The organism is Flagellimonas taeanensis, assembly GCF_003584105.1.
Taxonomy (GTDB): domain Bacteria; phylum Bacteroidota; class Bacteroidia; order Flavobacteriales; family Flavobacteriaceae; genus Flagellimonas; species Flagellimonas taeanensis.
The window spans coordinates 115,344-173,014 of the sequence record NZ_QXFO01000026.1 but is presented as its reverse complement, the minus strand read 5'-3'; the positions used below and the strand labels follow the sequence as shown (position 1 = coordinate 173,014).

Here is a 57,671-nt window from a genome sequence, read left to right as displayed (position 1 = left end):
TGGAGCGATTGGTCCGACATCCCAGAAACCACTTTTAAGAACTTACCTTTTGGAGAATACACGTTCAGCGTCAGGGCCATGGTGGGAAACAGCCTCACCGAAAATGTGGCCTCCTACAGCTTTTCAGTCTTGCGCCCTTGGTACCTTTCCAATTTGGCCATATTTACTTATGTGTTGGGCCTTGCCCTACTGTTTATTCTCATTCATAGGATCTATAAAAGATACTATCGGAAAAAACAGGAGTTCCTCATCAAAAAGAACCAGAAAGAACTGGAGCGACGAAAACTAGAGGAAAAAGAACGGATTTCCCAAATATTGAACGAAAAGCTCCAAGACGAGATTGACAACAAGAGTAGGGAACTGGCCATATCCACCATGAGTATCCTTAAGAAGAACAAATTTCTTTCCTCTTTGAAATCACAGTTGAACAATATTCCCAATAAGGATGGAAACATCAAATCCGTGCTCAGGGAGATAGACAGGAACATCAACAGTGAAGACGATTGGAAGTTTTTTGAGGATGCCTTCAACAATGCGGACAAGGACTTTCTGAAAAGGATCAAGACAAAGCACGACAGCCTGACCAATAACGACCTCCGACTCTGCGCCTATCTTAGGCTGAACCTTTCGTCCAAGGAAATAGCCCCGCTCCTCAACATATCCGTAAAAAGTGTTGAAATGAAACGCTATAGGCTACGCAAAAAGTTCGACCTCCCTCACGAGGATAATCTCATAGACTACATTTTAAACTTCTGAGGCAACACTACTTTGTCATGGCATCACTCTACAAATGCCAAAATTACCTCTACATTGACCCTACAATAGTGTTTTCAATGCATATTCATCTTGCCTTTTAGAGCTCATTCCAATTTTTCAAATATTTCCAAATCCATATATTTTAAAGGGTTTTTCTAACAAATATTCAAAATAGTCTGTATTAAATTATTAATGTAGGTTTTATATAGAGGCACATCCTTTGTTAAGAATACGTTAAGCCATGTACTTTTACTTTCAAACTAAATTACTCAAAATGAGATATGGCATTGTAAAATTGCTGGTGCTCCTATGCACTGCTTATGGATTTTCTCAAACAAAGACCATTACAGGAACGGTATCTGACAACACAGGCCCCATGCCCGGGGTCAATGTCCTCATCAAAGGTACCACCAATGGCGTTGTGACCGATTTTGATGGAATGTTCAACATTGATGGTGTCTCAAACAGCGATGTCCTTGTATTCAGTTACATTGGATTTGTAACGCAGGAAATTCCGGTGGGCGCGCAGGATGTCATCAACATCATCCTACAGGAGGATACCCAAGCCCTGGACGAAGTAATCGTTGTGGGGTATGGTACCCAAAAGAAAAGTAACGTCATTGGTTCCGTGACCAGCGTTGAAATTGAGGAGGCCACCAATGTTCCCACCACCAACGTTTCCGAAATGTTGAGAGGCAGGGCGGCAGGTGTCCAGGTCAATCTGGGCGATGCCCGGCCCGGTGGCGGTTCCAATATTGTCATTCGTGGCAATGTGTCTGTTGCACCGAACGGCAACTCGCCCTTGATCATTGTGGACGGTCTGCCTTTTGACAACCTAAACGATGTGGCCCCGGATGATATCGCCAATATTGAGATTTTAAAGGATGCATCATCCACCGCCATTTACGGATCTAGGGCATCCAATGGTGTCATCTTGGTCACCACCAAAACAGGTCGTACGGGAAAGGCAACCATAGATTACCATGGGTATACCACCATTCAGACACTGACCAAGAACTTTAACCAGTATGATGGTCAACAGTTCATCGACCTCAGAAGAGAGGCCAACAGGAATCGGTTCACGGGGGATTACCTCAACGACGAGAACATCTTCTCGCCTTTTGAACTGGAAGCTATAGAAAACCGCAATTTTGTGGATTGGGAAGACCTCGTACTTCGCGATGCAGTCATCCAGAGCCATTCCCTAAGCTTTTCTTCGGGAACCGAGAAAACCAAGATCTTCTCCAGTGTCAACTATTTCACCCAAGAAGGAATTATACCAAATTCCAGTTTTGACAGGGGTACCTTCAAACTGAACATTGAGCAGCAGCTTACAGACAAATTGGTGTTCAGGGGGATCATCAACTACCAAAATGCAAACCAAGACAGGGAAACCGGCGGGTTGAACTTCACCACGATCACGCCTTTGGCGAAACCTTTCGATGAAGAAGGCGAGCTGGTAAAGTTCTATTTGGGCCCTTCCAACACAGCCGTGAACCCCTTGTGGGACCAAAGGGAATCCACCGATGAGACCAAGATCAACCTTACCGACATCAACCTCAGTTTGGTCTATAATTTCACACCTAACCTGAGCTATACCCTAAAGACCTTTCTGAGGAACAGGAACACCAACAGGGGCATTTACAGAAGCACCCTACACTCTGCTGGGGATGAGGGCATCGATGGGATCGCGGTGCTTTCCAACACCCTCTTCAAGCAGGTATTGGTGGAAAACATATTGAACTATACTCCGCAGATCCATGAAGACCACACACTGGACTTCACCGCTGTGCAGGCCTTTGACGAGCAGCGCAATGAGTACACCCAAATTGACAAGTCCGGTTTCACCAATGATGCATTGGGCTACAACGGCAATGCCACTACATTGCTCAACAACCCAAGGGATGTTTCCCAACGCAGGCTTCTTTCCTTTTTGGGAAGGGTACGTTATGGTTACTTGGATCGCTACCTATTGGAAGCCACTGCCCGGGCGGACGGTGCATCAGTTTTTGCGGAAAACAACAAATGGGGATTCTTCCCTGCGGTTTCCGTGGCCTGGAAGATGCAGAACGAGCCATTCCTTCAAAATGTTGATGCTATCAACGAATTGAAACTACGGGTCAGCTATGGTGCCACAGGAAATCAGGGCATCAACCCATTAGAATCCCTTGGGGTGGCGGACGATCTTCCCTATGTATTCGGTGACCAGACCGTTGGCGGTGCGACAGCGTCTTCCAGACTGCCCAATCCGAACCTAAAATGGGAGACTACCACTACCTTGAACACCGGTGTCGACTTTAGGTTGTTCAACAACCTTTTTGAAGGAACCTTTGAATATTACAAAGCCAACACCACCGACCTATTGCTGGATCGATCCATTGCCGGCACCACCGGTTTCAATGTGATACGTTTCAACGCGGGGGAACTACAGAACCAAGGTATCGAGGCATCGTTGACCACCAACATTTTCCGAAAGGAGAACTTTAGATGGTCCTTGGGACTTATCTTCTCCCGAAACAGGAACGAAGTGATCTCATTGACAGGTGAACTTGACGATGAGGGCAACCCCATCGACCTGACAGATACTTCAGGAAGAAGGTTGTCCATAGGCCAATCCATCAACAATATCTGGTTGCCCAAGTATGACGGGATCTATCAAGTGGGTGACGATATTGCCGGCTCTGGAAACCCATTGGCGCAGCCCGGAGACGTAAGGGTCATCGATCAAGATGGGAACGGCCAGATCGATGACAGGGACAATGTGTTCACCAACACCGATCCAGATTGGTATGGATCTATCACCAATACCATAAGCTACAAAAACTTTGACCTATTTGCCGATATCTACATCGTGGATGGGGCCACAAGGCTGAATCCCGTACTCGCCAATGGAGAATTGTGGAAAGGGGCCATCAATGGTATCAGGGCGAAATACTACACGCCCGAATATCCCTCAACAGAATACCCAAGGCCGAAACCGGACACACACTTGCATTTATTTTCCTTTGCGGTAAGGGACGCCTCCTATGTGCGCTTGAGGACCCTCACCTTGGGGTACAACATCCCGAGGGAAACTTTCTCGAAAATTGGGTTGCAAAGTGCCAAGCTCTATGTAACGGGGACCAATCTGTTCACTTTCACGGATTTCAGGTCGTACAGCCCTGAACAAAATCCAGTGAACGGAGGAGAAACTGCATTTCCCGAAACACGCAACATCACCCTTGGTGTCAAATTAGGATTCTAAAAAAAATTGTCATGAAAAACATATATAACTACATACCATCAAAAGGAATATTCGCAATGCTTCTTGGCCTTGCCATATTCACTTCCTGCGAAAAGGACCTTTTACAAGACGAATTGCTCTCGGACACTTCCGTTGACTTCCTATACACGACCCCAGAAGGTCTGGAATCGGCAGTGGTCGGGCTTTATTCACTCAACAGGAACATCTACCAAGACCTTAGCCTGAACGGTACCTATCCACTCATCCTACAAGCAAAAAGTGATTTAGGGGTAGGGATTACCGGTGAGGTTTCCCTATACAGTAGGTTACTTTGGGGCGCGAGCCTTGGTGACTATGGCACTACGTCCGGAATCAATGCCCATTGGGTGCACAATTATCGTATTGTGGACAGGGCCAATGCCGTGATCCGTGGAGCAGAAAACTTGGAGGATATTGACGAGGACAGGAAAAACCAAATCCTTGCTGAGGCCAAGTGTATGAGGGCCAATGCCTTTTTTACCCTCTACAGGCTTTTCAACAACATCTTCATCACTACAGAACCGACCACTCCAGAAAATGCGTTCGATGTACCACAGGACAAATCTTCCGTAGAAGAAATTTTTGCACTGCTACGCTCTGATCTTGATTTTGCCATCGAGCATTTGGACTACAATCCAGAGCAATTTGGAAGATGGGGGCAGGGAGCTGCGAGGCACCTTAGGGCCAAAGTCGCCCTGTGGGAAGAAGACTGGGCCGAAGCTGCCGCACAAGCCGATGCTGTCATTACCAGTGGCAATCACAGCCTAGTGGCCACGGAAGAAGTGTTTGCGGGTGAGCTGAACCATTCCGAAACCTTGTTTGCGATCAATTTTGAAAGGGAAACCATTGGCGGGGGCAGTCAACATATCATGAGTTGGAACATGGTGTCTTCCTATGCCGATGCACCAGGACTCATCCAATCTGTTGAAAATGGTGGGGCCGGCGCAGGGTTTATCTCATTGAACCAATACATGATAGACCTGCTCAATGAAGACCCTGACGACAAGAGGAAGAACAACACCTATTACATCTTTGAATACGCTTACAACGATGAGACCGCACTACCTCCCGGAAAACAGCTCGGTGACCCATTGGATCTTTATGAGAACAGTGAAACCGACCAAAACGAGTTCATGCTCTATTACAGGAGACAGAATCCCGGGGTACTCAAGTTTTTTGATGAGACCGTGGAACCCACCGACAGGAACCATTACAAGAATATCATGATCTACCGATTGGCAGAGACCTATCTGGTGGGGGCCGAGGCCCATATGATGCTGAACAATACCCCCAAGGCACTGGAATATCTGAACAAGGTAAGGGAAAGGGCCAACACGGACCCAGTGAACACCATCGACCTGCAGGCCATTTTGGACGAAGAGGCCCGCGAACTTGCCTTTGAGGGACAACGTTGGTTCACCTTGAAAAGAACAGGAAAACTGTATGAATTCCTTTTGGACCACATGAACAACGACAACATGAACGAGTCATACCCCGAAGGGAACCCCAAGGTACTCTTGAGGGAATACATGCAGAACTGGCCCATTCCCCAACAACAAATGGACCTTCTGGGACCCAGTTATCCCCAAAACGATGGGTACAACTAACGGTCAGCTAATCCGAATTAACTAAAACATCGAGAAATGAACAAGTATAAAAATAACAGGAACAGACCAAGCCCAAGACTGCACTTCCTATCACTGTTCCTTATATTGGGAACCTTGGCAACCATAATTTCTTGTGAAAACGAGGACGATTTGCCACCACCTTCCGCCTATGTGGCACCAGAGCCTGAGCCAGAACCTGAACCAGGAGGAGATTGTACATTTTCCACCATTGTGCCCGAAATTGCCGATGGCATCGATTTTGAATGTGGCGGTCCCGAAGTCACCTTTTTTGGCGAGAAGGACGGTTCGTTCACTGTGGAATATGTAGAAAATCCCGATCCCTCCGGCATCAACACCTCCGAAAGAGTAGTGGAATATACCCAGACCGAAGGTGTGGAGCCCTGGGCCGGTTTCTTTTTTGATTTGGCCAGCAAAGTGGATTTCTCGGAATTGCAGACCATCAAGATCAAGGTGTATTCCCCTGCGGCGGACCAAAACGTACTCTTGAAGTTCGAGGATAGCGCAGATGGTTCCATTTCCAAGGAAGTACAGTCCACCACCACTGTGGCCAACGCATGGGAAGAACTATCCTTTGCCTTCTCCCCTAGCGATACCGATAAATTTGACCGATTGGTTCTATTTTTCAACTTCAATGGGGACAAGGGTGCTGCCACCACCCACTATTTTGATGATATTGTCATGAGTGAAGGTGGTACCACCGAAGAGCCTGGGGATTCGTCCGAACCAACAAGTCCGGCACCCACACCTACCGTAGATCCATTGGAAGTCATATCCCTTTTCAGTGATGCCTATACCAATGTTCCTGTGGATACCTGGAGGACCGATTGGTCCGATGCCATCTTGGAAGACATTACCATTGAAGGAAATGCCGTCAAAAAATACAGCGCGTTGAGCTTTGTGGGCGCCGAGACCGTAGCCAACCAAATCGATGCCACGGACATGACCCATTTCCACACGGATATCTGGACAGCCGATGCCATGGAATTCAGGATCAAATTGGTCGATTTTGGAGCAGATGTAGCCTTTGGTGGAGGTGACGATGTGGAACACGAGATCGTAATCGAAAATCCCGCACAGGAAGAATGGGTAAGCCTGAGCATTCCCCTTTCGGATTTCGCAGGATTGACCACTAGGGCCAACATTGCCCAATTGATCTTTGTGGGAGCGCCCTCCAAGCAGAACACCGTATTTGTGGACAATGTGTATTTCTACGATGAAGCCGGTGTATCCTCCGAGCCCATATCAGGGGCACCGGTACCCACTGTTCCCGAGGCCAGTGTCATCTCCGTGTTCAGCGATGCCTACACAGATGTTTCCGGAACGGATTTCAACCCTAATTGGGGCCAAGCCACCCTTGTTTCGCAAGTGGATATAGCTGGAAACAATACATTGAAATACGAAAACCTCAACTATCAGGGAACGCAATTCGCTTCTCCACTGGATGTCTCCGCATCGACCATGATTCATGTGGATTTCTGGACAGCGGATTCCTCAAGTCTGAATTTGTCGCTCATAAGTACTGGGCCCGCAGAAACCCCTTATGCCTTTGACATTACCAACGGGGAATGGGTGAGCGTGGACATCCCTCTATCGGAATTCTCCAGTGTTGTGGATTTGACCGATGTAATCCAACTGAAGTTTGACGGTAATGGTACCATCTTTTTGGACAACATCTATTTCTTTACACCACCTCCAACTGAGCCCGCAGCTGCGGCCAACGCACCAACGGTTCCAGAGGCGGATGTGATTTCCCTGTTCAGCAATGCCTACACCAATGTCCCCGTGGACACCTGGAGGACGGATTGGTCAGCCGCCACACTTGAAGATATTTCCGTTGACGGTGACGACGTAAAAAAATACAGTGGATTAAACTTTGTGGGAATCGAGACCGTAGCCAATCAAATCGATGCCACGGACATGACCCATTTCCATACGGATGTCTGGACAGCCGATGCTACCCAGATCAGGGTCAAACTGGTCGATTTTGGGGCCAATGGCACCTTCGATGGTGGAGGCGATGATGTAGAGCACGAGATTACCATCGAAAATCCTGAGCGATACACTTGGATTTCCTTGGACATTCCACTCACGGACTTCACAGGACTGACCACTAAGGCGAACATTGCACAGTTGATCTATGCGGGCATGCCTGCAGGATCCATGACCCTGTTTGTGGACAATGTGTATTTTCACAAATAGTCAAAAAAATGAAAGCAAAATCCATTTCTCATGGGTTGGTTTGAGTTAGTTTAGTTAATGGATAGGCTCCCGTCCAAAAAAGGCGGGGGCCGATTTCCCAAACAAATTGCCATGAAAAAAAAGAACAGAACACGTATCCTTCAACTATTCAAAATGAATGTATTCAACATATCCTTATTGACACTGGTCTTTGCGCTATCCTGCAGCTCGAGTGATTCTGAAACAGGCGGGGGCCCTACCGATTTAGTGGTGGATGTGACCCTCGTCGGGGCCAACGATGCCAATCCCAACGGAAATGGCTCAGGAAAGGTCCAGGTTTCCGCAACGGCCAAGAATGCCACTCGATATGCGTTCCGCTTTGAAAGTGCGGACCAACTGGAAAGCCAAACAGGCACCATGGAATATACCTATACCAAAGATGGCACCCATTCCTACAATATTGTGGTCTGGGCCTATTCGGCAACAGGGGAATACATCAACCAAACAGTGGCCGTTGAAGTGTATAGGTCCGATGAAGAATTTGCGGCATTGGTCTTTTCAGATGAGTTTGATGATGATGGTGCCCCAGATGCGGAAAAATGGCATTATCAGATCATTCCACCAAACAATGGGAGTTGGCACAACAATGAACTCCAACACTATACCGCAAGGCCAGAGAACTCCTTTGTGAGCGATGGCACCCTCAAGATCAAGGCCCTAAAGGAAGAATACACCTATAACGGTTCCACCAAGTCTTATACTTCGGCCAGATTGAACGCCAAGCTTGCATTTACGTACGGTCGCGTTGAAGTACGGGCAAAACTGCCCAACATGGCCGGTACATGGCCCGCCATCTGGACTTTGGGTGCAGACTCGAATGAAACAGGAAACTATTTTGGTGACCAATATGGCAGTGTCGGGTGGCCCTTGTGCGGCGAAATCGATATTATGGAACAGACAGGGTGGGACAAGAACAGTATCATATCGCATTTCCATTGGGGCGATCTGAACACCCAGGTGTACAATGATGAAGGGGGGGAAGGCCCTGTTGCAAATGCCTCGACCGAATTCCATATATATTCGATGGAATGGAACAGTGGCAGCATCAAAACCTATGTGGATGGTAATTTAGTCTATGAATTCACCAATGCTCCCAACAAGCCCTACAATAAAGAGCACTACCTCATCCTCAATATTGCCATGGGAGGAAATCTGGGCGGGGATGTGCCCGATTCTTTTTCAGAAGATACTCTTGAAATTGACTATGTAAGGATATACCAGTAAGTTTTATGGTCCAACAATAGCGTTGCCGGTATCACTTAGTTGAAAATTCATAATTGTGGCAATAGGGTGTCACTTTCGGAAAGGCCGGAACCCAAACAGGTTTCGGTCTTTTCTATTGTCCAAGCTCACGGGCCTCGAAAGCAATAAGCTCTTGACCTTCAAAAGCCAAGGATACTTCTATGGGATTACAACAGACCTCACAGTCTTCCACATAGGTCTGCTTGGAAATGGAACTATCCAAAAGAAAGGAAATTTCTTCCCAACAATACGGACATTGGAAAAAATGCTCATCCATAGAATTTGATCGTGCCTGTTCGCAGCAAATATATGCTCCATTTCCAAAATTGAATCCATAAAAAAGGGGATACTTTGTATCCCCAAACCAAACAAACTAAAGTAATAAACTAACTACTCAATTTTCGTTATCGTCTTCAAATTTTGTATCTGCCATGCGTGTACGGTCAAAATGGATTTGGTTGAATTTAGGGTTCAATGTTTTGCTGTCCGTATCGAAGACCAAAAACTGACCCTTATCCATTTTTTCAAGACCTGTATAGGCATTGAATCGATTGTTCTGAAGTTGTAAAATCTGTAGGCTGGCGAGTTGTCCAAACTCCACCGGAATTTCCCCATCCAATTGGTTATTGGCCAGCACAAGTTCCTTCAAGTTGCCCAAGTTGCCAATCTCAGCTGGTATTCCCCCATCAAGCTTGTTCTCAAAAAAGCCCAGTACCTCCAACTTGGTGAGGTTTCCAATGGATTTTGGGATACCTCCTTCAAGATTGTTACTGGACAGGTTGAGTTCCTTCAAGTTTTCAAGCTTACCAAAGCTATCAGGAATCGGGCCTGTCAGAAAATTATTGAACATGGAAAAGACCTCCAACTGCTGCATGTTTCCGATCCCTTCAGGAAGGGAACCCTTTATCCTGTTCATCTCCAACCGAAAAACCTTGAGTTTTTCAAGTTTTACGATATCCTTGGGCAAAACCCCGGTAATATTGTTGAAGGCCAAATTTAGTTGCGTCAAATGTTCCAAATTGGCCATTCCTTCGGGCAATGTTCCGTTCAAATTGTTCATGAACAGGTTTATTCCTACAACATGGCCATTCTTGACCTCAATTCCTTTCCATGTATCCACTGGAGCATTCAGGTCCCAAGAGACCTTCCATTGACTCCCATCAGTGCTGTTATATAGCGCAACAAGGGCATCCTTTTCCTTTTTGGATACTTGACCGTTAGCAAATGACACTCCCACTGAGGAGGTCATCAATACGAATAAAATGGCCAATCGAATCATGGATTACTTATTTGATACACAGAATTTACCTACAAAGTAAGGAAAAGATGAAAAAACCTACAAATTTAATCGGCAAATGGAACATGGATTGTTGCGAATTTGTACAAATAAGTGGTCTACGTCAAAAAATAGTAGATCAATTCAATGATTCCAGCTCATGGGAAATGCTCTCCCATTCTTCCATAAGCTCTTCCAGGTGTTTTTTCTTACCCTGATAACCGTCAAAAAAGTTGGGTTTGGCTATGGTGGCATCATAGTCCATTAAAAGTTCGTGGTCTATATCCGCAATCTCTTGTTCCAATTGGGATATCTTCTTCTCCACCCCGCTCAGCCTATTCTTCAGGGATTTTTCCTTCTTCTGGGTATGGTAATCCGCTTCCTTGGTTTCGGTCGGTGCTTTTACCTCTATTCTGGCTTCTCTTTTTTCGATTTTCCTAAAGTCGTCCACTTTACGCTGCTCCAAGTAGAAGTCAATATCTCCGAGATATTCCTTGATGCCTCCGTCCTTGAACTCATATACCCTGTCCGTGAGCCCTTGCAGGAAATCCCGGTCGTGGGAAACGAGCACCAAGGTCCCCTCAAAGTTCTGCAGGGCCTGTTTCAGCACATTTTTGGATTTGATGTCCAAGTGGTTGGTAGGTTCGTCCATCACCAGCACATTGAAGGGCTGTAGCAGCATTTTGGCCAAAGCCAATCGATTTCGTTCCCCTCCGGAGAGTACTTTCACATACTTGTCCACATCGTCGCCCCTGAACAAAAAAGAGCCCAAGATGTCCCTTACCTTGCTCCGGTTGCTTTCATTGGCCGCATCGGTCATGGTGTCCAAAATGGTCTTGCTGCCATCCAGATACTCGGCCTGGTTCTGTGCAAAATAGCCCAATTGCACATTGTGGCCCATCTTTATGTTCCCTTCATGCTCCAATTCGCCCACCATGATCTTTGCCAAGGTGGTCTTGCCCTGTCCGTTCTGCCCAACAAATGCGGTCTTGCTACCGCGCTCCACCAATAAGTCGATGTTTTGCAGCACCTGCTTCTTTCCATAACTTTTGGATAGGCTTTCCAGCTCGGCAACCACTTTACCGGGGGTCACGGATACCGGGAACCTAAGGTTCATCACACCATTGTCCTCTTCGTCCACCTCGATCCGTTCGATTTTGTCCAGCTTCTTGATCAGCGATTGTGCCATGGATGCCTTGCTCGCCTTGGCCCGGAACTTCTCTATCAGCCTTTCGGTCTGTTGTATCTGTTTTTCCTGGTTCTTTTGGGCGCTTAGCTGCTGCTCCTTGATCTCTTTTCTGAGTTCGAGGAACTTGGTGTAAGGTTTGTTATAGTCATAGATCCTTCCCAATGAGATCTCGATGGTGCGGTTGGTGACATTGTCGAGGAACATCTTATCGTGGGAAACAATCACCACCGCCCCGGAATAATTGTTCAGGAACTGTTCCAACCAAATGATGGATTCTATGTCCAAGTGGTTGGTTGGCTCATCCAGCAGCAACACGTCGTTATTTTGCAACAAGAGCTTGGCCAGCTCAATACGCATGCGCCATCCGCCGGAAAAAGTGTCGGTCAACTTGTTGAAATCCTCCCTTTTGAAACCGAGTCCGAGCAAAACTTTCTCGGTATCTCCCTGGTAATTGTACCCCCCAAGAATTTCGTAATGGTGGGTCACGTCATTCAGGTCCACCATCAGCTGGTGGTAGCCTTCGCTTTCATAATCGGTTCGTTCCGCTAGGCCGGTGTTGATTTGGTCCAATCTCTGTTCCAGTGCCTTTATCTCCGAAAATGCCTGATAGGATTCTTCCAAAACGGTCCTTCCCAGATCAAAATCGATGTCCTGTTTCAAAAACCCGATCCTTATTTCCTTTTCTGTGGCCATGGTGCCCCCGTCCAAGGGCATTTCCTTGGCGAGCAATTTGAGCAATGTGGACTTTCCCGCACCGTTCTTTCCAATGAGGCCTACCCTGTCACCGCCGTTCAAACGGAATGAGATTTCCTCGAAAAGATATTCGCCTCCAAAGGCTACGGAAAGATTATGGACATTTATCATTTTATGTGACCTGAATTACATAGCAAAAGTGGCTTTATGCGTATTTTTGCTTAAAAATCGGTGCAAATGTTAAAAAAAGGAACCAAACTGTACAGCATTTTAACAGGAAGTTGTCCCAAATGCCATGAGGAAAGCATGTATGTGAACCACAATCCGTATGCCCTTTCCCAAATTTTCAAGATGCACGAGCGTTGTTCCCATTGTGGCACCAAGTACAAGATAGAGCCATCTTTCTTCTATGGCTCCATGTATGTAAGCTATGGGGTGGGGATTGCCTTCGCCGTTGCCGCCTTTGTGATATCCTACCTGTTCATTGGCACCAATTTGGTCAACTCTTTTATTGCGATCGTGGGCACGTTGATTGTTTTTATGCCCCTGATCATCCGTTTGTCCCGAAACATCTGGATCAATTTCTTTATCAAATATGATCCTGCTTCGTCCAAACACCATCATGTAGCGAAAAATCAGGTGCAATAGTATTTCTTGGTGAACCTTTGGATGTCCATTTCGGGATCCAATGGGACTCCCCTTTCAATGGCGTTGAACAACTGACCAGACGCATAGGGAGCTATGAGCACACCCCTGGAACCGAACCCGTTCAACACATACAGGTTTTTGTGGGTTGGATGCTGCCCCACCAATGGCCTTCTATCGACCACCGTGGGCCGTATTCCGGCTACATGGTCCACGATCTCAAAATCGCATTTCAGAAAAGTCCTCAATTTGTCCACCAGTTCATCCCTGGACTCTTTCGTGGGCTCATTGGTCTTGTCCTTCCACTTGTAAGTGGCCCCAAGCATGTAATGGTCTTCCCCCAACGGAATGGTGAAAACAGATGATTTGATGACGCTGCTCTCCTTATAATCGGGAGCTTTGATGATCAACAGTTCCCCTTTTGTGCCATTCAAGGGCAAATACCCAAAAAAGGGGTCGTTCTTAAGGCCATAGCCACATGCGAAAACAATGCGCTTGGCAGTTATCGATTTGTACTGGACATGGTCTTCCCGATGTTCGAAGTTGGAAAAGTCAAAGGATTCCGCTTCCAATATCCCCTTACCCCCCAAATACAGCATATAGGATTCCACCAAGGTGGCGGTGTCCACTCTTCCCGTGTGTTTGACTTCTCCCAACCCGAAAGGTGCATCCAGGTTTGGATTGTTGTTCCGAAGGATGTCGGTGGAAAGAAAATGGTCCAATCCTGGTCGGTCCAAGGCCTCAAACCATAGATTCTGCTCCTCTATGGATGCAAACCTGCGCAGTACGGGGAGCTTATGGTCCAGCGTGACACCCAACTTTTTCTCCAGATTTTTGTAGAAGGGCATGGCCTGTTCCATAAGGAGCTTGGCCTTCCAAGCCATGGTAAAGCGCTTTAAGATGACCGGATTGTAGAGGCCACCGGCCACTTGGGATGCCCTTTGGGACCCATCCGAGATGACCTTGAAGGTCTTTCCCTCCTTTTCAAGTGTCTCGCAGAACGAGATTCCCGCCAACCCGACACCAACAACTATATAGTCCAACATGGGACAAAATTAACCATCTGTGCCGTATTGTAGAAAACTTCGATCTATAATGGCACAAAAAAACGCCGCAATAATCATTGCGGCGTTAATTTCTATTGAATTGGAAAATTTTTCAGGCTTAGTATGCCCACATATCCTGCTCCCTGTCCCTGATGGTCTCTTTGATCCTCTGGGCTTCCAAGAGCTGGAACAATGCATTGTCGAAGATATACTCGTCTATCTTACGGTCTTCATGGACGTTCTCCTCTTTATAGATCACACCGTTGAAACGTCTTGCGTTCAGCAGCATGTCAAAGGAGATGGGCCTTGCCGAGTTGCGTTGGTTGTACACCTTGGCCTCGTGCAGGATCTGCCTTGCAGCAGGATACCACACCCAGAACAGCTCCACTTTGTTCTCCCCTGGATCCATGGATTCGTCATCTATAAAGTTGACGTCGGGAGCAACGGGTGCAATCCCCAATAGACGGTACTTCAGTTCTCCCTGGCGTTTGTCAAAGTACCAGATTCCTTTGATACGGTATTCTTCGATGTCGGCGGCGGTCAGGTCCCTTTGGTTGATGAACTCTGGGGAAATACGCTCTCCGGCATTCATTTGCTCGTATCCGAGGTCGGTGGTATCCACTTTGCTCAAAGTCGCTGATAGGTCTTCCAGTTTTCTCTTTTCGGTAAAATAGGAATCCGTATAGACTTCTGTCAGCTTGCCGTTCTTGATGTTCTTCATCAAAACGTCGTAGAGCGACCTTCTGTCCGCTCCAATACCTATGGTATCGGTTGGGTAGTACAATGGAAAGTTGACACGTTCGTCCAGGTCAACGATTTCCCATACGGTCTTGGACCAGAGGATATCCCTGTCATCCACATATCCGTATTTCAATGGGGCATCGGCGTCCTGCTCAATTTGAGCCTGGGTCTTTTTACCAATATCACTGGGCAGTTTGGCATTCAAAATGTTTGCCTGTGCCATCATTGATACGGGCAATACGCCCAACAATCCGATTAGTAATGCATTTTTCCAATTCATGATAACTTATATACTTTTTTAGTTTGTAAGCTCTACCACCACAGGAGATACTTTTTTCAACTTGTAGCTCTTGTTGTTGGTGATGTAAGCTTGGATATCAAATATCTGGACGCTTTCTCCCCTACCTGCCCTGCTTAGAACAGATTTGGCCCTGCTATCCAATTTGTTTCCGCTAACGATTACGGTGGGCTGTCCAGGAACTTTGAACTTGAACTCGCTCACAGAAAGGTTGAGATCGAAGTCAAAGTCTTCCAACATAGCACTTACCGTAGAGATTTCCAAATTCTTCCTTGGCATTTTTACGCTTCCAGCCTCACCACGAACGGTACCACTAGGTCTTGGAATGTCCTTGATACGGAACTCATTTTTGCTAGAAATAGGCTTACCATCAGGCAATGTACCTGAGGCAGTAATGGTCACTGTTCTACCTGTACCTGGGTTCATGATGTAGTTGCTACCACTTCTTCTGCTAAGTCCAGGAGCCGAAGCCGTTACCTTATTGTCAGGAATACCGGGGATGGAGATGGTCATTGGGTTGGCCACACCACGGTATACCACGTTCATCTTATCTGCAGAGATCACAGCAGCATTGGGCATGGAGATGGTCGCGAAAGTGTTGTCCACTTCCACTGGCACTTCTTTTCCATCCTGCATGAAGTACATGGTCCCTTTAATGGTATGGTCGCCTGGGGTTCCTGCACTGATCAACATTTTGATTCCACCTGCCTCAAGCTCGTAATCCTTGCCCTCGGTCATTGGTCTTCCGTCCAAGGTCAATTCCGCTTTCACTGGAGTGGATGTCTTGTCCGTTTTGCTCACGATGATCTTACCATCGTATTTTTCACCTGAATAGTAGGCCGTTTTGGGAGCAGACAATGAACTTGCAAAGTTGGTCAAGGAAACAGCAGCGGTCAAGTTACCTTCCAAAAGGTTTTTCAATACCTCTTGTTCTGTAGTCTTGATATCTGCCTGCAATTGGGTCAACTTGGTCAATGAGGCCACTAATGGGAAGCCTTCGAAATGGTAGTTGATCCAGTCTTGGCGGGTACCGTCCCTTTTTTCCACTTTACCATCAGCGTCACCTGTTGCAAAACGAACTTTTACGGCTTCTTTCACAGAGGTAAACTTACCTTCTGGCAAAGCGTTGATCACTCCTTCACGATAATCGTTGATCTGTTTCATGAACTCTTTCCCTTCTGGGCCCAAGTTGTCCCCTTGGAAGAATTTCTGATCTAGATAATCGGACTTGTCCATGACCACATAATCCTTTGGGTTTTCCAAATCGGCGGTCATTCCTTTTTTCAATTCTTCCAGATAGGTATAGTATGAATCTGAAAGTTCTTTGACTTTCTGTGCATTCTGGTACAGCGCTCCATATTCTGCTTCGTTTTCAGAAGCCTTTGTTTCCAAGCTGCCCAAGAATGCCAGGTTGTTTTCGGTTGTTTTTGCATTGGATGTCTCCAGCTTTTCGTTCATCAGACCGAAAGCTGCAAGTACTTCCTTGCTCATGTTAAGGGCCAACATCGCGATGAAGATCAAGTACATTAGGTTGATCATCTTCTGACGTGGTGTTTGTTTTCCTCCTGCCATGTTTTTCTAATTAGATTTTAAAAATTAATTTGATCTGGGTTTGGTTTCGACTAATTTGTATCTAATTAGTTTCTGCTTCCCATGGCGGATAGCATACCTCCGTAAACTCCGTTCAAGGAAGAAAGATTGGTTGCCAAAGATTCCATTTGATCTTTCAATGCACCTGCATTCTGTACCACTTCCTCGTTGATGGAAGCTTGACGGCTAGCGCTTTCCAACTGAACTTTGTACAAGCTGTTCAAAGATTCCATTTGGGCAGCGGCATGTGACAATTCCTCAGAGTATTTTTTGGTGTGCTGGATGGCATCCGTGGTAGGAGCGATATTTTTGGCAGCACCTTCAAAACTCTTGATGCTCTCTCCTAGGCTAGAGAATAGGTTGGCATCGATATTGGCCTCTTTCAAAAGCTCGTCCAATTTTCTGGAAAGGATTCCTTCAGCTTCTTTGGCATCCTTGGCATCCTGCTTTTTAGAACCACTCTGTTGGCCACCTGCCAATTCTGGGTATACCAAAGACCAATCGTATTCGTCGTCCACTGGTTCAAATGCACTGATGGCGAAGATCAATGCTTCGGTAATAAGTCCAACTGCAAGAAGAAGTCCACCGGTAAGTGGTCCGAACTCCCAGTGAAGGATCTTGAACAATGCACCAATGATTACCACCGATGCCCCAAGCCCGTAGGCCATGTTAAACAATTTTTTTGTTGATTTTGACTGTGCCATAATTCTAGTTTTAATTAAGTTATATAAATAATAAGTATTTGGTTACTAACTAAGCTTATTTATATAATGTTCTCTGCTTTTTATTTATTGTTTCAATTAATCCGGCAATCCTTGGCCCTTAGTGGAATCCTCTTCGCCCATGTAATCTTGGACTGTTCTGAACCCAATATAGCTCCTTGCGGAATCTTGGTACTCATAGTCCCTGGTACTTACCTGAAGGAAGTAGGCGACATCTTTCCAAGATCCTCCACGGATCACCTTTCTTTGGTTTTGCCCTGAACCAATGTTAGGGTTCATGGTGGATACATATTCGTAAGCGTTCTGGTCAAAGCTGGAGTTGGTCCATTCGGATACGTTTCCGGCCATGTTGTAGAGGTTGTACTCGTTTGGCTCGAAGGATTTGGCCTCCACGGTATATAGGGCCGCATCTGCTGCATAATCGCCTCGTTGTGGCTTAAAGTTGGCCATAAAGCAACCCGTATCACTGATTACGTATGGTCCTCCCCAAGGATAGGTTCCTCCTTCGATTCCGCCCCTAGCAGCATATTCCCACTCAGCTTCCGTAGGCAATCGGAACTGGTTCACGAACTGCTTGCCACGGGATTTTTGGTCATCGTTCTTGAACTTGGTCCTCCAGTTACAGAAGGCCTTGGCCTGCATCCAGTTCACACCCACAACAGGATAGTCACTGTAGGCATCGTGCCAGAAATAGTCATTGTGCATGGGCTCGTTGTAGGAGTATTCAAAATCCCTGATCCAAACCGTGGTGTCTGGGTATATTTCAAATTCTTCATGCCTGATAAAATCCTTTCTCCTTCCAGATTTGGCCCTTGCAGCGGCCTCAATGTCCATCCAACTGTATTTATATTTCAACTTGGTCACATCGATGGTTCTCAAGCCATTATAGCTTTCTTCTTCCGGAATGTATAAGGAGTCCATTACTTCCGCATAATACTCGTCTGGATATTCAGAAGTGTCCCATACCAGGTCCACATCCTTGTTCAGTGCCCTTCCCTCATAACCGGTATCACCAAGTCCTGCATAATTGTCAAGCATATACTTGTCATATACAGAAAGTTCGGTAGTATCGGTATCCTTAAAGGCATACTCCCCAATACCTTCATCTTCTGGTCCGATTCCAAGTTCATCGGCCAAAATGGCCAATCTGGTCCTGACTATGGAATCCTTTACCCACTCCACAAACTGTCGGTACTCACTATTGGTGATTTCCGTATCATCCATATAAAAGGAACGTACGGTGACCGTTCTTGTGGGGGCGTTCAATACTTTTGCCTGATCCTCTTCGGCCTTTCCCATTACAAAGGCACCGCGCGGGATCAGTTCCATGCCATAGGGCTTCTCTGGATGCCATTTTTTTCCACTGACCCCAACTAGTTCACCTTTCGACCTCGATTTGGACCCACAACTGGTGAGCAAAAAAACAAGCGCCATGGATGAAAAGAATAGCTTTCTCATACTTTAGGTTAAATTACTTTCGATTCAAGATTATAAACTGTGATACACAAATTCATTACTCTCAAAACTAATTTTTGAATAAATTATTGTGCAAGAACAATTAATGCGTAAAATTTAATTTGTTTAGTGAAAGCCCTTTCTATAGGCTTTGAACCACCTTTCGGGAATGTTCTGGTTGCAAGCATCCAAATAGTCTCCTTCGGTGCATGGTAATAACGCCACCGAATTTGTTTTAGTATGCTCGCCCAAAATTGATGGTACCTCCACCCACCAGCGTTCGGTCACGTGGCTCTTGTAGAAGATAAGCTCTTCCGTGTCGGTGGGTACGGTGAATTTGGTAAAGTCTTCGCTCTTTGAGCTGGGCTGTTCCTTTATCCTAAAGGATAGCCCTTCTATGAAATACCAGATGATCTGGGCAATCATCTGAAAGGCCTGGTGGGAGTTCTCCCCTTCGTAGATCCCGAACAGGGAGACCCTGTCACTGATCCCGGCATACCGGGCTATGGCACATATTTCCCTTCCGGTGAAGCCGTTGGGGGAAAAGTTCTTGGACAGCCCCATTTCGCTGGCGCGTATGGCCCTAAGGTCCAAGCTCACGATATCGCTACTGCGCAGTATGGGCTCTGCCAGTTCTATGTCTGCGGCAATCTCACCCAACCTATAGGCATCAAAGAAAAGACGCTCCATCAGGTCAATCTCTTCCTGCGCATTGAAATAGCTTTGGTATCCTATATTGGAAAAATTGAAAAGATTGTTAGGTTTGTCCGTAATGATCTTGCTCATGTAGGAATGTGAGGAAATGAGCTCCTCGTCCTCCCCAAAATCAAAACGGCTGTCTATGGCCACAAGGTTCACCATGTCCTTGATCTTGTCAAAGGCACGATAGGTAGGGTAGGTAATATCCTGGGTACATCCTATTATAATAGGTATGATGTTTTCCTCCAGCAGTCCCGCCACAATTTCCTTGACCACAAAATACGTGTCCTCTACGGTATCACCCTCCTCCACGTCCCCTAGATCTATGATGGTAGAGTTCCAGTTGCCCATCATAAGGCGGTACAGTTGGATGCGCACTTCGTCCACATCCAATTTTTCTGGTTTTTTTTCAAATGCGTTCCTGGATTCCAATACGCCAAAGATGGCCACATCGGCATGGGCAAAAACGGGAAGTCCGTCCTTTTCCGTATGCATGTGGATGTTCTTGCCGATGGCCTGTTGGGGCAGCAATTCCATATGTGCCAACACCCTGTCCTTAACGGGAACCAAAAAATCGAACGCCATATTATTTCTTTGCCTTGGCTTTTTTCTTAGGTGATTTCTTTTCCAAAAGGGCCTTTGCCTCTTCCAAAGTGATCTTTGCGGCATCCACATCCTTGGAAAGCTCTACTTTGACCTTGCCTTTCAAGATGTTGTGCCTTCCCCACCTGGCCTTCTCTATCCTGATCTTTTCCTCGGGCCACTCCTGGACCACTTTTTCGGCCTCTTTCTTCTTTTTGTCCTCGATGAGTTCCTCCACATCGGATTGGGAAAGATGGTCAAAATCGTATTTCTTGTTCACATTGATGAACATGCCGTCCCATTTGATGAAAGGACCGAACCTACCCTTGCCCTTGGTGACTTCCTTGCCCTCATAGGTAGCAATGGGTGCATCCGCTTTTTCCTTCTCCTTGATGAGCTCTATGGCGCGGGTCAGATCCACATCAAAGGCACTTTCGCCCGGATCCAAGGAAATGAACTTTTTCCCAAACCTGACATAGGGGCCGTACCGACCCACGTTCGCCTCAATTTCTTCTCCCTTGTATTCCCCCAATTGCCTGGGCAACTGGAACAGTTCCATGGCCTCTTCAAAAGTGATGGTCCCAATGGACTGATCGGGAAGCAAGCTGGCAAACAGTGGCTTTTCTTCTTCATCCACCGTCCCTATCTGCACCATGGGTCCAAAACGGCCCAATCTGGCGGCAACCTGCCTGCCCGATTTGGGATCTACGCCCAAGATACGTTCCCCGCTGGCCCTTTCGGCATTTTCCTCGACCTCCAACACATTGGGATGGAAATCCTTGTAGAAATTTTTCATCATTTGCTGCCAGTCCTCTTCACCAGTAGCTATCTCATCAAAATCCTCCTCCACTTGTGCCGTGAAATTATAATCCAAGATCTTGGTGAAATTGCTCACCAAAAAGTCGTTCACGATCATTCCTATATCGGTGGGAACCAGTTTTCCCTTGTCCGAACCCACCATCTCGGTAAGTTGTTCCTCTACGAGTTTTCCTTTTTCCAAAACCAATTGGAAATATTTCCGCTCCGTGCCCTCCACGCTTCCTTTTTCCACGTAGCCCCTGTTCTGGATGGTGGAAATGGTGGGCGCATAGGTAGATGGTCTACCAATGCCCAGTTCCTCCAGTTTCTTGACCAGTGAAGCCTCCGAATAGCGATAGGGGGGCCGGGTAAAGCGTTCCGTGGCAGAGATAACGATATTCTGTAATGTCTCGCCCACCTTCATGGCCGGCAGCATTCCCTCCTGGTCTTCCGCACCCTCCTCATCATCGGTGCCTTCCAGGTATACTTTAAGGAATCCATCGAACTTGACCACTTCACCATTGGCGGTGAATTCCTCCTGATGGGTGCTGGCCTTGATCTTTACATTGGTCCGTTCCAACTGTGCATCGCTCATCTGGGAGGCCAAGGTCCGTTTCCAGATCAGTTCATAGAGCTTGGACTGGTCCCTTTCCAGGGAAGGGGACTGTAATTTCATATCTGTGGGGCGAATCGCCTCGTGGGCCTCTTGTGCCCCCTTGGTCTTGCCCGTAAAGTTTCTTGTTTGGCTATAGTTCTCGCCATAGTTTTGGACGATGGCCTCTTTGGCGGCGCTCAATGCCTCATTGGAAAGGTTCACGCTGTCCGTTCTCATATAGGTGATCAAACCCGCTTCGTATAGCCGCTGTGCCACTTGCATGGTGCGACTGACGGAAAAATAGAGCTTTCGCGAAGCTTCTTGTTGCAAGGTCGAGGTGGTGAACGGGGCTGCCGGGGATTTCTTTGCCGGTTTTTTGTCTAGATCGGCCACTGAAAAATCCGCACCGATATTTTGTTTGAGGAAGCTTTCGGCCTCTGCTTTGGTCGGGAAGGCTTTGTTCATCCTGGCCGAAAAGACATTGCCACTGTCGGTCTTGAATTCTGCCTTTATCCTGAACGATGCCTCGGGCGCAAAGCCCTCGATTTCCCGCTCCCTTTCCACGATCAGCCGTACCGCTACGGACTGGACCCTGCCAGCTGAAAGTCCCGGTCTTATCTTTTTCCAGAGCACGGGAGAGAGTTCATAACCCACCAACCTGTCCAAGACCCTTCGGGCCTGTTGTGCATTCACCAAGTTATAGTTGATGTCCCTCGGGTTTTCTATGGCCTTTTGGATAGCCGATTTGGTGATGGAGTTGAACACGATACGTTTTGTCTTGCTCTTGTCCAGTTTCAACTCTTCCGCCAAGTGCCACGAAATGGCCTCTCCCTCGCGATCCTCATCACTGGCCAGCCATATGGTATCGGCCTTTTCGGCGAGGTCCTTGAGTTTTTTCACCAAGGCCCTTTTCTCCTTGTCAACAGTATATTTTGGCTTGAAATCGTTTTCCACATCTACCCCAAGTTCTTTTGAAGGGAGGTCTACAATGTGCCCAAAACTTGATTCGACTTGATATTCTTTTCCTAGAAATTTTTCAATGGTCTTTGCCTTTGCGGGGGACTCTACAATAACTAAATTCTTTGGCATGCACTGGTTTTTGTCGTAACAAAAGTATATCAATTTTTCGATTTTGGGTTTTTATGGAACCCATATCAAAAAAATATCCCGCTGAAAACGGGATATTTGACTTGTTTTTTTGCTTTTTTTAGTTGAGCCCTATCTGGCTGATGAGCTTGATCCCCCCATCCAAATACTCATATTGATACAAGATTCCATCTCCCACCATGATCAAGTGGTTTTCCAAAGGAATGACATCAAAAGTGACGATGTCCTCGAAATGGTTCAGCTCTTTCAGGTCGTTGATGTCGGTCTTGTCATAGACCTTCAGACCGGAAGTCCCGTCACAGATAAAAAGTTTTTCTTCCCTGATACCCAGGCCGTAGGGCCCATCCATAGGGTACTGTACCGCCAGTTCTGGATTCAAAATGTCCGAAATGTCCACAATGAACAATCCGCTCTCGGTGGCACCACACATATTTCCTCCTCGCAAGGTCACATAAGCATAATCGCCATCCACCACCACCGGGTCGCAGGCCGTACCATGCTCAAACTCCGAAACCTTGGAAGGTGCGGCAGGGTCGGTGATGTCATATATATACATTCCCCGCATGCTGCCCAAGAAAAGGTAACTACCATTGTAAAAAATGGTCTCTATATCAAAACCTGCATACACATCCTCCAACGCCTGTGGGTTGTCCAAATCAGATATGTTGAACACATTGATGTTATGGCTGTCCACGGCGTAGAGGTAATCTTCCACGATTTTGAACCTCGCGAGCGAACCTCCTTGGCCCGTTGTTCCACCATTGGCAGATTCCATGGCTAGCATGTCATTCGTAAAAAAGCCCCAACCCTGTTTTTCCGCTTCGGAAATCAGCCTTCTTTCCGTTGTGGTCGTCCATCCCACAATGATCTCATTTTCGTAATCGTATTCCATGTCCTCTATGATATTGGCCTCAAAAGGGAAGACCGTGCCGCCTTGCAACACGTTTTCCAAACGGTTCACCAACGCAATGTTGTCGATATCGGAAATATCGATGACTATCAAATCCGCCAAGCTATCCGCAAAAAGATAATCGTCCTTGACCGAAATGTCCACATTGCCGGGAATATTGATGAATCCAATTTTTACGGGTTGCTGTGGATTACGGTTGTCGATTACATGGATGCCCTGGTATTTGTCATTCACAAAAATGTAATCTTTATAGGTATAGACCTTTCCCGATTCTTCAATAGGTCTGGGTGCGATGATGTCCACACTGTTGGCAAATTCCGTTTTGCTCATCACCAAGGGACGGGCAACGATATAATCGGCATATTTATCACTGGAATCGTCGTTGGTACAGGACCCAAACAACAGAAACGCCAGGAAAGGCAACAAAAGGATTTTCTTTTTCATAATAGTCGGTATTTTAACCCTATAGATGATAATTTTCCAAAAAAGTTGCGTCAACCTTCAGTGAAAATTCAAGCATCCATGGACAGACCGATGGCATCCTTATATATGTAGTAAATTGGAATCTTGGAGAACATCGCCGTAAAGAAAACACCCACCAAACAGAGGATGACCCCCAATTGAGCGACCAATCCCGCCACAAAGACCAAAGCAAATATGATGAGCCAGTTCTTATTGCCCAGCGCAAACCCGGATTTCACGATTTCCAGGGCCGTCAGTTCCCGATCAAAAGCAAAAAAAGCGGGGAAAAGGGACATGGGGACCATCAAATAAATAATACCCAGCCCACAGGCCAGCAATCCCAACAAAGACAATCCAAACATCAACAACGAAAGGACAAGCGCCTTGACCAAGTAAGGCTTTTTGAAATAGAAAAAGTAATCATCCCTGCCCATTTCGTCCATATCGTACTTTCGGCAAATGCGCAAAAAAGCGGCATTCAAACAAAGACCAATGACCATCACCCCAACGGAAAAAATGGGCATTACCAAAATCATGATGCCTGCAAATGCCGGGGGCATCTCATTATGCTCAAAGGCTTCGGGGTCCGAAATCCCCATGGCCAACATGGGCGCATAGATCAAAATATAAAAAGGGATCATGGTCAAAAGGGTCAACAGTAAGGTAAGGAATCCCTGCAGCCAAACTTTTTTGAAGAGTTCCACAGATCGGTTGAACACGCTCCCAAACTCCGTTGGGCCACTTTCGTTAATGCGTTGGGAAACATGGGTAAAGTCCATATCGGCAATGGTTATGTTATTTTGTTGAAGGTAACATTAACTCCCGAATCCACAATATAATCCTAAAAAATACTGCCATATTGTCACTAAAATGGAATAAGCATTATCTTTGCACCCCATTGCAGCAATATGATAAAGGACGAAAGCGTAGCGAAAATAATAGACGAAAGCCAACAGGGAAACACTTTGGCTTTGGAGAAGGACGAAAAGAACACCCGAAAGCTCTACATCGAGAGCTATGGCTGCCAGATGAATTTCTCCGACAGTGAGATCGTTGCGTCCATTCTGGCCAAGGAGGGGTTCAACACCACACAGCTATTGGAGGAGGCCGACCTGGTCTTGGTAAACACCTGTTCCATCCGCGAAAAGGCGGAACAGACCGTGCGCAAGCGTCTGGAAAAATTCAACGCCGTAAAAAAGACGAACCCCCACATGAAAGTTGGCGTCTTGGGATGTATGGCGGAACGCTTGAAAAGCAAGTTCCTTGAAGAGGAGAAGATCGTGGACATGGTGGTAGGCCCCGATGCCTACAAGGACCTGCCCAACCTCATCCAGGAAATCGATGAGGGCCGTAATGCCGTGAACGTTATCCTTTCCAAGGACGAGACCTATGGCGATGTGGCCCCTGTCAGGCTGAACTCCAATGGCATCACCGCTTTTGTGTCCATCACCCGTGGGTGCGACAACATGTGTACCTTCTGTGTAGTGCCCTTTACCCGTGGCAGGGAACGCAGCCGTGACCCCCAATCCATTTTGGAAGAAGTGAACGATCTTTGGGAAAGAGGTTTCAAGGAAATTACCCTTTTGGGACAAAATGTGGACAGTTACCTTTGGTATGGTGGTGGTCTGAAGAAGGATTTTGAAAAGGCCTCGGAAATGCAAAAAGCCACATCTGTGAACTTTTCCAAACTTTTGGAACTGGTGGCCCAAGCGCAGCCCAAAATGCGCATCCGTTTCTCCACCTCCAACCCACAGGACATGACCTTGGACGTTATAGAGACCATGGCCAAATATGAAAATATCTGCAAATACATCCACCTGCCCGTACAGAGTGGCAGCAATAGGATCTTGACGGCCATGAACCGCCTTCATACCCGTGAGGAATATTTTGAACTCATCGATAACATCAAAAAAATCATTCCCGATTGCGCCATCAGCCAAGATATGATCACCGGTTTCCCAACGGAGACGGAAGAAGACCATCAGGACACCTTAAGTTTGATGGAATACGTCAAATACGATTTTGGCTTCATGTTCGCCTATTCCGAAAGACCCGGAACCTTAGCCGAGCGTAAAATGGAGGATGACATTCCCGAAGAGACCAAGAAAAGACGTCTAACGGAAATCATTGACGCACAACAAAGGCACAGCCATTATCGCACACAAGAGCATTTGGGCAGGACCGAGGAAGTACTCATCGAGGGCACCTCCAAAAAATCTGCCGACCATTGGATGGGCCGAAACTCACAGAACACCGTGGTGGTCTTTCCAAAGGAACACTACAAAGTGGGCGATTTTGTAAACGTAAAGATCAATGAATGTACCTCTGCCACCTTGATCGGCGAGGCGGTGGGCCATTCGAAAAACAATTAACAACCTTTTGTAGTTCTGTACAGTTGCTGAGCGCAGTCGAAGCATGATGTGGACACAAAAGCAAAACAATAAGATTCCTGCCACCGCAGGAATGACAGAAAATGGAAAGTATACAATCCATAAAACAACGGTTCGAGCTCATCGGCAATGATGTGAAACTCAACCGTGCCATAGAAAAATCCATCCAAGTGGCCCCGACCGACATTTCGGTCCTGGTCACTGGGGAAAGTGGAGTCGGAAAGGAAGCGATTCCCAAGATCATCCATTCCTTATCGCACCGCAAGCACGCCAAATACATTGCTGTGAACTGTGGGGCCATTCCCGAGGGCACCATAGACAGTGAACTCTTTGGCCATGAAAAGGGAGCCTTTACCGGGGCCACACAGACCCGAAGCGGATATTTTGAGGTGGCCGATGGCGGAACCATCTTTCTGGATGAAGTGGGCGAACTCCCACTCACCACCCAAGTTCGTTTGCTGCGTGTATTGGAAAACGGGGAATTCCTGAAAGTGGGATCTTCCCAAGTACAGAAGACCAATGTCCGCATCGTGGCGGCCACCAACGTGAACATGTTCGAGGCCATTGAAAAGGAAAAGTTCAGGGAAGACCTCTACTATAGGTTGAGCACGGTGGAGATCAATATTCCCCCACTCCGTGAACGCCGGGAGGACATCCATTTGCTGTTCCGGAAATTTGCTTCGGATTTTGGTCAGAAATACAAAATGCCCACCATTCGCCTGGAGGACGATGCAGTCCATCTATTGTTGAAATACCGTTGGCCGGGAAACATCAGGCAATTGCGGAACATCGCCGAACAGATATCGGTATTGGAAGAAAACAGGACCATCACGGCAGCCACATTGAAAAGCTACCTGCCCGATGCCAGTGGTTCCAATCTACCCGCAGTGGTAGGACAGACCAAGAAGGAAAGTGACTTCAGCAACGAGCGTGAAATTCTTTATAAAGTGCTCTTCGACATGAAGGGGGACCTGAACGACCTGAAAAAGCTGACATTGGAACTCCTCAAGGAAAACGATTCCAAAAAGGTGCAAAAGGAAAATGAAAACCTCATCCGCAAGATCTACGGAAAACCCGAAGAGGATATCGAACAAGAAGAGGAAGCCATGGCCGAGGTGCTCCATTTACCCGAACCTATTGTAGAGGGAAAAATGCACCCTCCCGTGCAACAGCCACAGGAGGACCGTTACCACTTTGCAGAAGAGATCCAAGAGGAAGAAACCCTATCTTTACAGGAAAAAGAAATAGAGCTCATCAAAAAATCACTGGAGCGGAACAGGGGCAAGCGCAAAGCAGCTGCTTCCGAGCTCGGTATTTCGGAACGGACCTTGTACCGAAAGATCAAACAGTATGATCTCTAATTTGGCGGCTTTGTTATTTGAACACATTATGAGGAAAAAAAATAGTTTAAAGGTTGGATTATTGGGACTGGTCTTCTTTCTCTCCGGCTGTGGTGCTTACCAGGGACATAATTTTTCTGGAGCGGACATTGGGACGGCACAAAGTTTCCAAGTGAACTTTTTTCAGAACTATGCTGACCAGACCCCTGGCTCTACCATTGTGCCCGGACTAGATCGTGATTTTACATTGGCCCTGCAGGATATGATCAACAACCTCACCAGTCTTTCCCTTACCGGAAGCAACGGTGATTTGTTGTATGAAGGGGAAATCATCGAATACAAAGTGATCCCGATGACGGCCACCTCCGACCAACGGACCGCCCAGAACCGCCTCACCATGAGCGTGAACGTACGGTTCTTTAACAACACCAAGGAGGACGCCGATTTTGAACGCCGTTTCTCCTTCTTTTACGATTTTGATGCCGCTGCCTCATTGACATCCGTCCAGGCTGCCGCACACGAAGTAATATTTGAACGCCTCACACAGGACATTTTCAATGCTTCCTTGGGCAATTGGTAACCGCATATGAACGTAACGGATTTTATACATATTCTTCAAAACTCGAACACCATCCTGTCCCCAAAACAGACCCGGGAACTGGAGGACATCATTGAGGAATATCCCTATTTTCAAGCGGCAAGGGCCTTGCACTTGAAGGGACTGAAAAATCTGGACAGTTACAAATACAACAACGCCCTGAAGACCACAGCGGCATACACCACGGATAGGGATGTGCTGTTCGACTACATTACTTCCAAGGAATTCATCCAGAACAACATTGCGGACACCATTGCGGGACGGGGCTCCAAACTGGAAGACCAAAAGGCCATTTCCGAGGAAATAGAGCCCAACCCGAATACCGAGAGCATGATGGGCGAAGCGGACGAACCGGCCCTGCCACAGAACATCAAGGATGCCGAGCAAATCCTGAACCCGGAACTGTTCAAATCCAAAATGCCCGAGGAACCATCGATTCCCGCACAAGAAAAACCCAAAGCAGAAACCGACCTTCAATTGGGCAAGCCCATCCCGTTTACCAAAAAAGAAAAACATTCCTTTACCCAATGGCTCCAACTTACTTCCAAAACTGTAGAAGTGGAAACGGCGGAAAATGTCATGGAAGAGCTGGAACGCAAGAAAAAATTTGAGTTGTTGGACAGGTTCATCCAGAAGAATCCCAAAATAGTGCCCCAAGAAAACATAAAGCCAAAGGTCAACATAAAGGAGTCCACAAAGTTTGACAAAAACGAGTTGATGACCGAGACTTTGGCCAAGGTCTATCTGGAGCAGAAAAAGTATAAAAAGGCCATTCAAGCCTTTAAAATATTGAGTTTGAAATATCCAGAAAAAAGTGGTTTCTTTGCAGACCAAATTCAGGCGGTGAAAAACCTCCAGAACGAAAAAGAAGAATAAGAAATGAGCACGTTTACAATTTTTTTGATATTGATCATTATCGTGTGCCTTTTGTTGGTGTTGGTCATCATGGTCCAAAACCCTAAAGGTGGTGGGCTGTCCTCATCCTTCGGTGGAGGGGGCAATCAAGTTGTGGGAGGTGTGAAGAAGACCGGTGACTTTTTGGACAAGAGTACCTGGACGCTTGCCACTTTGTTGATCGTGTTGATCCTGCTTTCCAATGTTTCCCTAAAGGGAAGCTATGGCCAAGCGGATTCCAAGTTGTTGCAAGGTGACGACACGGAGACCACGATCCCTGAAACTGTTCCTGAGGAAATCCCGGAACAAGTTCCTGCCACAGATGTCGATCCCACGGACACCCTTAACTAGTAGATAGTGACAAAGCATACAAAAATGCCAGCTTGAATGACAAGCTGGCATTTTTGTTTTCCATAATGTCAGTTTTTGGGCAATGGCATAATTTCTGCCCAAATGATTCGAGAATTTTATAAAACAAACACCTAAAAATTTTAAATATGGCTAAAGTAAACATCAAACCATTGGCAGACAGGGTATTGATTGAGCCTCTACAGGCCGAGACCAAGACTGCTTCCGGTATCATCATTCCTGACAACGCAAAGGAGAAGCCCCAAAAAGGAAACGTTGTGGCTGTGGGGCCTGGCACAAAGGATGAAAAAGTAACCGTAAAAGTGGGCGATACCGTACTCTATGGAAAATATGCAGGTACCGAGCTCAAACTGGACGGCATAGATTATTTGATGATGCGCGAGAGTGATATTTTGGCAATCATATAACTGAATTTTCCAAAAAAAATAGAAACCGTGACTCCCTTGGCTGCTAATCTGGTTTGGGGGAATCTAAATTTTCAAACAAAAAAACAGTAAAATGGCAAAAGACATTAAATTCGATATTGACGCACGCGACGGCCTGAAACGCGGTGTTGACAAATTGGCCGAGGCCGTTAAGGTAACCTTGGGACCCAAGGGAAGAAACGTGATCATCAGCAAATCCTTCGGGGCACCCCAAGTGACCAAGGATGGTGTATCCGTTGCAAAAGAGATTGAATTGGAAGATCCGCTAGAGAACATGGGGGCCCAAATGGTGAAGGAAGTAGCTTCCAAAACCAACGACCAAGCTGGTGACGGTACCACAACTGCTACCGTATTGGCACAGGCCATCGTAAAAGAAGGACTTAAGAACGTTGCTGCGGGCGCAAACCCCATGGATTTGAAAAGAGGAATCGACAAAGCTGTTGAGACCTTGGTGGCCGATCTGGAAAAACAGGCCAAAAAAGTGGGCAACGATTCTGACAAGATCAAACAAGTGGCCTCTATCTCCGCAAACAACGATGAAACAATCGGGGACCTTATCGCCACTGCATTTGCCAAAGTTGGAAAAGAGGGCGTGATCACCGTGGAAGAAGCAAAAGGTACCGATACCTATGTGGACGTGGTGGAAGGAATGCAGTTTGACCGCGGATACCTTTCTCCCTACTTCGTCACCAACACCGACAAGATGATTGCCGACTTGGACAATCCTTACATTCTCCTTTTCGACAAGAAAATATCCAACCTACAGGAGATCCTTCCCATCCTTGAGCCAGTGGCACAATCCGGAAGACCCCTTTTGATCATCGCCGAAGATGTTGAGGGACAAGCCTTGGCCACTTTGGTAGTGAACAAGTTGAGAGGTGGCCTAAAGATAGCCGCAGTAAAAGCTCCAGGTTTTGGGGATAGAAGAAAAGCGATGTTGGAAGATATCGCCATCCTGACCGGCGGCACCGTAATCTCTGAAGAAAGAGGTTTCTCTTTGGAAAATGCCTCTTTGGACATGTTGGGCACTGCCGAGACAGTGACCATCGACAAGGACAATACCACAATTGTCAATGGTTCCGGAAAAGCTTCTGACATCAAGGCAAGGGTGAACCAGATCAAAGCGCAGATTGAGACCACCACTTCCGATTATGACAAGGAAAAATTGCAAGAGCGTTTGGCCAAATTGGCCGGTGGTGTAGCCGTTCTATATGTTGGTGCCGCTTCCGAAGTGGAAATGAAAGAGAAAAAAGACCGTGTAGATGATGCACTTCACGCCACGCGTGCCGCTGTGGAAGAAGGTATCGTGGCCGGTGGTGGCGTTGCTTTGGTAAGGGCCAAAAAAGTGCTTGAAAAATTGGCCACCGATTCTTTGGACGAGACCACAGGTGTGCAGATCGTTGCCAAGGCCATTGAAGCGCCTTTGCGTACCATCGTGGAAAATGCCGGTGGCGAAGGTTCCGTGGTGATCGCAAAAGTACTTGAAGGCAAGAAGGATTTTGGTTACGATGCCAAATCTGACAAGTATGTGGACATGCTACAGGCAGGTATCATCGATCCTAAGAAAGTGACCCGTATCGCCTTGGAAAATGCCGCCTCTGTTGCAGGAATGATCTTGACCACGGAGTGTGCCTTGACCGACATCAAAGAGGATTCACCAGCTGGACCTCCAATGGGTGGCGGAATGCCCGGAATGATGTAAGAATTCCAAAGTATATAAAAATAGGACGCCCTGACTTTCATCAGGGCGTTTCTTTTTTGTATCCAGTAAATGGTTCGCTCGAACCAAAAAATACCAAGTTACTTCTTCTTACCAGTAGCTTGGGTAGTCTTCTTTGCAGCAGGCTTAGCAGCAGCTTTTGCAGGAGATGACTTTCCAGTTGACTTTGCGTTTTTCATCAGTCAGTAAATTAAAAAACTAGAGTAAATGTATATCAGTTTTAAATCCGAAAAATTTTATTGGCTAAAAATTAACTAAAAATTTTTGGCGCTCTTTTTAATTGATAACGTGGACAATACTCCCACAAGTAAGCATATCCTCCCCATAATACGGATTACGGATTTCCTTCTCCAAACTCAACCAGTTCGCCCCCTCATTTTTATTGGCCATGGGACATTTTTGCACATAGATGGTTTGGCCCATGCCCTGCATTTGGTTCCCGATTTCGACCATCTGTTCCGAAAGGAGAACAAACTTTTCCCGTTGCCCAACAAGGGAACTTTCGTTGGACATGTCCAAAAAATGGTTTGTCAACGTTGAAAAATAGGTTTTTTCTTTTGGGCCCATTTGCATTCCGACCACTTTTTCTGACTCTTCGGCACCTTTTCTCGCAAACTGCCGTGCTTCTTTTTCGTTGGAGGCCACCAGGGCATCTTTCAGTTTGAGGTAATTCTCCAAAATTCCTTTAAAATCGGTTTTCATACCCGAAGGAAAATCCATGTCCGTATTTACTTGCCCATGGCCTTCATGGCCTGTCATAGACACGCCTCCACTTGGATTCATCATGGATTTTTTTCCTTGCAACTGGGCAGCGGCATCCACGGTAAAGGTTCCCTTCGCCACGATTTCCTCCCCGTTTTCCAATCCTGAATCGACCACATAGTTGCCGTTCACCAAGTTGCCCAATTGTACTTCCCTCATCTCAAAAACAGCTTCCCCTGGATTGGGTTTTACATAGACCACAGAACGTTTTCCTGTCCATAGGACAGCACTTTCGGGAATCTGCAATGTTTCGCCCACTTTTTGTGACAATTCAACCTCAGCCGTGACGAACATCCCCGGTTTCAACAGTCCTTTTCGGTTATCCAATGAGGCACGTACCTCCAAAGTCCTGCTATTGTTGTTCAATATGGGATCTACAAAGGAAATTTTGGCATCAAAGGATTCATTGGGATAGGCTTTGCTATTGACCTTTAAAATCTGGCCCTTTTCAAACAGGGCCAACTGGTTCTCATAGGCATCAAAAATGGCCCATACCGTGTTCAGGTTGGCCACCCTCACCAAAGGTGAGCCTGTTTTGATGTAATCTCCTTCCTCTACCAAAATTCCAGACACCACCCCAGAAACATTGGCATGGACCGGAAAGTTTTGGCGCACCTGCCCAGACTTCTCAATCTGGTCTATTTGGGCATCCGACAACTTCCAAAGCTTCAACTTGTTTCGCACCGCAGTATACAATGCGGGCTGCGTGGATTTCAGATTGGCGGCCGTGATCAATTCTTGCTGGGCGGAAACAAGTTCAGGGGCGTATATGGTGGCCAAAAGCTGGCCTCTTTTGACTTCCTCGCCCTCAAAATTGACGTTCAGCTTCTCTATCCTTCCATCAAAATAGGCAGATTGTACGGCATCGGATTCTTGGTTGACGGCCACTTTTCCTGAAAGTCTTGCGCGTCCCCCGTTGTCCGAACTCCCCATACCTACGGTTATGGTCTCCACGCCGGCAAGGGCCATGGCGTTGGGCGTCATTCTGATCTGTGCCTGGGCCAATCCTTCCCCAGAGGAATGGGCCGGGATCAAATCCATTCCACAAATAGGGCAATCCCCAGGTTCGGGCTGCATGATCTGTGGATGCATGGAACAGGTCCACATCTGTTCAGAGGCCATTTCGGCACCATGGTCATGTTCCACTGGCGCTGTTTTGGCCGTGCTGGTCCCAAAAATCAAGTATCCTACCAGAAGCCCCATGGCAACGGCGATACAGACATACCAAATATTCTCCTTTTTCATTTTTTCTATTTATTTTTTTCAAAATCAGAATGCACTAGGGCATTCCATACACTATTATTTTTTTCGCTTGATCATTTTCCTGACCGTTGGCGAGGAGATGAACCACAATAAAAACCCACTGAGCACAGTGATCAACCCCAATAAAGAAAACCCTCGAAGCACAATGGTGTTAAAATCATCCCTTCCTTGATAATCCATGGTGTGGGTCATCCAAAGAAAATCGAACCAGCGCCAGTTACGGTGCCTCACGGTCTGGAAAGCCCCATTGTCAAGTGCCACATAGGCTTTCAGGTTTTCCTTGGTCTCATAAGAAATCTCATAAGCAGGCAAAGGTTTGCCCCTATATTCACTATGTGCCCCTACCTCATCGATCCGCAAAATGGAACTCACTTTTAGATCAGGGCGCATATGCTGGGCCGCCACTTGTAGGGCCTCATCTTCACTGACATGGGATTTTGGCTCTCCTGTCCGGGCATCGTACAGGGATGTGTCATTGACCCAATAATACGGTCTGCCCGCAATCTCCAACAGTTGAAGGGATTCCACATTGCCCACCCCTTTCAATTGTGCAGTTCCCAAAAGATCGGTGAAAGAAGATTTTTGGACCGGCAATTGTCTGTAATGGTCGCCATGTATCTCATCAATGTCCGTCCAACTGAAATACATACCACTCAGGGTCCACATCAAAAATTGGATGCCAAGAAATATCCCTAAATACCTATGGGCCTTTCGAATGTTGATCGCAGTGGTCCTTTTTACCATATTTTAGTCGATTGATTTTGTTCTTAGACGTAATGCATTTGCGATGACCGATACGGAACTAAAGCTCATGGCCAAGGCTGCTATCATTGGTGAGAGCAACAGCCCAAAAAAGGGATAAAGCACCCCTGCCGCCACTGGAACCCCAATGGTGTTATAGATCAAGGCAAAAAACAGGTTCTGTTTGATGTTCTTCATCACGGCCTCGCTCAGGTTCCTTGCCTTTACGATGCCGTGCAGGTCTCCTTTGACCAAGGTGATCATGGCACTCTCTATGGCCACATCGGTACCGGTCCCCATGGCTATCCCAAGATCGCTCTTGGCCAGTGCAGGCGCATCGTTGATGCCGTCCCCCGCCATGGCCACCACTTTCCCCTCTTTTTGAAGGCGCTCCACCTCCCGCATCTTATCCTCGGGAAGGGTTTCGGCCTTGAAATCATTTAACCCCAGTTCTTGTGCCACGGCCTTTGCAGTATTCGCATTGTCCCCAGTGAGCATGATCACGGCCATACCTTTGTCCTGAATGGACCTGATAGCGGCCGCACTGGTCTCCTTGATCTTATCGCCAATGGCAATGTACCCTTCGCACACCCCATCCACTGCCAGATAGGATATTGTCTTTCCCTGTTCTTGGGATTTCTTTACCTCGGCTTTCATATCGTCTGAAACTTTGGCCTTGGCTTTTTCCATCATTTTGAGGTTGCCCAAGTGCAGTTCCGCTTCCTTGACTTTACCTTCGACACCCATTCCTGTCACGGCGTTGAAATCTTTCGTCTTCGACACTGTTATGCCATTCTCCTTTCCATATTTTACAGTGGCCTGAGCCAACGGATGCTCACTATTGGCATTCAACGAGATGACAAATTGCATCAGTTCCTCTTTGGAATACGTTGTACCAAAAGTTCCGATGTGGTCGAAAGTGGGCTTACCTTCGGTGATGGTCCCCGTTTTGTCAATGATAAGGGTATCCACTTTTGCTATTTTCTCCAAGGCTTCGGCATTTTTGATCAACACTCCGTTTTGCGCCCCTTTCCCTACACCGACCATTACCGACATGGGGGTCGCCAAGCCCAGGGCACAGGGACAGGCTATGATCAAGACGGCGATGGCATTGATCAACGCATATACATAGGCCGGTTCCGGACCCCAAATGGCCCAGACACCAAAGGTGACAATGGACACAAGAACCACAACGGGCACAAAATAGGCAGAAACCTTGTCGGCCAAATTTTGAATGGGCGCCCGACTTCTACTGGCATCGTTGACCATGTGGATGATTTGGGAGAGAAGCGTATCGCTCCCCACTTTTTCGGCCTTCATCAAAAAAGATCGGTTGCCATTGATGGTACCACTGTTAACTTTGTCATCCACTTGTTTTTCCACAGGAATGGACTCTCCCGTGATCATGGATTCGTCCACAGAGCTTTCCCCCTCGGTGATGGTGCCATCCACTGGTATCTTTTCACCTGGCTTCACGCGCAGGATGTCCCCAATTTCGATGGTGTCTATCCCTACTTCCACTTCCTCTCCATCCACTACTTTAATGGCTTTGTTGGGGGACAGTTTGAGCAGTTCCTTCACCGCATTGTTGGTCTTGCTATGTGCTTTGGCTTCCAGCAATTGCCCCAACAGTACCAAAGTGAGTATCACCGTGGCCGCTTCAAAATATACGTGTACCGTGCCCGACCCGCTTTTGAACTGATCTGGAAAAAAATCAGGAAAGAGCAATGCGACCGTACTGAATACAAAGGCCACCCCGGCACCAATGCCAATGAGGGTGAACATGTTCAGGTTCCAGGTCTTGATGCTCCGATAGGCTCTTTCAAAAAACATCCATGTAGCATAAAAAACCACGGGAAGCGACAGTGCAAATTGGACCCAGTTCCAATACTTTGGTTCCATGAGCTGGTACAATGGATTATTGGACAGCATTTCGCTCATGGCAATCAGAAAGATGGGCAGGGTAAAGGCCAATGCCGCCCAAAACTTTTTGAGCAATCGCTTGTATGTCTTTTCCTCTGCACTGGTCTCAGGGGTCATGGGCACGAGGTCCATTCCACAGATCGGACAAGATCCAGGTCCATCCTTTACCACTTCCGGATGCATGGGGCAGGTCCATTTTTCCTTGGATGCCGATGACATGTTCTGCTCTTCCACGAGGTCCATTCCACACACCGGACAATCCCCTGGCTTATCGTAGGTCTTGTCTCCTTCGCAATGCATGGGGCAATAAAAGGTACCTGTTCCGTTTTTGATAGGTTGTTTTTTTTCCTCCTTGGGTTGATGGTGATGGTGCCCGGGCATGTGTATGCTGTACCGGTCACTATCCTTTTTGAGGGCTTCTTGAAAAGTCTCAAGGGGAATATGGGCATCCATCTCGATCACTGCCTCTGCCTTTTCCAGGTTCACCTCTACCCCCGTGACCCCTTCTACTTTGGAAAGGGTTCCTTCCACATGGCTCCTACAACCGTTGCAACTCATTCCGTGTATGTGATAGGTGTGCTTCATCTTATTTGCTTTTATCGTACAAAACTACCTCATCCTCAGTCCAAAGCTTTTTACAATTCTGGTTTTCTTTTATACAATTTGGTCCAGGGATTTTCGGTTCCATTGCTGTACTTTCCTGTAGTCCGTCATGGACATCCCTGTCACCGATTTGAACTGTTTGGCCAAATGGCTGCTACTGGCATAGTCCAGGTCGTAAGCAATCTCGGAAAAGGTCTTGCTCCCCATCTGGATCTGCTCCTTGACCCTTTCAATTTTTAGCAGGATGAAATACCTTTCTATGGTAACGCCTTCCTTTGCGCTGAACATCTTGCTGAGCATCGAGTATTCCTTTTTCATGCTTTTGGATAGATGATCCGAGAGATTCTGATGTATCCCGTTTTCCAAGGCAATGATCAAGTTTTTCTTGATCTCTGCAATGAAGGAGTCTTCTTGGTCTTCGATCAATTCAAACCCGTTCTGCATCAAAATCTCCCGGATAAGCTCCATTTGGCCCTTGGCCCCTTCACTTAGCTCCACTTCCCCCAATTCAATCTGCACCACTTCGATGCCTGCCTTCTGAAGTTCTCTTTTCAGGACGCTTTTACATCGATCGCATACCATATTTTTGACCTTGATGTGCATTTTGGGCGCTCTTGAGGGTTAATGGGTTTCGTTAATTATGGGGTTCGTCGGCCTTGGGCTTGTCCTCGTTCAAGACATAGGTCATGCCGCATACCGGACATTTCCCTTCTGTTTCACTGCCACTTCCTTCACAGTGCATTGGGCAAACATACGTAGAGGTGTACTCTTTCCCTTGCTTGGCATCCATTTCCTTATGGTCCATGTCGTGCCCTTCCTTTTCCATATCATGGCCTTCGTGTTCCATGGTTGCCTCTGTGGAGGTTTCCTTGGCTTCCTCTGTTTTTCCTTTACAGGATACGGTCAGCACCAAAGCCGACACAAGCGAGATTCCAATAATTGTTCTGATGTTTGTTCTCATGGGTCTTAAATTTACTTGTTAATTAAATAATTGATGATGGCAGATTGTACATAGTACAACTGTATGGATTGTATTTGGTTCGTCTGAAATTTCAATTGCAGTTCTTGAATGTCCAGCACATCATTGAAATCAATGGTGCCCGTTTCATAACTTTTGATCAGGATCTCTTCGGCATCCTTGGCTTGTTGCAGGTTCTTGGTTTGCGTAGCATGAGCGATGCGCGCTTCGTTGCGTTGTGAGACCGCTTTGGCAAAGGCATTTTCCAACACATTCAACCGTTCCGTTTTTTGAAGTTCGATTTCCTTTTGGCGCAACTGGTTCTGTTTGGTGACCGACTTGACCCTATTGCTAAAAATGGGAATGGAAAAAGTCACCATCGGCATTACAATATCCTTTCCATTATCGCTCATTGCCATATCAGTCCGTTCCGAAACAGGGATGTAATCGAGCCCTATCCCAAAACTTGGGGCATTTTCCTTTTGGTTGAGTAGTTCCGATTGCGTGACCGACTCGTACAATTGATCGTATTTGAGGAGTTCTGGATTTAGGCTCAGATCATCTTTGTTGAGCATAGGGTCATCCAAGGGAATGTCCATTTCATCCACCACCTCAACAGCAATACTTTCATCACGGTTCAACAAATTATTGAAAACAGCCTGCTCCGCCAAATAGGATTGCTCCAACACTTCTTTTTGCTGCTGTAGTTCGTTTTGGCGAATTTGAAGTTTCAACACATCCACCGCCGAAGCTTTTCCTATCTCAACCGAGGTCAAGGCCAAGGTTTCGTAGGTTTTCAGCAAATCAATATTTTCCTGAAGCACCTTTTGCCTGGCCTGAATCCCATATAAACTATAATAAGATTGTGCCAATGACAAGGCCAGTTTTCGTTTGGCAATCACAATTTCAGCATACTCCGTTTCCGCCATGGAACTTGCATAATTTTCCCGTGCGGTGATGGTACCGAACCAAGGCAACATCTGCGATACCGAAAATCTGGCCCGCTGCGCCCCTGTTCTGGTCTCTGGTTCGCTTACAAAATATCCTGCCGCAATAGTGGTATTGGGCAAAGTGTTCATTTCACTCACCTTTTCCTTTGCGATGTTATAGCGCAGCTCCAAAGCCTGGATCATAGGGCTGTTCAGCTCAGCTTCCTGAAGATAGAACTCCAACGATTGTGCATTTGCCCCAAAAGCAGTAAGTGCAAAGACTATATAAATGAATCTCTTTTTCATCGGTTCTGCAGTTTAAGTTGCAATTCGCTTTTCCAACTGTACAATACAGGTACCACGAACAGGGTAATCAAGGCGATCAACATACCCCCAAAACTGGGTATGGCCATGGGGATCATAATGTCGCTCCCCCTTCCTGTGCTGGTGAGTACAGGAAGTAGGGCCAAAATTGTGGTTGCTGTGGTCATAAGACAGGGCCTGATCCGCTTTTCACCTGCTTCCAATACCGAACTCCTGATGCCTTCCAACGTACTAGGGGCATTCCTATCAAAGGTCTGCGTCAGGTAGGTGGCCATGACCACCCCATCATCCGTAGCAATACCAAAAAGAGCAATGAAACCGACCCATACCGCCACACTCAGGTTGATGGTGTGCATTTGAAAAAGGTCCCTTAGGTTTTCCCCAAAAAAATTGAAGTTCAGGAACCAATCCTGTCCATAGAGCCAGATCATTAGAAAGCCTCCTGCAAAGGCAACGGCAATTCCTGAAAACACCATCAGCGAGGTGGCCACGGACCTAAATTGAAAGTAGAGGATGAGGAATATGATCAACAGGGCCAAGGGCACCACAACGGATAGCGTCTTTTCCGCCCTAAGTTGGTTCTCATAGGTGCCCGTGAACTGGTAACTGATTCCCTTGGGAACCACAAGATCCCCATTCTCTATTTTTTCCAGAATCTTATCCTGGGCATTTTCCACCACATCCACTTCGGCAAATCCGTCCAATTTATCGAACAGCACATAACCTACCAAAAAGGTGTCCTCGCTCTTTATCATCTGTGGTCCCTGTTCGTATCGGATCGTGGCCAATTCGTTCAAAGGGACAGGGTTTCCTTTTTCCACAGGAACGTAAATATTGCCCAATTCGGTAGGGTTGGACCTTAGTTCCCTGGGATATCGTACCCGAACAGCATAGCGCTCACGCCCTTCCACGGTCTGGGTCAACGCCATACCGCCAATGGCCACTTCCAATACCTGTTGCACATCTTCAATGACAATGCCATAGCGGACCAATTTTTCCCGATCAATGTCGATCAACAAATAAGGTTTCCCCACGATACGATCGGCAAAAACAGCTTGATCCTTCACACCGTCCGCCTCTTTGATGATATTTTCCAGTTGCAGCCCAAACTTTTCAATCTCTTTCAGATCCTGGCCCTTCACCTTGATGCCCATGGGTGCCCTCATCCCGGTCTGCAGCATCACCAAGCGGGTCTCGATGGGCTGTAACTTGGGTGCCGATGTGATCCCTGGAAGCTGGGTTGCCCGTACAATCTCATCCCAGATATCATCGGGACTCTTTATCTCTGGACGCCAGTTCCTGAAATATTCGCCATCCTTATCAGGGACCAAAAGTGCTCGGTCGATACGCAGGGGGTCGCTCACATGACTGTCCGCATAATCCTTTTCGTTCTGTACAGGATTGTTCGGGTTGAAGGCCACTTTTTCGTTTTTCAGCACAAAGTAACCGTCCTTGTTCACCTTGTACCGTTGGGGACTCCCCGATTCATCTTTTTCATACTCCGAACGGTATTGGATTATGTTCTCGTACATGGAAAGGGGTGCAGGGTCCAAGGCAGACTCGGTCCTTCCCGCTTTTCCCACAATGGTTTCCACTTCGGGGATCGTTGCCACGGCCATGTCCAATTGCTGCAAAACGCGCTTGTTTTCTTCCACTCCTGCATGCGGCAACGAAGTGGGCATCAACAGAAACGACCCTTCATTCAGCGAAGGCATAAATTCCTTTCCCGTATTTCGCATGATCAAAAATCCAAATACCACGATCACTGTAGGAATGGAAAGGAAAAGCAACTTGTTTTCCAGTGCCCATGTGAGGATTTTGCTATAATATTTTCTGAAGAGGTAAAACCCTCCCAACAAGACCCCACAGATGAGCCCTACGAAGATCAGGTTGATCGCGATGCTCCGATTGAACCCCAATGGTCTCCAATAGGCCGCCAACAGAAACACAATGGCAATGACACAAATGGCCACATTGATCAAACTGACCTTTTTGCCGTCAATGATCTCCCTTAGCTTCAAAATGCCCGAAACGCCAAAAGCAATCAAGACCAAGCCCAACCATTGTCCAAACACAATGGCCACCAAGCCCAACACAATCAGAGTGCCGTTCCATATATATTTCAGCAATGGGCTTTGGCTCTTCTTTTTGAAGATGATGGCCGCAAAGGGCGGAATCAGGAACAGGGCGACAATAATGGAAGATGTCAAGGCCATGGTTTTGGTAAATGCCAAGGGAGTGAAGAGTTTTCCTTCGGCCCCTACCATGGTGAACACGGGAATAAAACTGATGATCGTGGTCAAAACAGCCGTTAAAATGGCTCCCGAGACTTCCGAGGTCGCATTGTAGACTACTGTGTCTATGGGAAGACCTTCACTGTTCTCGTCCATATGCCGAATGATGTTCTCCGAAAGGATCACACCTACGTCCACCATGGTACCAATGGCAATGGCAATACCGGAAAGGGCCACAATATTGGCATCCACACCAAACAGTTTCATGGAAACGAACACCATTAGCACTGCAATTGGGAGCAGCCCTGAGATCAAAATGGAGGCCCTCAGGTTGAACACCATCACCACAATGACCAAAATGGTGATCAATATTTCCAAGGTCAATGCCTCGTTCAGGGTACCCAAGGTTTCCTGTATCAGTTCGGTCCGGTCATAAAAGGGAACAATGGTCACTTGGGAGGTAGTGCCGTCTTTCAATTCTTTTGAAGGAAGTCCAGCACTGAGTTCTTGGATCTTTTCCTTCACGTTGTTGATGACCTCGAGGGGGTTGGCCCCATAGCGGGCCACAACAACCCCGCCGACCACTTCGGCGCCTTCCTTGTCCAGTATGCCCCTTCTCTCCGCAGGGCCTAAGGAAACATGGGCTACATCCTTGAGGCGGATGGCTTTATAATCCGTTGATGTGACCACTGCATTTTTAAGGTCTTCCAAGGATTTGATATAGCCCAGCCCACGGACCAGATATTCTGCTTTGTTAATCTCCAACGTCTGGGCCCCAATGTCGCGATTGCTCTGTTTTACGGCCTTTGCAATTTGATCCAGGCCGATGTTGTATTGCTTCAACAGCTCGGGATCCACATCCACTTGGTATTCCTGAACAAATCCGCCAATGGAAGCCACTTCCGATACCCCACTGGCCGAAGACAGTGCATATTTCACATAGTAATCCTGGATACTTCGCAGTTCTTGCAGGTCCCATCCCCCGGTCACATTACCCTCTTTGTCCCTTCCTTCCAAAGTGTACCAATAAATCTGTCCAAGTGCTGTGGCATCCGGTCCCAAAGCGGGACTGATACCTTCGGGAAGCAGATTGTCCGGTAAGGAGTTCAGTTTTTCCAGAATACGGCTCCTACTCCAATAGAATTCCACTTCCTCTTCAAAAATGATATAGATACTGGAAATCCCGAAGGCCGAAGAGCTTCTGATGGTCTTCACCCCGGGAATCCCCAACAAGGAAGAGGTCAAGGGGTAAGTAATTTGGTCTTCGATGTCCTGCGGTGACCTGCCGGGCCATTTGGTGAATACGATCTGTTGGTTCTCCCCAATATCGGGGATGGCATCCACGGCAACCGGGTCCTTGGGCAAGAATCCCGTATCCCAGTCAAAAGGTGCGTTCACAATGCCCCAGCCCATGAAAAGGACCAGCAGCAAAATGGCCACTAATTTATTTTCTATTAGAAATTTGATGCTTTTGTTCAGCATAGCATTTTGATTTAAACATTAGTCCAAGGCAAAAATTTGCACATACGATCCAGCCCGATCGTGGTGGATCGGGTTGAAAGACCAATATCAAATCAAATGAGAAAAGTCTGATGCAGTACTTGAACGTCCCGTATCAGTGGTGGCGGAGAGTAATCAACAAAAGCGCTGGTTTCTTCTGCTTCTCCTTCAAAGAGGTAAAAATAGGAATGGACAAAACTTACCAAGAAAAGCTGTTGGTCCAGACTGAAATTATCAAAGGACATTTTGAGGTCGTCCTGTCCTTGGACGGTAAATGATTCATCATCACAGCAGGAAGTCTCCATATCCATCCCCATACCACAATCATCCGCATGGGCAAAAAAGGAAATATCCATGACCCGACCCATACAAATATGCTTGTCCACCGTCCATGAAACTGTGGAAACCAAGACCAAAAGGGCCATTAGGGATGATATGAACTGATGTAGAATCTGCTTCATTACGATACAAAACTACAAAATATTAACATTTATTGTGCTATTTAACAGAAGTTTAAAAACGTACCGGGTAAGTTGGATTTCATTTGTCGTACCAATATTCCATTCCCTATTTTTGCAAAAAATGAATTCCATGCTGGACTCCCTAAGACCCCAAGTACTTTCCATCCTCAACGAGGAATCCGAATCTGTGGACACCCGTTTGGGTAAAATCTGTGAACTCTTGAAAAGCAATGTTCCCTATTACGATTGGGTGGGGTTCTATTTCAAAAATGGGGACAAGCAGGAACTGAAACTTGGACCCTATGCCGGTGCACCCACCGACCATACCATTATTCCCTTTGGGAAAGGCATTTGCGGACAGGTAGCGGTGAGCAACCAAAACTTTGTGGTGCCCGATGTTTCCGCCCAGGACAACTACATTGCCTGTAGTATTACCGTGAAGGCCGAGATTGTGGTCCCCCTTTTTGTAAATGGTGAAAACGTGGGGCAAATCGATATTGATTCCAACACCCCGGACCCATTTACGGAAGCCGACGAGCGTTTTTTGGAATTCATCAACCAAGAAGTCGCCAAAATTCTGTAAAACTTCTACTATTTTGTTGATAACCCACTCTTCTTTTTGTGACAAAAGGGGTAATTTTGTGCGCTCAATAAATTGATTACAAGACACAGAAGATGACTGCCAAAAAAGCCTCCGCTGCACTGATTTCCGTATTTCACAAAGATGGTTTGGAACCCATCGTAAAAAAACTGAACGACTTGGGTGTGACCCTCTATTCCACAGGGGGAACCGAAACATTTATCCGTGACCTCGGCATTGATGTGGTGCCCGTTGAGGATGTGACCAGCTATCCCTCCATTTTGGGCGGCCGTGTTAAGACTTTGCACCCTAAGGTCTTTGGAGGTATTCTGAACCGACAGGACAATGAAACCGATGTGGCCCAAATGAAGGAATTCGATATTCCGCAATTGGATATTGTGATCGTAGACCTATATCCCTTTGAAAAGACCGTGGCGAGTGGTGCTTCGGAACAAGATATCATTGAAAAGATTGACATAGGCGGAATCTCCCTGATCAGGGCGGCCGCCAAAAACTTCAAGGATGTGCTTTGCGTTTCCTCTATGGAAGATTACGAAGACTTTTTGAACGTAATCTCCGAAGGGAACGGAACCACCAGTTTGGAAGACCGCAAGCGTTTTGCCACGAAGGCCTTCAATGTTTCCTCGCATTATGACACGGCCATCTTCAACTATTTCAACAAGGAAAAAGAAGAAACCGTACTGAAAATCAGCGAGACCAAGGGGCAAGAGCTCCGATATGGCGAAAACCCGCACCAAAAAGGATACTTCTTTGGCGATTTTGATGCCATGTTCACCAAATTGCACGGCAAAGAGCTGTCCTACAACAACCTCTTGGATGTGGATGCCGCCGTGAACCTTATGGGAGAGTTCAAAAATGACGACCCTACCTTTGCCATCCTAAAACACAACAATGCCTGCGGTTTGGCTACACGAAGCACCATCAAACAGGCGTATGTGGATGCGTTGGCAGGAGACCCGGTTTCCGCATTTGGCGGCATTTTGATCTCCAATGTTGAAATTGACAAACCTACCGCCGAAGAAATCCACGAGTTGTTCTGCGAAGTGATCATCGCACCAAGTTATTCCGATGAGGCTTTGGAAATCTTGAAAGGCAAAAAGAACCGAATCATCCTTATTCAAAATGAAATTGAATTGCCAGAAACCTTGGTCAGGACTTGTTTGAATGGGGTCTTGGTCCAGGATAAGGACTCCAAAACCGATTCCAAAGAAGATTTGAATCCAGTTACGGACAAAAAACCAACCGCAGAAGAAATCGAGGACTTGATTTTCGCTTCCAAACTGTGCAAGCACACCAAGAGCAATACCATTGTTCTGGCCAAAAACAAACAATTATGTGCGAGTGGAACGGGACAAACTTCACGTGTAGATGCTTTGAACCAAGCCATCCACAAGGCACAATCCTTCAATTTTGATTTGAATGGTTCCGTTATGGCCAGCGATGCCTTTTTTCCGTTCCCCGATTGTGTGGAAATTGCGGACAAAGCTGGAATCAAAAGTGTGATCCAACCTGGAGGTTCCATCAAGGACCAATTGAGCATCGATTATTGCAATGAAAATGGAATGGCCATGGTCATGACCGGGACACGGCATTTTAAACATTAATTTTAGTACATTAGCCGTTAATTTTTACCGTTAATCCGAAATAGACACTTATATGGGATTTTTTGATTTCATGACCGAGGAGATTGCCATTGACCTTGGTACCGCAAATACCCTGATCATCCACTTGGACAAGGTGGTTGTGGACAGTCCCTCCATTGTGGCCAGGGACCGTGTATCGGGAAAAATTATCGCGGTGGGACGCGAAGCCAGTATGATGCAGGGCAAGACCCATGAAAACATCAAGACCATCAGACCTTTGAAGGACGGTGTCATCGCCGACTTCGATGCTTCGGAAAAGATGATCAACATGTTCATCAAAAACATCCCCGCATTGAAGAAAAAATGGTTCCCACCTGCCCTTCGTATGGTCATCTGTATCCCCTCCGGCATCACGGAAGTGGAAATGCGGGCCGTTAGGGAATCTGCGGAACGGGTGAACGGCAAGGAAGTGTATTTGATCCACGAGCCCATGGCCGCGGCCATCGGTATCGGATTGGACATTATGCAGCCCAAGGGCAACATGATCGTGGACATCGGTGGGGGAACCACCGAAATTGCCGTGATCGCGCTTGGCGGCATCGTTTGTGACAAATCAGTGAAAATTGCAGGGGATGTCTTCACCAACGACATCATCTACTATATGCGTACCCAGCACAACCTCTATGTGGGGGAAAGCACCGCAGAGGCCATAAAAATTGAGATCGGTTCCGCAACGGAGGACCTAAAATCACCCCCGGACGACAAGTCCATCCAAGGGCGTGACCTCTTGACCGGCAAACCCAAACAGGTCCAGGTTTCCTATCGCGAAATTGCCAAGGCACTTGACAAGAGTATCCTAAGGGTTGAGGATGCCGTGATGGAAACCCTTTCCCAAACACCCCCCGAACTGGCAGCGGACATCTACAACACGGGCATTTATTTGGCCGGAGGTGGATCCATGCTCCGTGGATTGGACAGAAGGCTTTCCCAAAAGACCGACCTGCCCGTTTACATAGCAGAAGATCCTTTGAGAGCTGTGGTACGTGGTACAGGGATTGCCCTTAAAAACTTGGAACGCTATAAAAGTATTTTGATCAAATAGTTCCGTCTTCAAGACGGTTCCATTACCTTGAAGGCGTTCAAAATTTTCTTAACGATACGATTGCATGCAACGCATCATCAACTTTATCCTACGCTATAGAAATGCATTTCTCTACTGCTTTCTTGCGCTCATTTCGTTGGTGATGACGGTTAGGTCGCATTCCTACCACCAGTCCAGGTTCTTCAATTCTTCCAAATGGCTGTCCGGCAGCATTTATTCCTCAGGAGCTGATGTTTCGTCCTATTTTGGCCTTCGCGAAGAGAACAGGAGATTGGTGGAGGAGAACGAGTACCTTCGGAAATTGCTCTTCAATTTGGAGGATGACAGTATTCAGCCATTGGATTCATCCATGGTGAGCTATGGGGTAATCAGTGCCAAGCTCATCAAAAATAGTTTTGCATCACCCAGGAACTACCTGACCATTGACAAAGGAAGAAAGCAGGGTGTGAAGCAGGACATGGGGGTCATCACTTCCCAAGGCATCTTGGGGATTGTGGAAAATGTTTCCAACAATTTTGCTACCGTGCAGAGCATTCTCAATTCGAAGTCCAACATCAACGCCAAGATCAAGGACACCAATTATTTCGGTTCCCTTATCTGGACCGGCGAAGATTATACCATAGCCCAGCTGATCGATATTCCACGGCTGGTACCCTTGGTGGTGGGCGATACCATTGTGACCGGGGGAATGTCCAGCATCTTTCCCGAAAATATTCCCATCGGGACCATCAAAAAGTATGACCTGAACGAATCCAAGAGTTTCTACAACATCGATGTGGAACTCTTCAACGATATGGCGAACATCAAGAATGTGTACCTGATCGAGAACAAAAACCGGAAAGAGATCCAAGAACTCGAAGCAAAGACCACCAATGAATAGCACCATTGTATTGAACATATTCCGTTTTGTGCTATTGGTCCTTGTTCAGGTCCTGATATTCAACACCCTGAATTTTATGGGCTTTATCAACCCAATGGTCTATGTGATCTTCTTTTATTGGTATCCCCTCAAAAGCAACAGGGCCCTTTTTATGCTCGTTTCCTTTCTGTTGGGGTTCATTATCGATATTTTTTCGGACACCTTGGCACTGAATGCCATCGCATCTTTGACCGTGGCCTATGCAAGACCCGTTGTCATGAGGTTCTGCTTTGGGGTGAACTATGAGTTCCAGAATTTCAGTTTCAAGAATACCACCAAAATCCAACGGGTGACCTTTTTGGCTTTGTTGATCTTGATCCATCATCTGATATTCTTTTCGCTGGAAATTTTAAGTATCGCCCACTTCCTTTTAATTTTGAAGAAAGTTTTTGCTACAGGTGTCGTAACTTTAATACTTTGCACACTGTTCAGCTCACTTTTTAGTCCCAAAAGCGAATAAAATTGAAGTTGCTTCGTTGAAATACAAAGGACTGGAAGCTCAAATCCCAGTCGATTGATTATGAAAAAGCTGTTATTGTCATCCATTATCGTCATCATAGGGTTCACCTTCATAGGAAGGCTTTCCTATTTACAGCTTTTTCGTTTTTCTCCCGATCAGATTTTGGACGATCCGGCCATCAAAAAAATCTATGATTATCCGGAGCGCGGGTACATCTATGACAGGGATGGAAAACTTATGGTGGGCAACCAACCGGCCTATGATGTCATGGTCATCCCGAGAGAAGTCAAACCTTTGGACACCCTCGAATTCTGTACGCTCTTGGGCATAGACAAGGCTACTTTTGTGTCCAAAATGGACAATGCACGGCATTATTCGCCCCGACTACCCTCTGTATTGGTGCCCCAACTTTCCAAGGAGGATTATGCCAAGCTCCAGGAAAAAATGCGCCATTTCACAGGTTTTTACATCCAAAAAAGATCGTTGCGCTACTACAACACCCATAGCGCCGCCAATGTGCTGGGCTATATTAGTGAGGTAAACGAATGGGAACTCAAAAACAATCCTTACTATGTGGCAGGGGAACTGAAGGGACACACGGGTATTGAAAAGCAATATGAAGAGGAGCTAAGGGGCCGAAAAGGTGTAAAACACATCCAAAAAGACCGTTTTAATCGCGATATCGGTCCATATAAAGAAGGGAAATTGGACACCCTGCCCAAGCCTGGAAACGAGATACAGATCACTTTGGACAAAGAGCTCCAGGAATATGGTGAGAAACTCATGCATGGCAAGCGGGGGGGCATAGTGGCCATAGAGCCTAAATCCGGCGAGATCCTGGCCATGATTTCCGGGCCAACCTATGACCCTGAACTATTGGTGGGAAGGGAGCGCTCCAAAAATTACAGCAAACTGCATTACGACTCCATCGCAAAGCCGACTTGGGACCGTTCCATTTTGGCACAACCCTCGCCCGGGTCACCTTTCAAGACCCTCAATGCCCTGATCGCCCTTCAGGAAGGGGTTGTGACCCCAGAGACCACTTTTAGGTGCTACCATGGCTTTTATGTCGGGAACACCCTAAGAGGTTGCCATTGCGGTGGTGGGGTAAGGGACATGAACTCTGGTATTTACCAATCCTGCAATGCCTATTTCGCCGGAGTGTTTCGAAAAATATACGACAAATACCCTACAACGGACCAAGGGATGGATGCTTGGGAAAAACACATGAAGAGTTTTGGCCTTGGCGGTTATTTGGGCACCGACCTTCCCACTGGAGCTCCTGGCAGGATTCCTGACAAAGCTTACTACGACAAATGGTATGGTGATGGCAGATGGGCCGCATCCACCATCATTTCCAATTCCATCGGACAGGGAGAAGTTGCGGCAACCCCTCTGCAATTGGCCAACATGACGGCCGCCATTGCCAACCGTGGTTATTTTTATACCCCTCATATCATAAAGAAAATAGGAGGTTCCGGGGCCATAGACCCTAAATATACCGAGCCCAACTATACCACCATAGACCGAAAACATTTTGATCCCATAATCGAGGGAATGGCCAATGTCTATGAATATGGAACAGCAAGGTGGCTCAAGATTCCCGGGGTGGACATTGCTGGAAAGACCGGCACGGTGGAAAACTTTGTGCGGATAAACGGGGAACGGATGCAGCTCACGGATCATTCCGTATTCGTTTGTTTTGCACCTGTGGAAAATCCGCAAATCGCTATAGCCGTTTACATTGAAAATGGGTATTTCGGTGCACGGTATGCAGGGCACATTGCCTCTCTTCTTATTGAAAAATACATCAAGGGCGAAATCACGCGAACCGATTTGGAAAAGCGGATGCTAGAGAAAACCTTGGAGCATGAATATGCCAAACCATACAGTGGGGAACCCTTCAAAATAAATCAGCGTGAGTGGTAAGGGCCCTTTTGGAAGGATTGACTGGATTTCGGTTTTTTTGTACTTGCTTTTGGTCTTCATTGGGTGGATCAATATCTACTCCACTTCCCTGACCGATGCGGACAGTTCCATTTTTGATTTCTCCACGCTCTATGGCAAGCAACTGTTTTTTTTCGGACTGGCGATACTGGGAATTATTTTAGTGCTCTTTGTGGAATCCAGTTTCTTTGAACGTTTTGCCTCCATTTTTTACATGGTTTCCATCGTGCTGCTATTGGGACTCTTCGTATTTGGAAAAACCATAGCGGGGGCCACTTCGTGGTATGATCTTGGTTTTTTTAACCTGCAACCCTCCGAGTTGGCCAAAATGACAACGGCGCTTGCATTGGCCAAGTTCCTGAGCGATATACAAACGGATATCAAGACCAAAAAACACCAAATGTATGCCTTGGTCATTATTCTATTACCTGCACTGCTCATATTGCCGCAGCCGGATCCTGGAAGTGCCTTGATCTATTTTTCACTGTTCTTTGTGCTCTTCAGGGAAGGATTTCCCCTCTATTATTTGGGAATTCTATTGGTAATGGTCATACTGTTCGCAACCACACTTATGTTCGGAACGGTCTGGGTCACCATTGGTTTGATCATACTGGCATTATTGATATATACCTTTAAAAAAGCATCCGTAAAAATTCCGGTTCTCCCCGTTGTAGGGGTCATCATTGTATCGGTTCTCTTCTCACTATCGGTAAAGCTGGTGTACGACCACGTTTTTGAACAACGCCACAGAGATCGTTTTGCCCTTTGGTTGAGCCTGGAAAAGGATGAAAAGAAGTTGGAGGAAATCCGTAAGACCATTGGGTACAATACCTATCAGTCTGAAAAGGCCATCGAATCGGGCGGTTTTTTTGGAAAGGGCTTTTTGGAAGGTACGCGAACCAAGGGCGATTTTGTACCGGAACAGCACACGGATTACATTTTCAGTTCAGTGGGCGAAGAATGGGGCTTTTTGGGCACCGTGACCGTTATTTTACTGTTCTCCATTTTCTTTTTAAGGCTCATCCATCTCGCAGAGCGGCAAAAAAGTGATTTCAGCCGGATGTATGGTTATGGGGTGATCTCCATTTTGGTGTTCCACTATTTCATCAACATCGGAATGGTGATCGGTTTGTTGCCCACCATCGGCGTACCTCTTCCCTTTTTCAGCTATGGGGGCTCAGGACTCATCTTTTTCTCCATGCTGCTGTTCATCTTCCTAAAACTGGATTCCAATCGCCTAAAGGACGGTATCTAGAAGTCCCAGCCCGAAGTATCGACTGCTTTTTCCACCTTGTCCTGCCAAGATTTCGGCCGTTTCTGAAAAAAATCCAACCCTGTCCTTGCTTCTAAAGTGGCAATGGGCACCAAAAAAGTATCCAGGGAAGCTTGACTTTCCCTTGCGTCCATCAAAAAGGCCAAGGCTTTCACTTGTTCCCCCTCTTTTCGAAGGACTATTTTATAAAATGCCCTAGGAACATCCACATCTTCTTCCCCAATCTCTTCCAATCCTTCTTCCAGCACTCCACCAGTGATGACCATGAGGTCACCATATGTTCTGCACCAATTTCGAACCTGTTGCTCTAGCCGGTTCCATACTCCGGCATTGAACTCCCTGTCCTGCGGGCTGATGTTGCTCGTGTAAAAGGTCTCATTATAGGCTTGCTCCGAAAAACGCCTGTCCCCCGCCGGACACAGATGCCCCCTATCGTAGCCAGAGCCCCTATAGTTCCTCCAATCGGCAGATTTGCTGGACACCTTGGGGTCTTCAATGAAGTAGGGCCGTTTTCGGTCATCATGTGTCAAATGGCTTTTTTTGAGTTCGTAGGCCACCCACTCTGCTTGCTCGTGCGGTTCGCTATAGGAAAGCGTATAAAATTCATGCTTGATTACCTCGCCTGTAGTGGAATTCGGTAAAAAATCCATATTGACAACATGCGCATCGGAACTCTTCGGGTTGGAATAGGTATCCGCGGTATAATAATTTTCAAATAGCCAAAAGCCGATGATACACAAGGTAATGAGAAGTGTATATGTGGTCTTCTTTTTCATTTATTTGCAAATAAGTCTGTAAGTTTAATACCTATTGTCCTTGATTGTCAAACCGTTAAATTTCAGATACAACCATGAAACATCTTCCGCTCATTTCCATCTTGCTCCTTTTTCTCATGTCCAATGGTAAAACCAATGCACAAACATACCAACCTTCTGCGGAAAATCTGGAAAATAGGGAGTGGTTTCAGGATGCCAAGTTTGGAATGTTCATCCACTGGGGGATCTACTCGGTGCTCGGAGTGCATGAATGGGTCATGGAAACCCAATCCATTGACAAGAAAACGTATGAAAAGGTGGCCTCGTTCTTCAATCCCACAGAATTCAATGCCGAAGAGTGGGTTCTGCTGGCCAAGGCCACGGGGATGAAATACATCACCGTTACCACCAAGCACCATGATGGGTTTGCCCTATTTGATAGTCAACTCACCGACTGGGACATCATGGACAGGACGGTTTACCAAAAGGATGTGATCGGGGCATTGGCCAAGGCCTGTAAAAAACACGGCATCAAGCTATTTTTCTACTACTCGCAACTGGACTGGCACCACAATGACTATTTCCCCAGAGGACAAACTGGAAAAGCCGCTGGAAGGCCGGACACAGGAAATTGGGACAGCTATATTGACTTTATGAACGGCCAACTTACCGAGCTGCTGACCAACTATGGTGATGTAACGGGAATTTGGTTCGATGGTTGGTGGGATAAAAAAGATGCGGATTGGCAATTGAGAAAAACCTATGACCTGATCCACAAGATCCAACCCCAGGCATTGATCGGTGGCAATCACCACCAAGCTCCAAAAGAAGGTGAGGATTTCCAAATGTTTGAAAAAGACCTCCCTGGTGAAAACAAAGGTGGATTCAGCGCAGAGGCCAAGATAGGCCAGTTGCCACTGGAGACCGCTGAGACCATGGCACATAGATGGGGCTTTTCCCTTCAGGACAAGGCCTATAAATCTTCCAAGGAATTGATCCATTATTTGGTGAAAGCTGCGGGTCACAACAGCAATTTTCTCCTCAATGTGGGTCCCATGCCCAATGGCAAGATCCAACAGGAGTTCATAGATACCTTGAACGTGGTCGGCCAATGGACTTCCAAGTACGGGGAATCCATTTTTGGAACCAGGGGCGGCCCTATTGCACCTCAGTCATGGGGCGTCAGTACACAAAGGGACAACACGGTCTTTGTCCATATTCTTGATTGGCGGTCAAATGCTTTCCTCATTCCTGAATTGGACAAACAAATAAAGTATATCCGGGAGTTTGAAACCAAAATGGACCTCTCTTTTGATGTCACCAAATATGGCCTATTGGTCGCCTTGCCCGAAAATTGGGAAAATCGAACCGATTACATTCTTGAAATTGGGATTGAATAACCGACTGCTACCAAAACCACAGCCTAGAGTTGGTGTACTAATTGAATGGGTAAAACAAAAAGGCCGACCCTTTAGGGTCGGCCTTTTCCATTTTTTGATAAACTGATCATCCTTTTACGCTGGCCAGTTTTCTTTCCCCATTTTTAATGTTGTTCATATGAAGGTCCTTCAACACATTGACAGCCTCTTCCACATAAATGTCCTTGGCCAGTTCCTTGTGCCATCTGTCCCTTTTCTCCCGAAGGACAGAATCCTGTACGAAGAGTTCAGTTTCATATTTGAGTGAACCGAAAGACAGTTTGGAATCGTAATCCCTTAAGCTCTTGAACTTGTCAGATCGCTTTTTGGCATCATCGGCTTTTTTCACATAGGCATCATAGCTCAAAGGAATCACATTTTCATCTTGTTGTTCTTTGATCCATTTTGCGTTCTCCTCTATCAATTTGATCTGTGCATTATTGGCCATCCTCTTTTTACTGTTCTCCACAGCGGTCTCAAAATCGATATAACCGTCCCAAACCTCATAATCGGCCGGTGTGATCTTGTCCCAACCCAAGGGATTTTGTTGGTCCCTTTCCCCAAGGTCGATGTAACTGTACCTGTCTGGAACAACGATATCACTCTTGACCCCTTCCAACTGGGTGGAGCCTCCATTGATCCTATAGAATTTTTGTGTGGTCAACTTAATGGCCCCAAGGTCTCCATGCTCATTGCTGCGCACTATATTGTCCAGGGGAATCACATTTTGTACGGTTCCCTTGCCAAAAGTCTGCTTGCTGCCGATAACGACCGCTCTTTTGTAATCCTGCATGGCCGCTGCCAAAATTTCCGATGCGGATGCCGACAGTTCGTTCACCAGTATTACCAATGGTCCATCCCATTGGATACGCTCATCCTTGTCCTCGTGGATCTCCTTACGCTGCCCTGAGGAGCGAACCTGTACTATTGGGCCATCCTTGATGAACAGACCTGCCATTTCCACTACGGTCTTCAAGGAGCCGCCGCCGTTGTCCCTTAAGTCCAAAATGATGCCTTCGGCACCTGCCTCTTTCAAACGCTCTACCTCCATGGCCACATCAGTGGCTGCATTGCGTTCTGTATAATCCTCAAAATCCACATAGAATTTGGGAAGGTTGATGAGGCCATACCTCATGTCACCACTCTCTATTGTGGCGGACTTTGCATAAGATTCCTCAAGTTCCACAACGTCCCTCGTGATGGAAACGGTCTCGATGGTCCCATCCACTCTTCTAACGGTCAGGTCCACCACTGAGCCTTTTGGGCCCTTGATCAACTTTATAGCATCGTCAAGGCGCATTCCCACTATGTTGATGGGTTCTTCACCTTCTTGTCCAACTTTCAATATTTCATCACCCACTTCAAGGGTCTGGTCCCTCCAAACTGGTCCTCCAGATATGATTTCGACAATTTTGGCCCCTTCGGGCTTTTTCTGCAATCTGGCCCCGATTCCCTCAAACTTTCCTGACATGCCAATGTCGAATTTTTCCTTTTCGTCTGGCGCAAAGTAGAAAGTGTGGGGATCAAATTCCTCGACTATGGTATTAAGGTACTGTACAAACCAATCCTTTCTTTCCAAATCGTCAACAAAATCGAAATACTCGTCCAAGGTGGTCTTGGTCACCTCCCTGGCCTCTTCTTCGGTAAGGGCCTTGTCAACAGTTCCAGGGATATCGTTGAAAGTCAAAGAAAAATCGCTTCCCGCGTCCACATTATCAGCCGCATCGGATATCCTGTTCTCTATCTTGTCCTGAAAAACGGTCAAAGTATTGTACTTGAGCTGTTTTCTCCAACGTTCCCTAAGTTCCTTTTTGTTGGAAGCAAATTCTTGGTCAGCATAATCTATGTTGATGGTTTCATCTGCGGTGTAGTCAAAAGGTTCGGAAAGTACCTCTTTGTAAATTTCTTTGGCTTCCTCCATACGGACCATCAAACGTTGGTACACCACATTAAAAAAAGTGATGTCCGTGTTCTTGATCTCATCATCGATCATGAAGCGGTACTTTTCAAATTCCCTTACATCACTTTCGAGAAAGTATCTTTTTGTGGGGTCCATGATGTCGATGAAATCATCGAATACATTGGAACTGAAATCGTCGTTCAAATCCTTGGGCTCGTAATGGCCCTTTTCCAATACGTAGGTGATCAGTTCCAACAACAACTTGTCCTTGTCATCATTTTCAAAAGACTTGTTGGTAAAACTACATGAGGCCACAGCCACAAGAATTACCAAAAGTGCCAAGATGAAGTTCTTTTTCATAAATATGGTTTTTTCGGGAGCGAAATTGTCTGACATCATACCGTCAAATCTTCATTGCGTCATCCGTCGTTTCTACTTGTATGAATTCCCTAAGATACAGAAAAAACCGTGCCAGTTCTGTATGCCCCTTTTAATTTTTTGTTAAACGCCCAAGGCTTCATATCCTTTTGAAAAACGTATTTTTATGCCAATAATTATACGCAATGGAAAAACCGCTCATACTGGTCACCAATGATGATGGGATAACCGCCCCAGGACTCAGGGCATTGATACGCACCATGAAGGAGCTTGGCGATGTGGTCGTGGTGGCCCCAGACAGCCCACAATCGGGTATGGGGCATGCCATCTCGGTGGACAGCACCCTTTTTTCCAAAAAAGTGGTGGTGGACCACAAGGAAGGCGCTCCCATTGAATACAGTTGCAGCGGGACCCCCGCTGATTGTGTAAAATTGGCCCTTCGTGTCATTTTGGACCGAACACCCGACATCTGCGTAAGTGGCATCAACCATGGTTCCAATTCATCCATAAACGTCATTTATTCGGGTACCATGAGCGCTGCCATCGAAGCAGGGATCGAGGGGATTCCCGCCATTGGTTTCTCGCTCTGCGACTATTCTTGGGAAGCTGATTTTGAACCATCGCTAGGTGCCATCAAAAAAATCGTTTCGGAAGCGCTGACCAATGGGATTCCCAAGGGAACCGTGCTCAATGTGAACATCCCCAAGACCGAAAAGCCCCCCAAGGGCATAAAGATCTGCAGACAGGCCAGGGGCAATTGGAAAGAGCAGTTTGACAAGCGCAAAAGCCCATCGGGAAAGGACTATTATTGGCTTACCGGCGAATTTGAACTATTGGACAAAGGGGAGGATACGGACGAATGGGCCTTGTCCCAGGGCTATATTTCGATTGTCCCCACACAATTTGACCTAACGGCACATCATGCCATACCACAAATAAACAACTGGAACTTAAATGAGCAATAATAAAGAGATTTTAATCGGTTTTATCGTGGGCATCATCGCAAATACCTTTGGTACACTGCTCTACATTTTGATGTTTTCAGATCTGGGCATAGTGGACACGTTCAATGCGGCAGTGGCCCAAGGACATATTGGCAGTTTGTTGGCACTGGGGGCCATCCTGAACCTGATTGCCTTTTTTGGCTTTCTTCGGATCAAAAGGGACTTTAGGGCAAGAGGGGTGATGCTGGCCACCTTGGTTACGGCTTTGGTAATTTTGATATATAAAGTAATGGCATAAAGCCTAAAAAACAAGTACAAGAACAAGTTCAACGATAATAGGACTTACCTGAATTTACTTTTGAACTTGATGTTTGAATTTGACACTTACAAATGAAATATTACATCATAGCCGGCGAAGCATCTGGGGACCTTCATGGGTCCAACCTCATCAAGGCCTTGAAGAAGGAAGACCCATCGGCCGAAATCCGTTGCTGGGGCGGTGATCTAATGCAAAAGGCCGGTGGCGAACTGGCCAAGCACTACAAGGATATGGCCTTCATGGGTTTTTTGGAGGTCATCAAGAACATTCCCACCATCTTTAAAAACATTGCCTACTGCAAGCAGGATATCCAGAAGTTCAATCCCGATGTCGTTATTTTCATTGACTTTTCAGGGTTCAATCTTCGGATAGCCAAATGGGCCAAGGAAAATGGGTTCAAGACCAACTATTACATTTCACCCCAGATATGGGCCTCAAGGGAGGGTCGGATCAAAAAAATCAAACGGGACATCGATGCCATGTATGTGATCCTTCCCTTTGAAAAGGATTTTTATGAGAAAAAACACAACTATCCCGTTCATTTTGTGGGCCATCCCTTGATTGATGCCATAGCGAACACCCCGCTCCAGTCCGATGAAACCTTTAGAAAGGAAAACGGTCTGGACCCCGAGAAACCCATTATCGCTCTGCTTCCCGGCAGTAGAAAACAGGAAGTGCAGAAGATGTTGGACGTGATGCTCTCG

Annotated in this window: 46 protein-coding genes (2 of these 46 cut by a window edge); 24 read left to right on the top strand and 22 right to left on the bottom strand. The window is 46.7% G+C overall.

Features of this window, described 5'->3' with window-relative positions; genetic code table 11:
• The 5 genes from D2V93_RS14730 to D2V93_RS14710 all read left to right on the top strand — a co-directional run.
• Nucleotides 1-756, top strand: partial view of a helix-turn-helix and ligand-binding sensor domain-containing protein gene (locus tag D2V93_RS14730; RefSeq protein WP_245978247.1) — the 3' end only. It extends 2,040 nt beyond the left edge of the window; only the last 756 of its 2,796 coding nucleotides appear in the window; its start codon lies beyond the left edge, outside the window; it ends in the stop codon at nucleotides 754-756.
• A 274-nt stretch (nucleotides 757-1,030) separates the two neighbouring features.
• Nucleotides 1,031-4,000, top strand: coding sequence for a SusC/RagA family TonB-linked outer membrane protein (locus D2V93_RS14725; protein WP_119619925.1), 2,970 nt, complete (start codon nucleotides 1,031-1,033; stop codon nucleotides 3,998-4,000).
• Between the two features lie 11 nt (nucleotides 4,001-4,011).
• Nucleotides 4,012-5,625: a RagB/SusD family nutrient uptake outer membrane protein gene (locus D2V93_RS14720; RefSeq protein WP_119619924.1), complete on the top strand. Its 1,614-nt coding sequence runs from the start codon at nucleotides 4,012-4,014 to the stop codon at nucleotides 5,623-5,625.
• A 36-nt stretch (nucleotides 5,626-5,661) separates the two neighbouring features.
• Nucleotides 5,662-7,845: a hypothetical protein gene (locus tag D2V93_RS14715; protein ID WP_147377413.1), complete on the top strand. Its 2,184-nt coding sequence runs from the start codon at nucleotides 5,662-5,664 to the stop codon at nucleotides 7,843-7,845.
• A 111-nt stretch (nucleotides 7,846-7,956) separates the two neighbouring features.
• Entirely contained in the window at nucleotides 7,957-9,108 is a 1,152-nt protein-coding gene (locus tag D2V93_RS14710; protein ID WP_119619999.1) for a glycoside hydrolase family 16 protein, read from the top strand.
• Between the two features lie 112 nt (nucleotides 9,109-9,220).
• On the opposite strand, the gene D2V93_RS14705 is transcribed toward D2V93_RS14710, so the two are convergent.
• From D2V93_RS14705 to D2V93_RS14695, 3 genes are all read right to left on the bottom strand, one after another.
• Entirely contained in the window at nucleotides 9,221-9,403 is a 183-nt protein-coding gene (locus D2V93_RS14705; RefSeq protein WP_072875648.1) for a CPXCG motif-containing cysteine-rich protein, read from the bottom strand.
• Nucleotides 9,404-9,520: 117 nt separating this feature from the next.
• Nucleotides 9,521-10,405: a leucine-rich repeat domain-containing protein gene (locus tag D2V93_RS14700; protein ID WP_072875650.1), complete on the bottom strand. Its 885-nt coding sequence runs from the start codon at nucleotides 10,403-10,405 to the stop codon at nucleotides 9,521-9,523.
• Between the two features lie 136 nt (nucleotides 10,406-10,541).
• The gene (locus tag D2V93_RS14695; RefSeq protein WP_072875652.1) at nucleotides 10,542-12,455 is read right to left on the bottom strand and encodes an ABC-F family ATP-binding cassette domain-containing protein; all 1,914 of its coding nucleotides are present in this window, start codon (nucleotides 12,453-12,455) and stop codon (nucleotides 10,542-10,544) included.
• A 66-nt stretch (nucleotides 12,456-12,521) separates the two neighbouring features.
• On the opposite strand from D2V93_RS14695, the gene D2V93_RS14690 reads away from it, so the two are divergent.
• Complete coding sequence (locus tag D2V93_RS14690; RefSeq protein WP_119619922.1) at nucleotides 12,522-12,932, top strand: DUF983 domain-containing protein; 411 nt, start codon at nucleotides 12,522-12,524, stop codon at nucleotides 12,930-12,932.
• On the opposite strand, the gene D2V93_RS14685 is transcribed toward D2V93_RS14690, so the two are convergent.
• From D2V93_RS14685 to D2V93_RS14645, 9 genes are all read right to left on the bottom strand, one after another.
• Complete coding sequence (locus D2V93_RS14685; protein WP_119619921.1) at nucleotides 12,920-13,975, bottom strand: NAD(P)/FAD-dependent oxidoreductase; 1,056 nt, start codon at nucleotides 13,973-13,975, stop codon at nucleotides 12,920-12,922. The two genes, D2V93_RS14690 and D2V93_RS14685, sit on opposite strands and share 13 nt — an antisense overlap.
• A gap of 118 nt (nucleotides 13,976-14,093) precedes the next feature.
• Complete coding sequence (porN, locus tag D2V93_RS14680; RefSeq protein ID WP_072875657.1) at nucleotides 14,094-14,996, bottom strand: type IX secretion system ring subunit PorN/GldN; 903 nt, start codon at nucleotides 14,994-14,996, stop codon at nucleotides 14,094-14,096.
• An 18-nt stretch (nucleotides 14,997-15,014) separates the two neighbouring features.
• Complete coding sequence (gene porM / locus D2V93_RS14675) at nucleotides 15,015-16,586, bottom strand: type IX secretion system motor protein PorM/GldM (protein ID WP_119619920.1); 1,572 nt, start codon at nucleotides 16,584-16,586, stop codon at nucleotides 15,015-15,017.
• Nucleotides 16,587-16,651: 65 nt separating this feature from the next.
• Complete coding sequence (gene porL / locus D2V93_RS14670) at nucleotides 16,652-17,308, bottom strand: type IX secretion system motor protein PorL/GldL (RefSeq protein WP_119619919.1); 657 nt, start codon at nucleotides 17,306-17,308, stop codon at nucleotides 16,652-16,654.
• 96 nt (nucleotides 17,309-17,404) lie between these two features.
• Nucleotides 17,405-18,784 carry a T9SS ring complex lipoprotein PorK/GldK gene (porK, locus tag D2V93_RS14665; RefSeq protein WP_119619918.1) on the bottom strand — a complete coding sequence of 460 codons (1,380 nt, stop codon included), beginning with the start codon at nucleotides 18,782-18,784 and terminating at the stop codon, nucleotides 17,405-17,407.
• A 123-nt stretch (nucleotides 18,785-18,907) separates the two neighbouring features.
• Nucleotides 18,908-20,065, bottom strand: a complete 1,158-nt coding sequence (locus D2V93_RS14660; protein ID WP_072875666.1) for a formimidoylglutamase — start codon at nucleotides 20,063-20,065, stop codon at nucleotides 18,908-18,910.
• Nucleotide 20,066: 1 nt separating this feature from the next.
• Nucleotides 20,067-22,544: a type I DNA topoisomerase gene (gene topA, locus D2V93_RS14655; RefSeq protein WP_119619917.1), complete on the bottom strand. Its 2,478-nt coding sequence runs from the start codon at nucleotides 22,542-22,544 to the stop codon at nucleotides 20,067-20,069.
• A gap of 118 nt (nucleotides 22,545-22,662) precedes the next feature.
• Nucleotides 22,663-23,916: an LVIVD repeat-containing protein gene (locus D2V93_RS14650; RefSeq protein ID WP_119619916.1), complete on the bottom strand. Its 1,254-nt coding sequence runs from the start codon at nucleotides 23,914-23,916 to the stop codon at nucleotides 22,663-22,665.
• A 68-nt stretch (nucleotides 23,917-23,984) separates the two neighbouring features.
• Complete coding sequence (locus tag D2V93_RS14645; protein WP_072875672.1) at nucleotides 23,985-24,713, bottom strand: hypothetical protein; 729 nt, start codon at nucleotides 24,711-24,713, stop codon at nucleotides 23,985-23,987.
• Between the two features lie 129 nt (nucleotides 24,714-24,842).
• Here D2V93_RS14645 and miaB point away from each other — a divergent pair, with 129 nt between their 5' ends.
• The 7 genes from miaB (at nucleotide 24,843) to groL (ending at nucleotide 31,652) form a co-directional block, all read left to right on the top strand.
• Entirely contained in the window at nucleotides 24,843-26,306 is a 1,464-nt protein-coding gene (gene miaB, locus D2V93_RS14640) for a tRNA (N6-isopentenyl adenosine(37)-C2)-methylthiotransferase MiaB (protein WP_119619915.1), read from the top strand.
• A gap of 101 nt (nucleotides 26,307-26,407) precedes the next feature.
• The gene (locus D2V93_RS14635; protein ID WP_072875676.1) at nucleotides 26,408-27,685 is read left to right on the top strand and encodes a sigma-54 interaction domain-containing protein; all 1,278 of its coding nucleotides are present in this window, start codon (nucleotides 26,408-26,410) and stop codon (nucleotides 27,683-27,685) included.
• Nucleotides 27,686-27,713: 28 nt separating this feature from the next.
• The gene (locus tag D2V93_RS14630) at nucleotides 27,714-28,244 is read left to right on the top strand and encodes an LptE family protein (protein ID WP_072875678.1); all 531 of its coding nucleotides are present in this window, start codon (nucleotides 27,714-27,716) and stop codon (nucleotides 28,242-28,244) included.
• A gap of 6 nt (nucleotides 28,245-28,250) precedes the next feature.
• Nucleotides 28,251-29,138 carry a hypothetical protein gene (locus D2V93_RS14625; RefSeq protein WP_119619914.1) on the top strand — a complete coding sequence of 296 codons (888 nt, stop codon included), beginning with the start codon at nucleotides 28,251-28,253 and terminating at the stop codon, nucleotides 29,136-29,138.
• Between the two features lie 3 nt (nucleotides 29,139-29,141).
• A complete protein-coding gene (secG, locus tag D2V93_RS14620; protein WP_072875682.1) occupies nucleotides 29,142-29,507 on the top strand; it encodes a preprotein translocase subunit SecG in 366 nt (121 codons plus the stop codon).
• Nucleotides 29,508-29,653: 146 nt separating this feature from the next.
• Nucleotides 29,654-29,932, top strand: a complete 279-nt coding sequence (locus D2V93_RS14615; RefSeq protein ID WP_072875684.1) for a co-chaperone GroES — start codon at nucleotides 29,654-29,656, stop codon at nucleotides 29,930-29,932.
• Between the two features lie 91 nt (nucleotides 29,933-30,023).
• A complete protein-coding gene (groL, locus tag D2V93_RS14610; protein WP_119619913.1) occupies nucleotides 30,024-31,652 on the top strand; it encodes a chaperonin GroEL in 1,629 nt (542 codons plus the stop codon).
• Nucleotides 31,653-31,946: 294 nt separating this feature from the next.
• Here groL and D2V93_RS14605 read toward each other — a convergent pair whose 3' ends face one another.
• From D2V93_RS14605 to D2V93_RS14570, 8 genes are all read right to left on the bottom strand, one after another.
• A complete protein-coding gene (locus D2V93_RS14605; RefSeq protein WP_119619912.1) occupies nucleotides 31,947-33,677 on the bottom strand; it encodes an efflux RND transporter periplasmic adaptor subunit in 1,731 nt (576 codons plus the stop codon).
• 54 nt (nucleotides 33,678-33,731) lie between these two features.
• The gene (locus D2V93_RS14600) at nucleotides 33,732-34,439 is read right to left on the bottom strand and encodes a PepSY domain-containing protein (protein ID WP_119619911.1); all 708 of its coding nucleotides are present in this window, start codon (nucleotides 34,437-34,439) and stop codon (nucleotides 33,732-33,734) included.
• 3 nt (nucleotides 34,440-34,442) lie between these two features.
• Entirely contained in the window at nucleotides 34,443-36,944 is a 2,502-nt protein-coding gene (locus tag D2V93_RS14595; RefSeq protein WP_119619910.1) for a heavy metal translocating P-type ATPase, read from the bottom strand.
• 69 nt (nucleotides 36,945-37,013) lie between these two features.
• On the bottom strand, nucleotides 37,014-37,544 hold the full coding sequence (locus D2V93_RS14590; protein WP_245750546.1) for a helix-turn-helix domain-containing protein: 531 nt from the start codon (nucleotides 37,542-37,544) through the stop codon (nucleotides 37,014-37,016).
• A gap of 52 nt (nucleotides 37,545-37,596) precedes the next feature.
• Nucleotides 37,597-37,923, bottom strand: coding sequence for a heavy metal-binding domain-containing protein (locus tag D2V93_RS14585; protein ID WP_119619909.1), 327 nt, complete (start codon nucleotides 37,921-37,923; stop codon nucleotides 37,597-37,599).
• Nucleotides 37,924-37,934: 11 nt separating this feature from the next.
• The gene (locus tag D2V93_RS14580) at nucleotides 37,935-39,155 is read right to left on the bottom strand and encodes a TolC family protein (RefSeq protein ID WP_119619908.1); all 1,221 of its coding nucleotides are present in this window, start codon (nucleotides 39,153-39,155) and stop codon (nucleotides 37,935-37,937) included.
• Nucleotides 39,152-42,889, bottom strand: coding sequence for an efflux RND transporter permease subunit (locus tag D2V93_RS14575; RefSeq protein ID WP_119619907.1), 3,738 nt, complete (start codon nucleotides 42,887-42,889; stop codon nucleotides 39,152-39,154). The genes D2V93_RS14580 and D2V93_RS14575 overlap by 4 nt, the downstream gene beginning before the upstream one ends.
• Nucleotides 42,890-42,981: 92 nt before the next feature.
• A complete protein-coding gene (locus tag D2V93_RS14570) occupies nucleotides 42,982-43,368 on the bottom strand; it encodes an HYC_CC_PP family protein (protein ID WP_072875699.1) in 387 nt (128 codons plus the stop codon).
• 130 nt (nucleotides 43,369-43,498) lie between these two features.
• On the opposite strand from D2V93_RS14570, the gene D2V93_RS14565 reads away from it, so the two are divergent.
• The 7 genes from D2V93_RS14565 to rodA all read left to right on the top strand — a co-directional run bounded on the left by D2V93_RS14565 (nucleotide 43,499) and on the right by rodA (nucleotide 51,235).
• A complete protein-coding gene (locus D2V93_RS14565) occupies nucleotides 43,499-43,951 on the top strand; it encodes a GAF domain-containing protein (protein WP_072876801.1) in 453 nt (150 codons plus the stop codon).
• Nucleotides 43,952-44,043: 92 nt separating this feature from the next.
• Nucleotides 44,044-45,573: a bifunctional phosphoribosylaminoimidazolecarboxamide formyltransferase/IMP cyclohydrolase gene (gene purH / locus D2V93_RS14560; RefSeq protein WP_119619906.1), complete on the top strand. Its 1,530-nt coding sequence runs from the start codon at nucleotides 44,044-44,046 to the stop codon at nucleotides 45,571-45,573.
• Nucleotides 45,574-45,625: 52 nt separating this feature from the next.
• Complete coding sequence (locus D2V93_RS14555) at nucleotides 45,626-46,654, top strand: rod shape-determining protein (protein WP_072875703.1); 1,029 nt, start codon at nucleotides 45,626-45,628, stop codon at nucleotides 46,652-46,654.
• Nucleotides 46,655-46,718: 64 nt separating this feature from the next.
• Complete coding sequence (mreC, locus tag D2V93_RS14550) at nucleotides 46,719-47,534, top strand: rod shape-determining protein MreC (RefSeq protein WP_119619905.1); 816 nt, start codon at nucleotides 46,719-46,721, stop codon at nucleotides 47,532-47,534.
• The gene (locus D2V93_RS14545; RefSeq protein ID WP_119619904.1) at nucleotides 47,527-48,033 is read left to right on the top strand and encodes a rod shape-determining protein MreD; all 507 of its coding nucleotides are present in this window, start codon (nucleotides 47,527-47,529) and stop codon (nucleotides 48,031-48,033) included. The genes mreC and D2V93_RS14545 overlap by 8 nt, the downstream gene beginning before the upstream one ends.
• Nucleotides 48,034-48,093: 60 nt before the next feature.
• On the top strand, nucleotides 48,094-49,962 hold the full coding sequence (locus D2V93_RS14540; protein WP_072875709.1) for a peptidoglycan D,D-transpeptidase FtsI family protein: 1,869 nt from the start codon (nucleotides 48,094-48,096) through the stop codon (nucleotides 49,960-49,962).
• Nucleotides 49,952-51,235 carry a rod shape-determining protein RodA gene (gene rodA, locus D2V93_RS14535; RefSeq protein WP_072875711.1) on the top strand — a complete coding sequence of 428 codons (1,284 nt, stop codon included), beginning with the start codon at nucleotides 49,952-49,954 and terminating at the stop codon, nucleotides 51,233-51,235. Before D2V93_RS14540 ends, rodA begins: the two co-directional genes overlap by 11 nt.
• Here rodA and D2V93_RS14530 read toward each other — a convergent pair.
• Nucleotides 51,232-52,029 carry a DNA/RNA non-specific endonuclease gene (locus tag D2V93_RS14530; protein ID WP_119619903.1) on the bottom strand — a complete coding sequence of 266 codons (798 nt, stop codon included), beginning with the start codon at nucleotides 52,027-52,029 and terminating at the stop codon, nucleotides 51,232-51,234. The genes rodA and D2V93_RS14530 overlap by 4 nt on opposite strands.
• Nucleotides 52,030-52,103: 74 nt before the next feature.
• Here D2V93_RS14530 and D2V93_RS14525 point away from each other — a divergent pair, with 74 nt between their 5' ends.
• A complete protein-coding gene (locus D2V93_RS14525) occupies nucleotides 52,104-53,408 on the top strand; it encodes an alpha-L-fucosidase (protein ID WP_119619902.1) in 1,305 nt (434 codons plus the stop codon).
• 106 nt (nucleotides 53,409-53,514) lie between these two features.
• On the opposite strand, the gene D2V93_RS14520 is transcribed toward D2V93_RS14525, so the two are convergent.
• On the bottom strand, nucleotides 53,515-55,686 hold the full coding sequence (locus tag D2V93_RS14520) for a carboxy terminal-processing peptidase (RefSeq protein WP_072876803.1): 2,172 nt from the start codon (nucleotides 55,684-55,686) through the stop codon (nucleotides 53,515-53,517).
• A gap of 203 nt (nucleotides 55,687-55,889) precedes the next feature.
• Between D2V93_RS14520 and surE the strand changes: the two genes are divergently transcribed.
• From surE to lpxB, 3 genes are all read left to right on the top strand, one after another.
• Nucleotides 55,890-56,669: a 5'/3'-nucleotidase SurE gene (gene surE / locus D2V93_RS14515; RefSeq protein WP_072875717.1), complete on the top strand. Its 780-nt coding sequence runs from the start codon at nucleotides 55,890-55,892 to the stop codon at nucleotides 56,667-56,669.
• Nucleotides 56,659-56,946: a hypothetical protein gene (locus tag D2V93_RS14510; protein ID WP_072875719.1), complete on the top strand. Its 288-nt coding sequence runs from the start codon at nucleotides 56,659-56,661 to the stop codon at nucleotides 56,944-56,946. Before surE ends, D2V93_RS14510 begins: the two co-directional genes overlap by 11 nt.
• Nucleotides 56,947-57,038: 92 nt before the next feature.
• Nucleotides 57,039-57,671, top strand: partial view of a lipid-A-disaccharide synthase gene (lpxB, locus tag D2V93_RS14505; protein WP_119619901.1) — the 5' portion only. The gene runs 480 nt beyond the window's last position; the window shows 633 of its 1,113 coding nt (coding positions 1-633); the start codon lies at nucleotides 57,039-57,041; the stop codon falls past the right edge of the window.

Coding starts and splice junctions, on each gene's coding strand:
- D2V93_RS14705 (WP_072875648.1), bottom strand. CDS start 9,403: ATGGATGAGCATTTTTTCCAATGTCCGTATTGTTGGGAAGAAATTTCC.
- secG (WP_072875682.1), top strand. CDS start 29,142: ATGAGCACGTTTACAATTTTTTTGATATTGATCATTATCGTGTGCCTT.
- purH (WP_119619906.1), top strand. CDS start 44,044: ATGACTGCCAAAAAAGCCTCCGCTGCACTGATTTCCGTATTTCACAAA.
- D2V93_RS14575 (WP_119619907.1), bottom strand. CDS start 42,889: ATGCTGAACAAAAGCATCAAATTTCTAATAGAAAATAAATTAGTGGCC.
- groL (WP_119619913.1), top strand. CDS start 30,024: ATGGCAAAAGACATTAAATTCGATATTGACGCACGCGACGGCCTGAAA.
- D2V93_RS14585 (WP_119619909.1), bottom strand. CDS start 37,923: ATGAGAACAAACATCAGAACAATTATTGGAATCTCGCTTGTGTCGGCT.
- porN (WP_072875657.1), bottom strand. CDS start 14,996: ATGAATTGGAAAAATGCATTACTAATCGGATTGTTGGGCGTATTGCCC.
- D2V93_RS14605 (WP_119619912.1), bottom strand. CDS start 33,677: ATGAAAAAGGAGAATATTTGGTATGTCTGTATCGCCGTTGCCATGGGG.
- D2V93_RS14615 (WP_072875684.1), top strand. CDS start 29,654: ATGGCTAAAGTAAACATCAAACCATTGGCAGACAGGGTATTGATTGAG.
- D2V93_RS14590 (WP_245750546.1), bottom strand. CDS start 37,544: ATGGTATGCGATCGATGTAAAAGCGTCCTGAAAAGAGAACTTCAGAAG.
- D2V93_RS14545 (WP_119619904.1), top strand. CDS start 47,527: ATGAATAGCACCATTGTATTGAACATATTCCGTTTTGTGCTATTGGTC.
- D2V93_RS14530 (WP_119619903.1), bottom strand. CDS start 52,029: ATGAAAAAGAAGACCACATATACACTTCTCATTACCTTGTGTATCATC.
- D2V93_RS14725 (WP_119619925.1), top strand. CDS start 1,031: ATGAGATATGGCATTGTAAAATTGCTGGTGCTCCTATGCACTGCTTAT.
- D2V93_RS14510 (WP_072875719.1), top strand. CDS start 56,659: ATGAGCAATAATAAAGAGATTTTAATCGGTTTTATCGTGGGCATCATC.
- D2V93_RS14685 (WP_119619921.1), bottom strand. CDS start 13,975: ATGTTGGACTATATAGTTGTTGGTGTCGGGTTGGCGGGAATCTCGTTC.
- D2V93_RS14635 (WP_072875676.1), top strand. CDS start 26,408: ATGGAAAGTATACAATCCATAAAACAACGGTTCGAGCTCATCGGCAAT.
- D2V93_RS14540 (WP_072875709.1), top strand. CDS start 48,094: ATGAAAAAGCTGTTATTGTCATCCATTATCGTCATCATAGGGTTCACC.
- D2V93_RS14565 (WP_072876801.1), top strand. CDS start 43,499: ATGCTGGACTCCCTAAGACCCCAAGTACTTTCCATCCTCAACGAGGAA.
- D2V93_RS14720 (WP_119619924.1), top strand. CDS start 4,012: ATGAAAAACATATATAACTACATACCATCAAAAGGAATATTCGCAATG.
- porL (WP_119619919.1), bottom strand. CDS start 17,308: ATGGCACAGTCAAAATCAACAAAAAAATTGTTTAACATGGCCTACGGG.
- surE (WP_072875717.1), top strand. CDS start 55,890: ATGGAAAAACCGCTCATACTGGTCACCAATGATGATGGGATAACCGCC.
- miaB (WP_119619915.1), top strand. CDS start 24,843: ATGATAAAGGACGAAAGCGTAGCGAAAATAATAGACGAAAGCCAACAG.
- D2V93_RS14625 (WP_119619914.1), top strand. CDS start 28,251: ATGAACGTAACGGATTTTATACATATTCTTCAAAACTCGAACACCATC.
- topA (WP_119619917.1), bottom strand. CDS start 22,544: ATGCCAAAGAATTTAGTTATTGTAGAGTCCCCCGCAAAGGCAAAGACC.
- D2V93_RS14520 (WP_072876803.1), bottom strand. CDS start 55,686: ATGAAAAAGAACTTCATCTTGGCACTTTTGGTAATTCTTGTGGCTGTG.
- D2V93_RS14600 (WP_119619911.1), bottom strand. CDS start 34,439: ATGGTAAAAAGGACCACTGCGATCAACATTCGAAAGGCCCATAGGTAT.
- D2V93_RS14525 (WP_119619902.1), top strand. CDS start 52,104: ATGAAACATCTTCCGCTCATTTCCATCTTGCTCCTTTTTCTCATGTCC.
- D2V93_RS14695 (WP_072875652.1), bottom strand. CDS start 12,455: ATGATAAATGTCCATAATCTTTCCGTAGCCTTTGGAGGCGAATATCTT.
- D2V93_RS14660 (WP_072875666.1), bottom strand. CDS start 20,065: ATGGCGTTCGATTTTTTGGTTCCCGTTAAGGACAGGGTGTTGGCACAT.
- D2V93_RS14570 (WP_072875699.1), bottom strand. CDS start 43,368: ATGAAGCAGATTCTACATCAGTTCATATCATCCCTAATGGCCCTTTTG.
- D2V93_RS14645 (WP_072875672.1), bottom strand. CDS start 24,713: ATGGACTTTACCCATGTTTCCCAACGCATTAACGAAAGTGGCCCAACG.
- D2V93_RS14710 (WP_119619999.1), top strand. CDS start 7,957: ATGAAAAAAAAGAACAGAACACGTATCCTTCAACTATTCAAAATGAAT.
- D2V93_RS14715 (WP_147377413.1), top strand. CDS start 5,662: ATGAACAAGTATAAAAATAACAGGAACAGACCAAGCCCAAGACTGCAC.
- porK (WP_119619918.1), bottom strand. CDS start 18,784: ATGAGAAAGCTATTCTTTTCATCCATGGCGCTTGTTTTTTTGCTCACC.
- D2V93_RS14595 (WP_119619910.1), bottom strand. CDS start 36,944: ATGAAGCACACCTATCACATACACGGAATGAGTTGCAACGGTTGTAGG.
- D2V93_RS14650 (WP_119619916.1), bottom strand. CDS start 23,916: ATGAAAAAGAAAATCCTTTTGTTGCCTTTCCTGGCGTTTCTGTTGTTT.
- D2V93_RS14690 (WP_119619922.1), top strand. CDS start 12,522: ATGTTAAAAAAAGGAACCAAACTGTACAGCATTTTAACAGGAAGTTGT.
- D2V93_RS14630 (WP_072875678.1), top strand. CDS start 27,714: ATGAGGAAAAAAAATAGTTTAAAGGTTGGATTATTGGGACTGGTCTTC.
- porM (WP_119619920.1), bottom strand. CDS start 16,586: ATGGCAGGAGGAAAACAAACACCACGTCAGAAGATGATCAACCTAATG.
- D2V93_RS14555 (WP_072875703.1), top strand. CDS start 45,626: ATGGGATTTTTTGATTTCATGACCGAGGAGATTGCCATTGACCTTGGT.
- D2V93_RS14700 (WP_072875650.1), bottom strand. CDS start 10,405: ATGATTCGATTGGCCATTTTATTCGTATTGATGACCTCCTCAGTGGGA.
- D2V93_RS14580 (WP_119619908.1), bottom strand. CDS start 39,155: ATGAAAAAGAGATTCATTTATATAGTCTTTGCACTTACTGCTTTTGGG.
- mreC (WP_119619905.1), top strand. CDS start 46,719: ATGCAACGCATCATCAACTTTATCCTACGCTATAGAAATGCATTTCTC.